This is a genomic window from Streptomyces tardus, assembly GCF_018101125.2.
Classification (GTDB): Bacteria; Actinomycetota; Actinomycetes; order Streptomycetales; family Streptomycetaceae; genus Streptomyces; species Streptomyces tardus.
Genome location: NZ_JAELVF020000001.1, coordinates 980,109 through 1,035,435, shown reverse-complemented (window position 1 = coordinate 1,035,435; position 55,327 = coordinate 980,109). Strand labels below are relative to the sequence as shown.

At 68.6% G+C, this 55,327-nt stretch carries 62 protein-coding genes and 3 pseudogenes (2 of these 65 only partly in view); 59 read left to right on the top strand and 6 right to left on the bottom strand.

Annotated elements, in window-relative coordinates; translation table 11 throughout:
- From rpoB to JGS22_RS04350, 31 genes are all read left to right on the top strand, one after another.
- Positions 1-343: the 3' portion of a DNA-directed RNA polymerase subunit beta gene (gene rpoB / locus JGS22_RS04500; RefSeq protein ID WP_211039075.1), read on the top strand. Its footprint begins 3,140 nt before the window's first position; the window shows 343 of its 3,483 coding nt (coding positions 3,141-3,483); its start codon lies beyond the left edge, outside the window; it ends in the stop codon at positions 341-343.
- Between the two features lie 104 nt (positions 344-447).
- The gene (locus tag JGS22_RS04495; protein WP_211039076.1) at positions 448-4,347 is read left to right on the top strand and encodes a DNA-directed RNA polymerase subunit beta'; all 3,900 of its coding nucleotides are present in this window, start codon (positions 448-450) and stop codon (positions 4,345-4,347) included.
- Between the two features lie 289 nt (positions 4,348-4,636).
- The gene (locus tag JGS22_RS04490) at positions 4,637-5,134 is read left to right on the top strand and encodes a DUF1707 and DUF4190 domain-containing protein (RefSeq protein WP_211039077.1); all 498 of its coding nucleotides are present in this window, start codon (positions 4,637-4,639) and stop codon (positions 5,132-5,134) included.
- Positions 5,135-5,590: 456 nt separating this feature from the next.
- Positions 5,591-5,962: a 30S ribosomal protein S12 gene (rpsL, locus tag JGS22_RS04485; RefSeq protein WP_143649006.1), complete on the top strand. Its 372-nt coding sequence runs from the start codon at positions 5,591-5,593 to the stop codon at positions 5,960-5,962.
- Positions 5,963-5,964: 2 nt separating this feature from the next.
- Complete coding sequence (gene rpsG / locus JGS22_RS04480; protein ID WP_143649007.1) at positions 5,965-6,435, top strand: 30S ribosomal protein S7; 471 nt, start codon at positions 5,965-5,967, stop codon at positions 6,433-6,435.
- Between the two features lie 39 nt (positions 6,436-6,474).
- The gene (fusA, locus tag JGS22_RS04475) at positions 6,475-8,598 is read left to right on the top strand and encodes an elongation factor G (protein WP_211039078.1); all 2,124 of its coding nucleotides are present in this window, start codon (positions 6,475-6,477) and stop codon (positions 8,596-8,598) included.
- Between the two features lie 220 nt (positions 8,599-8,818).
- Positions 8,819-10,012 carry an elongation factor Tu gene (gene tuf, locus JGS22_RS04470; protein ID WP_211039079.1) on the top strand — a complete coding sequence of 398 codons (1,194 nt, stop codon included), beginning with the start codon at positions 8,819-8,821 and terminating at the stop codon, positions 10,010-10,012.
- A gap of 125 nt (positions 10,013-10,137) precedes the next feature.
- Positions 10,138-10,833 carry an adenosylcobinamide amidohydrolase gene (locus JGS22_RS04465; protein WP_211039080.1) on the top strand — a complete coding sequence of 232 codons (696 nt, stop codon included), beginning with the start codon at positions 10,138-10,140 and terminating at the stop codon, positions 10,831-10,833.
- A gap of 399 nt (positions 10,834-11,232) precedes the next feature.
- Positions 11,233-11,541, top strand: a complete 309-nt coding sequence (rpsJ, locus tag JGS22_RS04460; protein ID WP_016909683.1) for a 30S ribosomal protein S10 — start codon at positions 11,233-11,235, stop codon at positions 11,539-11,541.
- A gap of 13 nt (positions 11,542-11,554) precedes the next feature.
- Positions 11,555-12,199, top strand: coding sequence for a 50S ribosomal protein L3 (gene rplC, locus JGS22_RS04455; protein WP_211039081.1), 645 nt, complete (start codon positions 11,555-11,557; stop codon positions 12,197-12,199).
- Between the two features lie 7 nt (positions 12,200-12,206).
- Positions 12,207-12,863, top strand: coding sequence for a 50S ribosomal protein L4 (gene rplD / locus JGS22_RS04450; protein ID WP_211039082.1), 657 nt, complete (start codon positions 12,207-12,209; stop codon positions 12,861-12,863).
- Entirely contained in the window at positions 12,863-13,186 is a 324-nt protein-coding gene (rplW, locus tag JGS22_RS04445) for a 50S ribosomal protein L23 (protein WP_211039083.1), read from the top strand. Before rplD ends, rplW begins: the two co-directional genes overlap by 1 nt.
- Before the next feature lie 38 nt (positions 13,187-13,224).
- Positions 13,225-14,061 (top strand): 50S ribosomal protein L2, encoded by an 837-nt coding sequence (gene rplB, locus JGS22_RS04440; RefSeq protein WP_211039084.1) that lies wholly within the window; start codon positions 13,225-13,227, stop codon positions 14,059-14,061.
- A 12-nt stretch (positions 14,062-14,073) separates the two neighbouring features.
- On the top strand, positions 14,074-14,355 hold the full coding sequence (rpsS, locus tag JGS22_RS04435; RefSeq protein WP_103501089.1) for a 30S ribosomal protein S19: 282 nt from the start codon (positions 14,074-14,076) through the stop codon (positions 14,353-14,355).
- A gap of 44 nt (positions 14,356-14,399) precedes the next feature.
- On the top strand, positions 14,400-14,747 hold the full coding sequence (gene rplV, locus JGS22_RS04430) for a 50S ribosomal protein L22 (protein WP_211039102.1): 348 nt from the start codon (positions 14,400-14,402) through the stop codon (positions 14,745-14,747).
- Positions 14,747-15,586, top strand: a complete 840-nt coding sequence (gene rpsC, locus JGS22_RS04425; protein WP_211039085.1) for a 30S ribosomal protein S3 — start codon at positions 14,747-14,749, stop codon at positions 15,584-15,586. Before rplV ends, rpsC begins: the two co-directional genes overlap by 1 nt.
- A gap of 5 nt (positions 15,587-15,591) precedes the next feature.
- Positions 15,592-16,011, top strand: a complete 420-nt coding sequence (rplP, locus tag JGS22_RS04420) for a 50S ribosomal protein L16 (protein ID WP_211039086.1) — start codon at positions 15,592-15,594, stop codon at positions 16,009-16,011.
- A complete protein-coding gene (gene rpmC, locus JGS22_RS04415) occupies positions 16,011-16,235 on the top strand; it encodes a 50S ribosomal protein L29 (RefSeq protein WP_211039087.1) in 225 nt (74 codons plus the stop codon). The genes rplP and rpmC overlap by 1 nt, the downstream gene beginning before the upstream one ends.
- A complete protein-coding gene (gene rpsQ, locus JGS22_RS04410) occupies positions 16,235-16,519 on the top strand; it encodes a 30S ribosomal protein S17 (protein ID WP_211039088.1) in 285 nt (94 codons plus the stop codon). Before rpmC ends, rpsQ begins: the two co-directional genes overlap by 1 nt.
- A 103-nt stretch (positions 16,520-16,622) precedes the next feature.
- Positions 16,623-16,991, top strand: coding sequence for a 50S ribosomal protein L14 (rplN, locus tag JGS22_RS04405; RefSeq protein ID WP_211039089.1), 369 nt, complete (start codon positions 16,623-16,625; stop codon positions 16,989-16,991).
- A 2-nt stretch (positions 16,992-16,993) separates the two neighbouring features.
- The gene (rplX, locus tag JGS22_RS04400; RefSeq protein ID WP_211039090.1) at positions 16,994-17,317 is read left to right on the top strand and encodes a 50S ribosomal protein L24; all 324 of its coding nucleotides are present in this window, start codon (positions 16,994-16,996) and stop codon (positions 17,315-17,317) included.
- Complete coding sequence (rplE, locus tag JGS22_RS04395; protein ID WP_211039091.1) at positions 17,317-17,874, top strand: 50S ribosomal protein L5; 558 nt, start codon at positions 17,317-17,319, stop codon at positions 17,872-17,874. The genes rplX and rplE overlap by 1 nt, the downstream gene beginning before the upstream one ends.
- A 1-nt stretch (position 17,875) precedes the next feature.
- Positions 17,876-18,061, top strand: a complete 186-nt coding sequence (locus JGS22_RS04390; protein ID WP_003948630.1) for a type Z 30S ribosomal protein S14 — start codon at positions 17,876-17,878, stop codon at positions 18,059-18,061.
- Positions 18,062-18,343: 282 nt separating this feature from the next.
- Complete coding sequence (rpsH, locus tag JGS22_RS04385; protein WP_211039092.1) at positions 18,344-18,742, top strand: 30S ribosomal protein S8; 399 nt, start codon at positions 18,344-18,346, stop codon at positions 18,740-18,742.
- Between the two features lie 23 nt (positions 18,743-18,765).
- The gene (gene rplF / locus JGS22_RS04380; RefSeq protein WP_211039093.1) at positions 18,766-19,305 is read left to right on the top strand and encodes a 50S ribosomal protein L6; all 540 of its coding nucleotides are present in this window, start codon (positions 18,766-18,768) and stop codon (positions 19,303-19,305) included.
- 3 nt (positions 19,306-19,308) lie between these two features.
- Entirely contained in the window at positions 19,309-19,692 is a 384-nt protein-coding gene (gene rplR / locus JGS22_RS04375) for a 50S ribosomal protein L18 (RefSeq protein WP_211039094.1), read from the top strand.
- A 42-nt stretch (positions 19,693-19,734) separates the two neighbouring features.
- On the top strand, positions 19,735-20,337 hold the full coding sequence (gene rpsE, locus JGS22_RS04370) for a 30S ribosomal protein S5 (protein WP_211039095.1): 603 nt from the start codon (positions 19,735-19,737) through the stop codon (positions 20,335-20,337).
- On the top strand, positions 20,337-20,519 hold the full coding sequence (gene rpmD / locus JGS22_RS04365; RefSeq protein WP_211039096.1) for a 50S ribosomal protein L30: 183 nt from the start codon (positions 20,337-20,339) through the stop codon (positions 20,517-20,519). Before rpsE ends, rpmD begins: the two co-directional genes overlap by 1 nt.
- A 1-nt stretch (position 20,520) precedes the next feature.
- Positions 20,521-20,976, top strand: coding sequence for a 50S ribosomal protein L15 (gene rplO, locus JGS22_RS04360; protein ID WP_211039097.1), 456 nt, complete (start codon positions 20,521-20,523; stop codon positions 20,974-20,976).
- 209 nt (positions 20,977-21,185) lie between these two features.
- The gene (secY, locus tag JGS22_RS04355; protein ID WP_211039098.1) at positions 21,186-22,502 is read left to right on the top strand and encodes a preprotein translocase subunit SecY; all 1,317 of its coding nucleotides are present in this window, start codon (positions 21,186-21,188) and stop codon (positions 22,500-22,502) included.
- Positions 22,502-23,161 (top strand): adenylate kinase, encoded by a 660-nt coding sequence (locus JGS22_RS04350; RefSeq protein WP_211039099.1) that lies wholly within the window; start codon positions 22,502-22,504, stop codon positions 23,159-23,161. Before secY ends, JGS22_RS04350 begins: the two co-directional genes overlap by 1 nt.
- 79 nt (positions 23,162-23,240) lie before the next feature.
- On the opposite strand, the pseudogene JGS22_RS04345 reads toward JGS22_RS04350, so the two are convergent.
- Positions 23,241-26,675, bottom strand: a pseudogene (locus tag JGS22_RS04345) (NACHT domain-containing protein); the annotation flags it as partial.
- Between the two features lie 53 nt (positions 26,676-26,728).
- On the opposite strand from JGS22_RS04345, the pseudogene JGS22_RS25940 reads away from it, so the two are divergent.
- Positions 26,729-27,283 (top strand): annotated as a pseudogene (locus JGS22_RS25940) (AMP-binding protein); the annotation flags it as partial.
- Here JGS22_RS25940 and JGS22_RS04335 read toward each other — a convergent pair.
- Entirely contained in the window at positions 27,259-27,513 is a 255-nt protein-coding gene (locus tag JGS22_RS04335; protein ID WP_308405508.1) for an AMP-binding enzyme, read from the bottom strand. The pseudogene JGS22_RS25940 and the gene JGS22_RS04335 overlap by 25 nt on opposite strands.
- A 9-nt stretch (positions 27,514-27,522) precedes the next feature.
- On the opposite strand from JGS22_RS04335, the gene JGS22_RS25935 reads away from it, so the two are divergent.
- The 12 genes from JGS22_RS25935 (at position 27,523) to truA (ending at position 37,656) form a co-directional block, all read left to right on the top strand.
- The gene (locus tag JGS22_RS25935; protein WP_236073020.1) at positions 27,523-27,714 is read left to right on the top strand and encodes a hypothetical protein; all 192 of its coding nucleotides are present in this window, start codon (positions 27,523-27,525) and stop codon (positions 27,712-27,714) included.
- Between the two features lie 189 nt (positions 27,715-27,903).
- Positions 27,904-28,740 (top strand): type I methionyl aminopeptidase, encoded by an 837-nt coding sequence (map, locus tag JGS22_RS04330; protein ID WP_211042973.1) that lies wholly within the window; start codon positions 27,904-27,906, stop codon positions 28,738-28,740.
- 610 nt (positions 28,741-29,350) lie between these two features.
- Positions 29,351-29,794: a hypothetical protein gene (locus JGS22_RS04325; protein ID WP_211042975.1), complete on the top strand. Its 444-nt coding sequence runs from the start codon at positions 29,351-29,353 to the stop codon at positions 29,792-29,794.
- A 62-nt stretch (positions 29,795-29,856) separates the two neighbouring features.
- Positions 29,857-30,489, top strand: a complete 633-nt coding sequence (locus tag JGS22_RS04320; RefSeq protein WP_216814832.1) for an ABC transporter ATP-binding protein — start codon at positions 29,857-29,859, stop codon at positions 30,487-30,489.
- A 308-nt stretch (positions 30,490-30,797) separates the two neighbouring features.
- Positions 30,798-32,732 carry an FtsX-like permease family protein gene (locus JGS22_RS04315; protein WP_211042979.1) on the top strand — a complete coding sequence of 645 codons (1,935 nt, stop codon included), beginning with the start codon at positions 30,798-30,800 and terminating at the stop codon, positions 32,730-32,732.
- Positions 32,733-33,320: 588 nt separating this feature from the next.
- Complete coding sequence (gene infA, locus JGS22_RS04310; RefSeq protein WP_003948620.1) at positions 33,321-33,542, top strand: translation initiation factor IF-1; 222 nt, start codon at positions 33,321-33,323, stop codon at positions 33,540-33,542.
- Between the two features lie 59 nt (positions 33,543-33,601).
- Positions 33,602-33,715: a 50S ribosomal protein L36 gene (gene rpmJ / locus JGS22_RS04305; protein WP_003956441.1), complete on the top strand. Its 114-nt coding sequence runs from the start codon at positions 33,602-33,604 to the stop codon at positions 33,713-33,715.
- 208 nt (positions 33,716-33,923) lie between these two features.
- Entirely contained in the window at positions 33,924-34,304 is a 381-nt protein-coding gene (gene rpsM / locus JGS22_RS04300; RefSeq protein ID WP_211043120.1) for a 30S ribosomal protein S13, read from the top strand.
- Between the two features lie 104 nt (positions 34,305-34,408).
- On the top strand, positions 34,409-34,813 hold the full coding sequence (rpsK, locus tag JGS22_RS04295; protein WP_004571845.1) for a 30S ribosomal protein S11: 405 nt from the start codon (positions 34,409-34,411) through the stop codon (positions 34,811-34,813).
- 182 nt (positions 34,814-34,995) lie between these two features.
- Positions 34,996-36,015 (top strand): DNA-directed RNA polymerase subunit alpha, encoded by a 1,020-nt coding sequence (locus JGS22_RS04290; protein ID WP_211043123.1) that lies wholly within the window; start codon positions 34,996-34,998, stop codon positions 36,013-36,015.
- 112 nt (positions 36,016-36,127) lie between these two features.
- Entirely contained in the window at positions 36,128-36,655 is a 528-nt protein-coding gene (gene rplQ / locus JGS22_RS04285) for a 50S ribosomal protein L17 (protein ID WP_211043125.1), read from the top strand.
- 83 nt (positions 36,656-36,738) lie between these two features.
- On the top strand, positions 36,739-37,656 hold the full coding sequence (gene truA / locus JGS22_RS04280) for a tRNA pseudouridine(38-40) synthase TruA (protein ID WP_211043126.1): 918 nt from the start codon (positions 36,739-36,741) through the stop codon (positions 37,654-37,656).
- Positions 37,657-37,882: 226 nt separating this feature from the next.
- Here the strand turns inward: truA and JGS22_RS04275 are convergent, their stop codons facing one another.
- On the bottom strand, positions 37,883-38,656 hold the full coding sequence (locus tag JGS22_RS04275; protein WP_236073018.1) for a hypothetical protein: 774 nt from the start codon (positions 38,654-38,656) through the stop codon (positions 37,883-37,885).
- A 128-nt stretch (positions 38,657-38,784) separates the two neighbouring features.
- On the opposite strand from JGS22_RS04275, the gene JGS22_RS04270 reads away from it, so the two are divergent.
- The 3 genes from JGS22_RS04270 (at position 38,785) to rpsI (ending at position 41,806) form a co-directional block, all read left to right on the top strand.
- A complete protein-coding gene (locus tag JGS22_RS04270; RefSeq protein ID WP_211043130.1) occupies positions 38,785-40,404 on the top strand; it encodes an ABC-F family ATP-binding cassette domain-containing protein in 1,620 nt (539 codons plus the stop codon).
- Positions 40,405-40,793: 389 nt separating this feature from the next.
- Positions 40,794-41,237, top strand: coding sequence for a 50S ribosomal protein L13 (rplM, locus tag JGS22_RS04265; protein WP_211043140.1), 444 nt, complete (start codon positions 40,794-40,796; stop codon positions 41,235-41,237).
- A gap of 41 nt (positions 41,238-41,278) precedes the next feature.
- A complete protein-coding gene (rpsI, locus tag JGS22_RS04260) occupies positions 41,279-41,806 on the top strand; it encodes a 30S ribosomal protein S9 (RefSeq protein ID WP_211043142.1) in 528 nt (175 codons plus the stop codon).
- 83 nt (positions 41,807-41,889) lie between these two features.
- On the opposite strand, the pseudogene JGS22_RS27290 reads toward rpsI, so the two are convergent.
- Positions 41,890-42,096, bottom strand: a pseudogene (locus JGS22_RS27290) (phosphoglucosamine mutase); the annotation flags it as partial.
- 241 nt (positions 42,097-42,337) lie between these two features.
- Here JGS22_RS27290 and glmM point away from each other — a divergent pair.
- Positions 42,338-43,732, top strand: coding sequence for a phosphoglucosamine mutase (gene glmM / locus JGS22_RS04255; RefSeq protein ID WP_211039193.1), 1,395 nt, complete (start codon positions 42,338-42,340; stop codon positions 43,730-43,732).
- Positions 43,733-43,891: 159 nt separating this feature from the next.
- Here the strand turns inward: glmM and coaA are convergent, their stop codons facing one another.
- Entirely contained in the window at positions 43,892-44,812 is a 921-nt protein-coding gene (gene coaA / locus JGS22_RS04250; protein WP_308405795.1) for a type I pantothenate kinase, read from the bottom strand.
- Positions 44,813-45,093: 281 nt separating this feature from the next.
- On the opposite strand from coaA, the gene JGS22_RS04245 reads away from it, so the two are divergent.
- The 8 genes from JGS22_RS04245 (at position 45,094) to JGS22_RS04210 (ending at position 52,944) form a co-directional block, all read left to right on the top strand.
- Complete coding sequence (locus JGS22_RS04245; protein ID WP_211039194.1) at positions 45,094-45,279, top strand: hypothetical protein; 186 nt, start codon at positions 45,094-45,096, stop codon at positions 45,277-45,279.
- A 9-nt stretch (positions 45,280-45,288) separates the two neighbouring features.
- Positions 45,289-47,136, top strand: coding sequence for a glutamine--fructose-6-phosphate transaminase (isomerizing) (gene glmS, locus JGS22_RS04240; RefSeq protein WP_211039195.1), 1,848 nt, complete (start codon positions 45,289-45,291; stop codon positions 47,134-47,136).
- Positions 47,137-47,202: 66 nt separating this feature from the next.
- Entirely contained in the window at positions 47,203-47,571 is a 369-nt protein-coding gene (locus tag JGS22_RS04235; RefSeq protein ID WP_211039196.1) for a holo-ACP synthase, read from the top strand.
- Positions 47,572-47,807: 236 nt separating this feature from the next.
- Complete coding sequence (locus tag JGS22_RS04230) at positions 47,808-49,274, top strand: NAD(P)H-hydrate dehydratase (protein WP_211039197.1); 1,467 nt, start codon at positions 47,808-47,810, stop codon at positions 49,272-49,274.
- A 305-nt stretch (positions 49,275-49,579) separates the two neighbouring features.
- Positions 49,580-50,731, top strand: coding sequence for an alanine racemase (alr, locus tag JGS22_RS04225; RefSeq protein ID WP_211039198.1), 1,152 nt, complete (start codon positions 49,580-49,582; stop codon positions 50,729-50,731).
- A 17-nt stretch (positions 50,732-50,748) separates the two neighbouring features.
- Positions 50,749-51,912 (top strand): alpha/beta fold hydrolase, encoded by a 1,164-nt coding sequence (locus tag JGS22_RS04220; RefSeq protein ID WP_211039199.1) that lies wholly within the window; start codon positions 50,749-50,751, stop codon positions 51,910-51,912.
- 119 nt (positions 51,913-52,031) lie between these two features.
- Positions 52,032-52,538 carry a tRNA (adenosine(37)-N6)-threonylcarbamoyltransferase complex ATPase subunit type 1 TsaE gene (gene tsaE / locus JGS22_RS04215; RefSeq protein ID WP_211039200.1) on the top strand — a complete coding sequence of 169 codons (507 nt, stop codon included), beginning with the start codon at positions 52,032-52,034 and terminating at the stop codon, positions 52,536-52,538.
- 199 nt (positions 52,539-52,737) lie between these two features.
- Positions 52,738-52,944: a hypothetical protein gene (locus tag JGS22_RS04210; protein WP_211039248.1), complete on the top strand. Its 207-nt coding sequence runs from the start codon at positions 52,738-52,740 to the stop codon at positions 52,942-52,944.
- Positions 52,945-53,049: 105 nt separating this feature from the next.
- Here the strand turns inward: JGS22_RS04210 and JGS22_RS04205 are convergent, their stop codons facing one another.
- Positions 53,050-53,610, bottom strand: coding sequence for a hypothetical protein (locus JGS22_RS04205; protein ID WP_211039201.1), 561 nt, complete (start codon positions 53,608-53,610; stop codon positions 53,050-53,052).
- A 441-nt stretch (positions 53,611-54,051) separates the two neighbouring features.
- On the opposite strand from JGS22_RS04205, the gene tsaB reads away from it, so the two are divergent.
- The 3 genes in view from tsaB to JGS22_RS04190 are tightly spaced (at most 32 nt apart) and all read left to right on the top strand, a layout consistent with a single transcriptional unit that may run on beyond the window.
- Entirely contained in the window at positions 54,052-54,717 is a 666-nt protein-coding gene (tsaB, locus tag JGS22_RS04200; protein ID WP_211039202.1) for a tRNA (adenosine(37)-N6)-threonylcarbamoyltransferase complex dimerization subunit type 1 TsaB, read from the top strand.
- A 32-nt stretch (positions 54,718-54,749) separates the two neighbouring features.
- Complete coding sequence (gene rimI, locus JGS22_RS04195) at positions 54,750-55,241, top strand: ribosomal protein S18-alanine N-acetyltransferase (protein WP_211039245.1); 492 nt, start codon at positions 54,750-54,752, stop codon at positions 55,239-55,241.
- Positions 55,238-55,327 carry the 5' portion of a hypothetical protein gene (locus JGS22_RS04190; protein ID WP_211039203.1) on the top strand. The gene runs 249 nt beyond the window's last position, so 90 of the gene's 339 nt are visible here — the first part of the coding sequence; its start codon is at positions 55,238-55,240; the stop codon falls past the right edge of the window. Before rimI ends, JGS22_RS04190 begins: the two co-directional genes overlap by 4 nt.

Genomic DNA, 55,327 nt, shown 5'->3' with positions numbered 1-55,327 from the left:
CGGTGGCCAGCGCTTCGGTGAGATGGAGGTCTGGGCGCTCGAGGCCTACGGCGCCGCGTACGCGCTCCAGGAGCTCCTGACGATCAAGTCCGACGACGTCACCGGACGTGTGAAGGTCTACGAGGCGATCGTCAAGGGCGAGAACATCCCTGAGCCCGGCATCCCCGAGTCCTTCAAGGTGCTCATCAAGGAGATGCAGTCGCTCTGCCTGAACGTGGAGGTGCTGTCCTCGGACGGCATGTCCATCGAGATGCGTGACACCGACGAGGACGTCTTCCGCGCCGCGGAAGAGCTCGGTATCGACCTGTCCCGGCGCGAGCCGAGCAGCGTCGAAGAGGTCTGACGGGCTGGCCGGGGAGCGTTCCGCGACAGCAGGACGCTCCCCGGCTCTCCCCGGACCCCCGTTCAGACCCCTTTTTGACTCGACCCTGAGAGGGATTGACGAGAGTGCTCGACGTCAACTTCTTCGACGAACTGCGAATTGGCCTCGCCACCGCCGACGACATCCGTCAGTGGTCCCACGGTGAGGTCAAGAAGCCGGAGACCATCAACTACCGCACCCTGAAGCCGGAAAAGGACGGGCTCTTCTGCGAGAAGATCTTCGGTCCGACCCGGGACTGGGAGTGCTACTGCGGCAAGTACAAGCGCGTCCGCTTCAAGGGCATCATCTGCGAGCGCTGCGGCGTCGAGGTGACCCGCGCCAAGGTGCGCCGTGAGCGGATGGGCCACATCGAACTGGCCGCGCCCGTCACGCACATCTGGTACTTCAAGGGTGTCCCGTCCCGTCTGGGCTACCTGCTGGACCTGGCGCCGAAGGACCTCGAGAAGGTCATCTACTTCGCGGCGTACATGATCACGTTCGTGGACGAGGAGCGTCGCACCCGCGACCTGCCGTCACTGGAGGCGCACGTCTCCGTCGAGCGTCAGCAGATCGAGCAGCGGCGCGACGCCGACCTCGAGACGCGCGCCAAGAAGCAGGAGAACGACCTCGCCGAGCTGGAGGCCGAGGGCGCCAAGGCGGATGTTCGCCGCAAGGTGCGCGAGGGTGCCGAGCGCGAGATGAAGCAGCTCCGCGACCGTGCGCAGCGCGAGATCGACCGCCTGGACGAGGTCTGGACCCGCTTCAAGAACCTCAAGGTCCAGGACCTGGAGGGCGACGAGCTCCTCTACCGCGAGCTGCGTGACCGCTTCGGCACGTACTTCGACGGTTCGATGGGCGCCGCCGCGCTGCAGAAGCGTCTGGAGACCTTCGACCTGGACGAGGAGGCCGAGCGCCTCCGCGAGATCATCCGTACCGGCAAGGGCCAGAAGAAGACCCGTGCGCTCAAGCGCCTCAAGGTCGTCTCCGCCTTCCTGCAGACTCGCAACAGCCCCAAGGGCATGGTGCTGGACTGCGTCCCGGTGATCCCGCCGGACCTGCGTCCGATGGTCCAGCTCGACGGTGGCCGCTTCGCCACCTCCGACCTGAACGACCTGTACCGCCGGGTCATCAACCGGAACAACCGTCTCAAGCGTCTGCTCGACCTCGGTGCGCCCGAGATCATCGTGAACAACGAGAAGCGGATGCTCCAGGAGGCCGTCGACGCACTGTTCGACAACGGCCGCCGTGGTCGACCGGTCACCGGTCCGGGCAACCGCCCGCTGAAGTCCCTCAGCGACATGCTGAAGGGCAAGCAGGGCCGCTTCCGTCAGAACCTGCTCGGCAAGCGCGTCGACTACTCGGCCCGTTCCGTGATCGTCGTCGGCCCGCAGCTGAAGCTGCACCAGTGCGGTCTGCCCAAGGCGATGGCGCTGGAGCTCTTCAAGCCGTTCGTGATGAAGCGCCTGGTGGACCTGAACCACGCGCAGAACATCAAGTCGGCGAAGCGCATGGTCGAGCGTCAGCGGACCGTGGTGTACGACGTGCTCGAAGAGGTCATCTCCGAGCACCCGGTGCTGCTCAACCGTGCGCCGACCCTGCACCGCCTCGGCATCCAGGCCTTCGAGCCGCAGCTGGTCGAGGGCAAGGCCATTCAGATTCACCCGCTCGTGTGCACCGCGTTCAACGCGGACTTCGACGGTGACCAGATGGCCGTCCACCTGCCGTTGTCCGCCGAGGCCCAGGCCGAGGCGCGCATCCTGATGCTGTCGTCGAACAACATCCTGAAGCCGGCCGACGGTCGTCCCGTCACCATGCCGACCCAGGACATGGTGCTCGGCCTGTTCTTCCTCACCACCGACGAGGAGGAGCGCGTGGTCAAGGGCGAGGGCAGGGCGTTCGCCTCGACCGCGGAAGCGATCATGGCCTTCGACGCCGGCGAGCTGTCGCTCCAGGCGAAGGTCGACATCAACTTCCCGATCGGTTCCGTGCCTCCGCTCGGCTTCGAGTCGCCGGCGGCCGAGGACGGCGAGCCGGACTGGCAGATCGGCAGCGGTTTCCGGATCCGCACGACCCTGGGTCGCGCGCTCTTCAACGAGCTGCTGCCCGAGGACTACCCCTTCATCGACTACACGGTCGGCAAGAAGCAGCTCTCGGCGATCGTCAACGACCTCGCCGAGCGCTACCCGAAGGTGGCGGTCGCCGCGACGCTGGACAACCTGAAGGCGGCCGGTTTCCACTGGGCCACCCGCTCGGGCGTCACGGTCGCGTTCTCGGACATCGTCGGCCCGCCGGAGAAGCCGGCGATCCTCGAGAACTACGAGGGCCAGGCGCAGAAGATCCAGAAGCAGTACGAGCGCGGTCTGATCACCCGGGACGAGCGCAACCAGGAGATGGTCGTCGTCTGGAACAAGGCGACCAACGAGGTCACCGAGGCGATGCAGGCGCACTTCCCGCGCACCAACTCGATCTTCATGATGATCGACTCCGGTGCCCGAGGAAACATGATGCAGCTGCGTCAGATCGCCGGTATCCGCGGTCTGGTGTCGAACGCGAAGAACGAGACCATCGCGCAGCCGATTCGGGCCTCGTACCGGGACGGTCTGTCCGTGCTGGAGTACTTCATCGCCACGCACGGCGCGCGCAAGGGTCTGGCCGACACCGCCCTGCGCACCGCTGACTCCGGTTACCTCACCCGTCGTCTGGTCGACGTCTCCCAGGACGTGATCATTCGCGAGGAGGACTGCGGCACCGAGCGCGGCCTGAAGCTGGAGATCGCGGCCAAGGGCGCGGACGGTGTGCTGCGCAAGGCCGAGGACGTCGAGACCAGCGTGTACGCGCGCTGCCTCGCCGAGGACATCGTGGTCGACGGGAAGGTGCTCGGCCCGGCCGGTACCGACCTCGGCGACGTGCTCATCGACGAGCTGGTCCGGCACGGCATCTCGACGGTCAAGACCCGTTCGATCCTCACCTGTGAGTCGACGGTCGGCACCTGCGCCATGTGCTACGGGCGTTCGCTGGCCACCGGCAAGCTGGTCGACATCGGTGAGGCGGTCGGCATCATCGCCGCCCAGTCCATCGGTGAACCCGGCACCCAGCTGACGATGCGCACCTTCCACACCGGTGGTGTGGCCGGTGACGACATCACCCAGGGTCTGCCGCGTGTGGTCGAGCTCTTCGAGGCCCGTACGCCCAAGGGTGTCGCGCCGATCTCGGAGGTCGCGGGCCGTGTCCGCATCGACGAGACGGACAAGACCAAGAAGGTCATCGTCACCCCGGACAACGGCGCGGAGGAGGCGGCCTACCCGGTCTCCAAGCGTGCCCGTCTGCTGGTGCACGACGGCGACCACGTCGAGGTCGGCCAGGCGCTGACCGTGGGTGCGATCAACCCGCACGACGTGCTGCGCATCCTCGGTCAGCGGGCCGTCCAGGTCCACCTGGTCCAGGAAGTGCAGAAGGTCTACAACTCGCAGGGCGTGGCGATCCACGACAAGCACATCGAGATCATCATCCGGCAGATGCTGCGCCGCGTGACGATCATCGAGTCCGGTGACGCGGAGCTACTGCCGGGCGAGCTGGTCGAGCGGACCAAGTTCGAGGGCGAGAACCGTCGCGTGGTGCAGACCGGTGGCCACCCGGCCTCCGGCCGTCCCCAGCTGATGGGTATCACCAAGGCCTCGCTGGCCACCGAGTCGTGGCTGTCGGCGGCGTCCTTCCAGGAGACGACCAAGGTGCTCACCGACGCGGCGATCAACGCCAAGTCGGACTCCCTGATCGGCCTCAAGGAGAACGTCATCATCGGTAAGCTCATCCCGGCCGGTACGGGCCTGTCCCGCTACCGCAACATCCGGGTCGAGCCGACCGAGGAGGCCAAGGCCGCGATGTACTCGGCCGTCGGCTACGACGACATCGACTACTCGCCGTTCGGCACCGGCTCCGGCCAGGCCGTACCGCTGGAGGACTACGACTACGGTCCGTACAACCAGTAGGGCGCGAGCGTTCCGCCAGAGGCGGTTCTCCACTCCTTCGGGGGTGGAGAGCCGCCTCTCGGCGTTTGCCCCGTACACGGGCGCACACGATTCGGGATTCCCGCGCGCCGCCGGGTCTCGTATCTGTGACGGCTGTGTCGGCGTTCTCATACGGTCCTGCCCGGAACTCCCCACCGGGCCCAGTCGTCATGGAACATGGGGACAGTACTCGGTCTAAGGCGGGGAGGTGCTGGGGATGTCGCTCCACTGGCACGGCGCGGGGCAGGGGCAGCCCGGTCACAATCCGATGATGCGTGCATCGGATTCCGACCGTGAGCGCGCTGCCGACGTGCTCAAGGCCGGCTACTCGGAGGGTCGACTGAGCAAGGAGGAGTACGACCACCGGCTCGATCGCGTGCACCGGGCGGCCACGTACGCCGACATCCAGCCGATGATCGTCGATCTGCCGCAGGGTCCGGTGCCGATGACCGGCTACCAGCAGCAGCCGATGGCGGTGGTGCCGCAGGCGTTCCGCCCGGCCCCGATGCCGCAGCGGAACTGGGCGGCCCTGCCGCCGCCCACCTCGACGAACGGCACGGCTGTCGGGGCGCTGGTGTGCGGCGTGCTGACGCCGATGACCTGGGGGCTGACGTCGTTGCCCGCGGTGATTCTGGGCCACAAGGCCCGTGCGGAGATGCAGGGCAGGACCGAGAAGGGCGACGGCATGGCCACTGCGGGCCTGGTCCTCGGCTACCTCGGTATGGCCTTCTGGTCGCTGTTCATCCTGATCGCGGTGCTGGCGGCCTGACCCGTCGAAGCTGTCGGAGGAGGAGCATTTCTCTTTCCTGCCGGAGCGCCGAGGTTTGGTTCTGTTCGAGGCCGGGCAGAGTTGCGCCGAGTGCCCGCGGACAGGCGGGGGCTCCTTGTGCGCGTACGTTCCTCGCGCGGCCCCGTTGCACAGGGTCGCGCCCTCCGGCCGGCCCGCCGCTCCGCATCGATTTTGACCGGAGCCTGCGCGGTCGGTACGCTCTGACCTTGTGCCTGGGGTGTCCCCTGCGCTCATGCGATGGCTCGTGTCCGCGACCCCTTCCCTGGTGAAGCGGTTCTGCTGGATACGAGTGGAGACACCGGGATCACACACTCTCCAAGTCGGCGGAGTTTTCCTCGATGAGAGACGTGGTGGCTTCGACACACCCGACCGCGTGGGTCGGTGAGGTGGCCCAGGTTAGATTTACCGATACGGCACACAGAAACCGGAGAGACTGTGCCTACGATCCAGCAGCTGGTCCGCAAGGGCCGGCAGGACAAGGTCGAGAAGAACAAGACGCCCGCGCTAGACGGTTCGCCGCAGCGCCGTGGCGTCTGCACGCGTGTCTTCACCACCACCCCGAAGAAGCCGAACTCGGCGCTCCGCAAGGTCGCCCGTGTGAAGCTCAGCAGCGGCATCGAGGTCACTGCCTACATTCCGGGTGAGGGCCACAACCTGCAGGAGCACTCCATCGTGCTCGTGCGCGGTGGCCGTGTGAAGGACCTGCCGGGTGTTCGCTACAAGATCATCCGTGGTTCCCTCGACACCCAGGGCGTCAAGAACCGCAAGCAGGCTCGCAGCCGCTACGGCGCCAAGAAGGAGAAGTAAGAATGCCTCGTAAGGGCCCTGCCCCGAAGCGCCCGGTCATCATCGACCCGGTCTACGGTTCTCCTCTGGTGACGTCCCTCATCAACAAGGTGCTGCTGCACGGCAAGCGCTCCACCGCCGAGCGCATCGTCTACGGCGCCATGGAGGGTCTGCGGGAGAAGACCGGCAACGACCCGGTCATCACCCTCAAGCGCGCGCTCGAGAACGTGAAGCCGACCCTCGAGGTCCGCTCGCGGCGTGTTGGTGGCGCCACCTACCAGGTGCCGGTCGAGGTTCGCCCCGGCCGCTCCTCCACTCTCGCACTGCGCTGGATCGTGGGTTACTCCCGCGCCCGCCGCGAGAAGACGATGACCGAGCGTCTGATGAACGAGCTGCTCGACGCCAGCAATGGCCTCGGCGCTGCCGTGAAGAAGCGCGAGGACACCCACAAGATGGCCGAGTCCAACAAGGCCTTCGCGCACTACCGCTGGTAGTCGCTACCCACATCGAGACCGAGAGAAGACTGAAGCCTTATGGCTACCACTTCACTTGACCTGGCCAGGGTCCGAAACATCGGGATCATGGCCCACATCGACGCGGGCAAGACGACCACCACCGAGCGAATCCTGTACTACACCGGTGTGAGCTACAAGATCGGTGAGGTCCATGACGGCGCAGCCACCATGGACTGGATGGAGCAGGAGCAGGAACGCGGCATCACGATCACCTCGGCCGCGACCACGTGTCACTGGCCGCTGAACGATGTCGACCACACCATCAACATCATCGACACCCCGGGGCACGTCGACTTCACCGTCGAGGTGGAGCGTTCGCTGCGCGTACTCGACGGTGCCGTGACGGTGTTCGACGGTGTCGCCGGTGTGGAACCGCAGTCCGAGACAGTGTGGCGTCAGGCGGACCGCTACGGCGTCCCGCGCATCTGCTTCGTCAACAAGCTGGACCGCACGGGCGCGGAGTTCCACCGTTGCGTCGACATGATCGTCGACCGCCTCGGTGCGACCCCCATCGTCATGCAGCTGCCGATCGGCGCAGAGGCGGACTTCAAGGGCGTGGTCGACCTCGTCCAGATGAAGGCGCTCGTCTGGTCCGTCGACACCAAGCTCGGTGAGGCCTACGACGTCGTCGAGATCCCCGACACCCACAAGGAGAGCGCCGACGAGTGGCGCGGCAAGCTCCTTGAGGCCGTCTCGGAGAACGACGACGAGATGATGGAGCTGTACCTCGAGGGCGTCGAGCCCACCGAGGAGCAGCTGATGGCCGCCATCCGCCGCGTCACCCTGGCGTCCACGGGCGCCGAGGGCACGACCACGGTCACCCCGGTGTTCTGCGGAACCGCGTTCAAGAACAAGGGCGTTCAGCCCCTGCTCGACGCGGTCGTGCGCTACCTGCCGTCGCCCCTGGACGTCGAGGCCGTCGAAGGCCAGGACGTCAAGGACCCGGAGACGGTCATCAAGCGCAAGCCGTCCGACGAGGAGCCCTTCGCCGGCCTGGCGTTCAAGATCGCGAGCGACCCCCACCTGGGCAAGCTCACGTTCGTGCGCGTCTACTCCGGTCGTCTGGTCTCCGGCACCGCGGTGCTCAACTCGGTCAAGGGCCGCAAGGAGCGCATCGGCAAGATCTACCGCATGCACGCGAACAAGCGTGAGGAGATCGAGTCGGTGGGCGCCGGCGACATCATCGCCGTGATGGGTCTCAAGCAGACCACCACCGGTGAGACGCTCTGCGACCAGGGCAGCCCGGTCATCCTGGAGTCCATGGAGTTCCCGGCCCCGGTGATCGAGGTCGCCATCGAGCCGAAGACCAAGGGCGACCAGGAGAAGCTGGGTGTGGCCATCCAGCGGCTGGCCGAGGAGGACCCGTCCTTCCAGGTCAAGACCGACGAGGAGACCGGCCAGACCATCATCGCGGGTATGGGCGAGCTGCACCTCGACGTGCTGGTCGACCGTATGAAGCGGGAGTTCCGGGTCGAGGCCAACGTCGGCAAGCCGCAGGTCGCGTACCGCGAGACACTGCGCAAGTCCGTCGAGAAGCACGACTACACGCACAAGAAGCAGACCGGTGGTTCCGGCCAGTTTGCGAAGGTGCAGATCGCGATCGAGCCGCTCGAGGGCGACGGTTACGAGTTCGTCAACAAGGTCACCGGTGGCCGTATCCCCAGGGAGTACATCCCTTCGGTGGACGCCGGCTGCCAGGATGCGATGGAGTTCGGCGTGCTCGCCGGCTACCCGCTGACCGGCGTCCGCGTGACCCTGCTCGACGGTGCGTACCACGACGTCGACTCCTCGGAGATGGCGTTCAAGATCGCCGGTTCGATCGCCTTCAAGGAGGCCGCACGCAAGGCCAGCCCGGCCCTGCTCGAGCCGATGATGAAGGTCGAGGTCACCACGCCCGAGGACTACATGGGCGATGTGATCGGCGACATCAACTCCCGTCGCGGACAGGTTCAGGCCATGGAGGACCGCGGCAGCGCCAAGCTCGTCACGGGACTCGTCCCGCTGTCGGAGATGTTCGGTTACGTCGGTGACCTTCGCTCCAAGACCTCCGGTCGCGCGAGCTACTCCATGCAGTTCGACTCCTACGCCGAGGTTCCCAAGAACGTCAGCGAGGAGATCATCGCGAAGGCCAAGGGTGAGTGACCTCGGCTAGAAGCCGAAGTCACAGCCCTTAGGCTGTAGCAAAAGGCATTCGGGTTACCGGTGCGGTCCGCCAGACGGTCCGTGCCGGCCCCGGCAGCCAGCCCTTAAGAGCGAACAGGCCAAGGGCGTCCCCCTAGGGGTCCTGGCCGGTTCGGTACGACCACCTGGAACCCTCCGTAAACTGCGGAGGCGTACAGCACCAGTCCACAGGAGGACCCCAGTGGCGAAGGCGAAGTTCGAGCGGACTAAGCCGCACGTCAACATCGGCACCATCGGTCACATCGACCACGGTAAGACCACCCTCACGGCGGCCATTACCAAGGTGCTGCACGACGCCTACCCCGACATCAACGAGGCCTCGGCCTTCGAGAACATCGACAAGGCGCCCGAGGAGCGCCAGCGCGGTATCACGATCTCCATCGCGCACGTCGAGTACCAGACGGAGAGCCGTCACTACGCCCACGTCGACTGCCCGGGTCACGCGGACTACATCAAGAACATGATCACCGGTGCCGCTCAGATGGACGGCGCCATCCTCGTGGTCGCCGCCACCGACGGCCCGATGCCGCAGACCAAGGAGCACGTGCTCCTGGCCCGCCAGGTCGGCGTTCCGTACATCGTTGTCGCCCTGAACAAGGCCGACATGGTGGACGACGAGGAGATCATGGAGCTCGTCGAGCTCGAGGTCCGTGAACTCCTCACCGAGTACGAGTTCCCGGGCGACGACCTGCCGGTCGTCAAGGTCTCGGCGCTCAAGGCCCTCGAGGGCGACGGCGAGTGGGGCCAGAGCGTTCTCGACCTGATGAAGGCCGTGGACGAGGCCATCCCGCAGCCGGAGCGCGAGGTCGACAAGCCGTTCCTCATGCCGATCGAGGACGTCTTCACGATCACCGGTCGCGGTACGGTCGTCACCGGCCGTATCGAGCGTGGCATCCTCAAGGTCAACGAGACTGTCGACATCATCGGCATCAAGACCGAGAAGACCACCACCACGGTGACCGGCATCGAGATGTTCCGGAAGCTGCTGGACGAGGGCCAGGCCGGTGAGAACGTCGGTCTGCTCCTCCGCGGCATCAAGCGCGAGGACGTCGAGCGCGGCCAGGTCATCATCAAGCCGGGCACCGTCACCCCGCACACGGAGTTCGAGGCGCAGGCGTACATCCTGTCGAAGGACGAGGGTGGTCGTCACACCCCCTTCTTCAACAACTACCGCCCGCAGTTCTACTTCCGTACCACCGACGTGACCGGCGTCGTGACCCTCCCCGAGGGCACCGAGATGGTCATGCCGGGCGACAACACCACCATGTCCGTCCAGCTGATCCAGCCGGTCGCCATGGAGGAGGGCCTCAAGTTCGCCATCCGTGAGGGTGGCCGGACCGTCGGCGCCGGCCAGGTCACCAAGATCACCAAGTGACCCCCGGCCCGTAAGGGCTCGCAGTACCAGTACCACGTGAAGGGCCTGTGCGACCTCGGTCGTACGGGCCCTTTCGCGCGGGCCCGGGCCGAGAGGCCGGTTCCACCGAGAGACCGGAGCCCCGGATGGACGTGTTCCCCGAAGTCGGCCTCTGCGCACCGGAGTTGACGGTGCGGGAGGAGGCCGGGGTGAGTCTTCCGCAATTGGTGTGGCGGCTGGGCCCCGGGCAGCGCGTGTGTTCCTCCGCCGTGCTGGGCGGCGGTCTGGGGGAGCGGGGCTGGGTGCTCAACGCGCAGGTGCCGCCCGGCTACTGCCGTACCGACCCCGCCGCGCACCTCGCCGAACTCGCCCGCACCGCGGGGCTGGAGGGGGCCGGAGCAGGCCTGATGACCGCTGCGCAGGTGGCGCGGTTCACGGAGGCCGAGGAAGCGGGGGTGCGTACCGTGGTGACCACGGGACTCGGGGTCCGCGGCTGGGCCGCAGAACGGCCACCGGGGCTGCCGGGGCCGCCTGCGGCGGGGACCGTCAACACCGTGCTCGTGGTCGCCGTTCCTTTGAGTGATGCGGCTCTGGTGAACGCCGTCGCGACCGCCACCGAGGCCAAGGTGCAGGCGCTGCTGGACGCAGGTGCGGACTGCTCGGGGACTCCGTCGGACGCGGTGTGCGTGGTCGCGCCGGTGCCGGCTGCCGGCGGGACGGCCGAGCCGTTCGCCGGTCCGCGCAGCCGCTGGGGCGCGCGTATCGCCCGCACGGTGTACGCGGCCACCCTCGACGGGGCCCGGGACTGGCGGCTCAACTCCGCACGAGCGCAAGAGATTTGAACTGTGATGCCTGTCACGGTGTGAGGAGGTCGCGGGGTGGGGACTGGGCCGATTGGCCCTCCCGGTGCCCGCTATGGCACACTAACCAGGTTGCTCGGTTGAGTGCCGATGCCGTGCGCCTCCCGCCGGGAGGACCGGAAGCGAGTCCCACGTACTCGTCGCCCCTGATCAGGGGTGGAAGTACGGGAATCTTTCGGGAAGTGCGGGAGGGGCTTCCAGCCAGGCATTCGGTGGGTTTTGCCTACCCCCAGCTCCTCCCCTTTCCAAGGGATTTCTCCGCGTGGAGTCATGCGGAGAAGTACGGGAAGGGTTGCGACACGCCCGACCGCGTGGGTCGGACAGGGGTGGAGTTCCACCGGGTTCCAGAGCTTTCACGAGAGACAGGACTACGAAGTAGCCATGGCGGGACAGAAGATCCGCATCCGGCTCAAGGCCTACGACCACGAGGTCATCGACAACTCGGCGAAGAAGATCGTCGAGACGGTGACTCGTACTGGTGCGTCGGTCGCAGGCCCGGTGCCGCTGCCCACAGAGAAGAACGTGTACTGCGTCATCAAGTCGCCGCACAAGTACAAGGACGCGCGCGAGCACTTCGAGATGCGCACCCACAAGCGCCTCATCGACATCCTCGACCCGACTCCCAAGACCGTTGACTCGCTGATGCGTCTGGACCTTCCGGCCGGCGTCGACATCGAGATCAAGCTCTGAGGGGTGTCGAGAGATGGTTAAGAACATCAAGGGCCTCCTGGGCGAGAAGCTCGGCATGACCCAGGTCTGGGACGAGAACAACCGTGTCGTCCCGGTCACCGTGGTCAAGGCCGGTCCCTGCGTCGTGACCCAGGTGCGCAGTGCAGAAAGGGACGGCTACGAGGCCGTCCAGATCGCCTTCGGCGAGATCGACCCGCGCAAGGTGAACAAGCCCCTCAAGGGCCACTTCGCCAAGGCGGACGTCACCCCCCGGCGCCACCTCGTCGAGATCCGTACCGCCGACTCCACCGAATTCACCCTGGGCCAGGAGCTCACGGCTGAGGTGTTCGAGTCGGGCATCAAGGTCGACGTGACGGGCAAGTCCAAGGGCAAGGGCACCGCCGGTGTGATGAAGCGTCACGGCTTCCGCGGCGGCAAGGCATCCCACGGTGCCCACCGCGTGCACCGCAAGCCGGGCGCCATCGGTGGCTGCGCAACCCCGGGCCGTGTCTTCAAGGGCATGCGCATGGCCGGTCGCGCGGGCAACGAGCGGGTCACCACCCAGAACCTGACCGTTCATGCCGTTGACGCGGAGAAGGGCCTGCTGCTCATCAAGGGCGCGGTTCCTGGTCCGAACGGCGGCCTCGTCCTGGTCCGTACCGCGGCCAAGGGGGCCTGAGGTAAAGATGAGCACCGTTGACATTCTTTCGCCGGCAGGCGACAAGACCGGCACCGTCGAGCTCCCCGCCGAGCTCTTCGACGCCAGGACCAGCATTCCGCTGATCCACCAGGTCGTTGTCGCGCAGCTGGCCGCGGCCCGCCAGGGCACGCACAAGACCAAGACGCGTGGCGAGGTGCGCGGCGGTGGCCGCAAGCCGTACCGCCAGAAGGGCACCGGCCGTGCCCGTCAGGGTTCGACCCGCGCGCCGCAGTTCGCCGGCGGTGGCGTGGTCCACGGCCCCGTGCCGCGCGACTACTCGCAGCGGACCCCGAAGAAGATGAAGGCCGCCGCCCTGCGCGGTGCCCTGTCGGACCGGGCCCGCCACAACCGCATCCACGTCGTCACCGGCGTGGTCGAGGGCGAGATCTCCACCAAGGCAGCGAAGACCCTGCTCGGCAAGGTCAGCGAGCGCAAGAACGTGCTCCTGGTCGCCGACCGGTCGGACGATGCCTCGTGGTTCTCCGCCCGCAACCTGCCCCAGGTGCACGTCCTGGAGCCGGGCCAGCTGAACACGTACGACGTGCTCGTCTCCGACGACGTGGTCTTCACGAAGGCCGCCTTCGACGCCTTCGTGGCCAGCCGTACCGCTGCCGGGGCTGAGCTCGAAGGGAGCGAAGCCTGATGAGCGAGGCAACCGTCACCAGCAAGACCTTCAGCGACCCGCGGGACATTCTGTTCAAGCCCGTGGTCTCGGAGAAGAGCTACGCACTGCTGGACGAGGGCAAGTACACGTTCATCGTGGACACCCGGGCCAACAAGACCCAGATCAAGCAGGCCGTCGAGTCTGTCTTCTCGGTCAAGGTTGTCGGAGTGAACACGATCAACCGCCAGGGCAAGCGCAAGCGCACCAGGACCGGTTACGGAAAGCGCGCAGACACCAAGCGCGCCATCGTGACCCTCGCCGAGGGCGACCGTATCGACATCTTCGGCGGGCCGGTCTCCTAACGGAGTCGATCCGTCCGATATCGGACGAGGACTGAGAAATGGGTATCCGCAAGTACAAGCCGACGACCCCGGGCCGTCGTGGCTCCAGCGTCGCCGACTTCGTCGAGATCACGCGGTCCACGCCGGAGAAGTCGCTGGTCCGCCCGCTGCACAGCAAGGGCGGCCGTAACAACGCCGGTCGTGTGACCGTTCGCCACCAGGGCGGTGGCCACAAGCGCGCCTTCCGAGTGATCGACTTCCGTCGTCACGACAAGGACGGCGTGCCGGCCAAGGTCGCGCACATCGAGTACGACCCCAACCGCACCGCGCGCATCGCGCTGCTGCACTACGCTGACGGCGAGAAGCGCTACATCCTCGCGCCGGCGAAGCTCCAGCAGGGCGACCGCGTCGAGAACGGCCCGAACGCCGACATCAAGCCGGGCAACAACCTGCCGCTGCGCAACATCCCGGTGGGTACCGTGCTGCACGCCATCGAGCTGCGGCCGGGTGGCGGGGCCAAGTTCGCCCGCTCCGCAGGTGCCTCCGTGCAGCTGCTCGCGAGGGAGGGCCGCATGGCCCACCTGCGCATGCCGTCCGGTGAGATCCGGCTGGTCGACGTCCGCTGCCGCGCCACAGTCGGCGAGGTCGGCAACGCCGAGCAGTCGAACATCAACTGGGGCAAGGCCGGCCGTATGCGCTGGAAGGGCGTTCGCCCGACCGTCCGCGGTGTGGTCATGAACCCGATCGACCACCCGCACGGTGGTGGTGAGGGTCGTACCTCCGGTGGTCGCCACCCGGTGTCGCCGTGGGGCAAGAAGGAAGGACGTACTCGTTCGCCGAAGAAGGCGAGCAACAAGTACATCGTCCGCCGCCGCAAGACGAACAAGAAGCGCTAGGAGCGGGTTTAGATGCCGCGCAGTCTCAAGAAGGGGCCCTTCGTCGACGACCACCTGAGCAAGAAGGTGGACGTACAGAACGAAGCCGGCACCAAGAACGTCATCAAGACCTGGTCCCGCCGCTCCATGATCGTCCCGGCCATGCTCGGCCACACGATCGCGGTGCATGACGGCCGCAAGCACGTCCCGGTGTTCGTCACCGAGTCGATGGTCGGCCACAAGCTCGGCGAGTTCGCGCCGACCCGCACCTTCCGCGGCCACGTGAAGGACGACCGCAAGTCGCGTCGTCGCTGATCGGCGGAGTGCGAAGACTTATGACTGACATCGAAGGGACAACCATGGAAGCCAGGGCCCAGGCGCGCTACGTGCGTGTCACGCCCATGAAGGCCCGCCGGGTGGTGGACCTTGTCCGTGGCATGAGTGCCACGGAGGCTCAGGCGGTCCTGCGTTTCGCTCCGCAGGCCGCGAGTGTGCCGGTGGGCAAGGTGCTCGACAGCGCCATCGCCAACGCCGCGCACAACTACGACCACACCGACGCCGACAGCCTCGTCATCTCCGAGGCGTACGTCGACGAGGGCCCGACTCTCAAGCGGTTCCGTCCGCGTGCGCAGGGTCGCGCCTACCGGATCCGTAAGCGGACCAGCCACATCACGGTGGTCGTCAGCAGCAAGGAAGGAACCCGGTAATGGGCCAGAAGGTTAACCCGCACGGGTTCCGGCTCGGCATCACCACGGACTTCAAGTCCCGGTGGTACGCCGACAAGCTGTACAAGGACTACGTCAAGGAAGACGTCGAGATCCGCCGCCTGCTCACGCAGGGCATGGAGCGGGCCGGCATCTCCAAGGTCGAGATCGAGCGCACCCGTGACCGGGTTCGCGTCGACGTTCACACCGCCCGTCCGGGCATCGTGATCGGCCGTCGTGGCGCCGAGGCGGAGCGGATCCGCGGCAAGCTCGAGAAGCTGACGGGCAAGCAGATCCAGTTCAACATCCTCGAGGTGAAGAACCCGGAGACGGACGCTCAGCTGGTGGCCCAGGCCGTCGCAGAGCAGCTGTCCTCCCGTGTCTCCTTCCGTCGTGCCATGCGCAAGAGCATGCAGTCGACGATGAAGGCCGGCGCCAAGGGCATCAAGATCCAGTGTGGTGGCCGTCTCGGCGGCGCCGAGATGTCCCGCTCGGAGTTCTACCGCGAGGGCCGTGTGCCGCTGCACACCCTTCGCGCGAACGTCGACTACGGGTTCTTCGAGGCCAAGACCACCTTCGGCCGCATCGGCGTCAAGGTGTGGATCTACAAGGGCGATGTGAAGAACATCGCCGAGGTCCGTGCCGAGAACGCGGCTGCCCGTGCGGGCAACCGCCCCTCGCGCGGCGGCGGCAACGACCGTCCGCGCCGTGGTGGTGGCGACCGTCGCGGTGGTGGCCGCAAGCCGCAGCAGCAGGCACAGCCCGAGGCGGCGGCCAAGGCCGACGCCCCGGCTGCTCCGGCTGCCGAGGCCGCTCCTTCTACCGGCGGAACGGAGGCCTGACCGTCATGCTGATCCCGCGCAGGGTCAAGCACCGCAAGCAGCACCACCCCAAGCGCAACGGTATGGCCAAGGGCGGTACCGAGGTCGCTTTCGGTGAGTACGGCATTCAGGCCGTCACCGCCGCGTACGTGACGAACCGGCAGATCGAGGCAGCTCGTATCGCCATGACCCGTCACATCAAGCGTGGCGGCAAGGTCTGGATCAACATCTACCCGGACCGTCCGCTGACGAAGAAGCCGGCCGAAACCCGCATGGGTTCCGGTAAGGGTTCTCCGGAGTGGTGGATCGCGAACGTCAAGCCCGGTCGGGTGATGTTCGAGCTGTCCTACCCGAACGAGAAGATTGCTCGTGAGGCGCTCACCCGCGCTGCTCACAAGCTTCCGATGAAGTGCCGGATCGTGCGGCGCGAGGCAGGTGAGTCGTGATGGCGACCGGTACCAAGGCCAACGAGCTGCGTGAGCTGAACGACGAGGAGCTCGTCGTCAAGCTGCGCGAGGCCAAGGAGGAGCTCTTCAAGCTCCGCTTCCAGGCGGCGACCGGACAGCTGGAGAACAACGGCCGGCTCAAGGCCGTCCGTAAGGACATCGCCCGGATCTACACCCTGATGCGTGAGCGCGAGCTCGGCATCGAGACGGTGGAGAGCGCCTGATGAGCGAGACGAATGTGACTGAAACGAACGAGCAGCGCGGATTCCGCAAGACCCGCGAGGGTCTGGTCGTCAGCGACAAGATGGACAAGACTGTCGTCGTCGCCGTCGAGGACCGCGTCAAGCACGCCCTGTACGGCAAGGTCATCCGCCGTACCAACAAGCTCAAGGCGCACGACGAGCAGAATGCCGCTGGGGTGGGTGACCGCGTTCTCCTGATGGAGACCCGGCCGCTTTCCGCCACCAAGCGCTGGCGCATCGTCGAGATCCTCGAGAAGGCCAAGTAACCTCCCTGAGTTCCTCAGGGCCAGTTCCGCCAGGCTCGGCAGGGGCGCACACCGTACGCGGTGAGGCCCCTGCCGGGAACCGGCAGACGATCAGGAGAGAGACGTGATCCAGCAGGAGTCGCGACTGCGTGTCGCCGACAACACGGGCGCGAAGGAAATCCTTTGCATTCGTGTTCTCGGTGGTTCGGGTCGCCGCTACGCGGGCGTCGGTGACGTCATCGTGGCCACCGTGAAGGATGCGATCCCCGGTGGCAACGTGAAGAAGGGTGACGTCATCAAGGCCGTCATCGTGCGCACCGTCAAGGAGCGCCGCCGTGCCGACGGCTCGTACATCCGCTTCGACGAGAACGCCGCCGTCATTCTGAAGAACGACGGCGACCCCCGCGGCACCCGTATTTTCGGCCCCGTGGGCCGTGAGCTGCGCGAGAAGAAGTTCATGAAGATCATCTCGCTCGCGCCGGAGGTGCTGTGAGCATGAAGATCAAGAAGGGCGACCTGGTTCAGGTCATCACCGGCAAGGACCGTGGCAAGCAGGGCAAGGTCGTTCAGGCCTTCCCGCGCGAAGACCGCGTCCTGGTCGAGGGTGTCAACCGGGTCAAGAAGCACACCAAGGCCGGCCAGACCGCTCGCGGTTCGAAGACCGGCGGCATTGTGACGACCGAGGCCCCGATTCACGTGAGCAACGTTCAGCTCATCGTGGAGAAGGACGGCAACAAGGTTGTCACTCGCGTCGGTTACCGCTTCGACGAGGACGGCAACAAGATCCGCGTTGCCAAGCGGACCGGTGAGGACATCTGATGACTGCCACCACTTCACCGCGCCTCAAGCTGCGGTACCGCGAGGACATCCAGGGCAAGATGCGTGAGGAGTTCTCCTACGAGAACGTCATGCAGATCCCCGGTCTGACCAAGATCGTGGTCAACATGGGTGTGGGCGACGCCGCCCGCGACTCCAAGCTGATCGAGGGCGCCATCCGCGACCTCACCACGATCACCGGCCAGAAGCCCGCCGTGACCAAGGCCCGCAAGTCCATCGCGCAGTTCAAGCTGCGCGAGGGCCAGCCGATCGGCGCCCACGTCACCCTTCGCGGTGACCGGATGTGGGAGTTCCTGGACAGGCTGCTCTCCCTCGCACTGCCGCGTATCCGCGACTTCCGCGGTCTCTCGCCGAAGCAGTTCGACGGTCGGGGCAACTACACCTTCGGTCTCACCGAGCAGGTCATGTTCCACGAGATCGACCAGGACAAGATCGACCGGGCCCGGGGTATGGACATCACCGTGGTGACCACGGCGACCAACGACGAAGAGGGCCGCGCCCTGCTGCGTCACCTCGGCTTCCCGTTCAAGGAGAACTGACATGGCGAAGAAGGCCCTGATCGCCAAGGCTGCCCGCAAGCCCAAGTTCGGTGTCCGCGGTTACACCCGCTGCCAGCGCTGCGGCCGTCCGCACTCCGTCTACCGCAAGTTCGGCCTGTGCCGCGTGTGCCTTCGTGAGATGGCCCACCGCGGCGAGCTGCCGGGCGTGACCAAGAGCTCCTGGTAAATGCCGTTTCCGTCGCCCGGCCGGCGTCCTCAACGGGCGCCTGACGGGCGACGGTTCGGAGAACCAGGGCTCTCGGTAAGCAATCTGGGCGACGGGAGCCCTCCCCGCATGGCTTAGCCTTGGGGGGTTGGGCGCCTCGTCGCCCGTGACAGCCGCGGGCGCATGCCCGCCAAAAGTCGCTTACTACGCCGTAGGTCCCCGTGCCGCACCCGTCCCGCCCCTGAGCGGGGAGAGGGATGGCGCATACAGGAAACCCCGGCGAGAGAGGCCGAAGGCCATCACATGACCATGACCGATCCGATCGCAGACATGCTGACGCGTCTGCGAAACGCGAACTCGGCGTACCACGACGACGTCGCGATGCCGCACAGCAAGATCAAGGCGCACATCGCGGAGATCCTCCAGCAGGAGGGTTACATCACCGGTTGGAAGGTCGAGGACGCCGAGGTCGGCAAGAGCCTCGTCCTGGAGCTGAAGTTCGGCCCCAACCGCGAGCGTTCCATCGCCGGCATCAAGCGCATCTCGAAGCCGGGCCTGCGTGTATACGCAAAGTCCACCAACCTGCCCCGCGTTCTGGGCGGCCTCGGCGTGGCGATCATCTCCACGTCGCACGGGCTGCTGACCGGCCAGCAGGCACAGAAGAAGGGCGTGGGCGGGGAAGTCCTCGCCTACGTCTGGTAACGGAAGGGAACGGAGGAAAAGCCATGTCGCGAATCGGCAAGCTCCCCATTCAGGTTCCCGCCGGTGTGGACGTCACCATCGAGGGCCGTACGGTCGCGGTGAAGGGTCCCAAGGGATCCCTCTCGCACACTGTTGCGGCACCCATCGAGGTCGCCAAGGGTGAGGACGGCGCCATTGCCGTCTCCCGCCCGAACGACGAGAGCAGGAACAAGGCTCTGCACGGCCTGTCCCGCACGCTGGTGGCGAACATGATCACTGGCGTGACCCAGGGCTACGGCAAGAAGCTCGAAATCAGCGGTGTCGGTTACCGCGTCCAGGCCAAGGGATCCAACCTGGAGTTCGCTCTGGGCTACAGCCACCCGATCCTGGTGGAGGCGCCCGAGGGCATCTCCTTCAAGGTCGAGTCGCCGACCCGTTTCTCGGTCGAGGGCATCGACAAGCAGAAGGTCGGCGAAGTCGCCGCGAACATCCGCAAGCTGCGGAAGCCCGACCCGTACAAGGCCAAGGGCGTCAAGTACGAGGGCGAAGTCATCCGCCGCAAGGTCGGAAAGGCTGGTAAGTAAGCCATGGCATACGGCGTGAAGATCGCCAAGGGCGACGCGTACAAGCGTGCTGCTGCCAAGCGCCGTCACATCCGGATCCGCAAGAAGATCTCGGGTTCGCCCGAGCGTCCGCGGCTGGTCGTGACGCGTTCCAACCGGCACATGGTGGCGCAGGTCATCGACGACATCGCGGGCCACACTGTGGCCTCCGCCTCGTCGATGGACAGCGCCATCCGCGGCGCGGAGGGTGACAAGAGCTCCCTGGCGCAGAAGGTCGGCGAGCTGGTGGCCGAGCGTGCCAAGGCTGCGGGCGTGGAGACCGTTGTTTTCGACCGCGGTGGAAACAGGTACGCCGGGCGCATCGCCGCTCTGGCGGACGCCGCCCGCGAGGCCGGGCTCAAGTTCTGAGCCGGTTCCGTAGCTAGCGGACAGACGAGAGAGGTATTTCCAATGGCTGGACCCCAGCGCCGCGGTGGCGGCGCCGGTGGCGGCGAGCGGCGGGACCGTAAGGGCCGGGACGGCGGCGCAGCTGCCGAAAAGACCGCGTACGTTGAGCGCGTCGTCGCGATCAACCGTGTCGCCAAGGTAGTGAAGGGTGGTCGTCGCTTCAGCTTCACCGCGCTGGTCGTGGTGGGCGATGGCGATGGCACCGTGGGTGTCGGATACGGCAAGGCGAAGGAAGTTCCCTCCGCCATCGCCAAGGGTGTCGAGGAGGCCAAGAAGAACTTCTTCAAGGTCCCCCGCATTCAGGGCACCATTCCGCACCCCATCCAGGGTGAGGAAGCAGCCGGTGTCGTGCTGCTCAAGCCGGCTTCCCCCGGTACCGGTGTGATCGCCGGTGGCCCGGTGCGTGCCGTGCTGGAGTGCGCGGGCATCCACGACGTGCTGAGCAAGTCGCTCGGTTCGTCCAACCCGATCAACATCGTGCACGGCACGGTGGCCGCTCTGAAGGGCCTTCAGCGCCCCGAGGAGATCGCGGCCCGCCGTGGTCTGCCGCTCGAGGACGTTGCTCCCGCCGCTCTGCTGCGGGCGCGGGCTGGGGTGAGTGCGTGATGGCGCAGCTCAAGATCACCCAGACCCGTTCTGTGATCGGTACGAAGCAGAACCACCGTGAGACGCTGCGGACCCTCGGTCTCAAGCGCGTCAACGACGTGGTCGTGAAGGAGGACCGTCCGGAGTTCCGTGGCATGGTCCACGCCGTGCGGCACCTCATCACGGTCGAGGAGGTTTCCTGAGATGGCTGAAGACAAGCCGCTCAAGATCCACAACCTCCGTCCGGCTCCGGGCGCCAAGACCGCCAAGACCCGCGTGGGTCGTGGTGAGGCGTCGAAGGGCAAGACGGCCGGTCGTGGCACCAAGGGCACCAAGGCCCGTTACCAGGTACCGGAGCGCTTCGAGGGTGGGCAGATGCCGCTGCACATGCGGCTGCCCAAGCTCAAGGGCTTCAAGAACCCGTTCAAGACCGAGTACCAGGTCGTCAACCTGGACCGTCTGGCTTCCCTCTACCCCGAGGGTGGCGAGGTCACGGTGGCCGATCTGGTCGCCAAGGGCGCGGTTCGCAAGAACAGTCTCGTCAAGGTGCTCGGCTCCGGCGAGGTCTCCGTGGCGCTGACGGTGACGGTTGACGCCGTCTCCGGCTCCGCCAAGGAGAAGATCGCCGCAGCCGGCGGCAGCGTCACCGAGCTCGTCTGAGAGTGACGCCGTGATGGCCTTCCGGGGATGCCCTCAACAGGGGCATCCCCGTTGGTCATTCCACGGGCGGCCCTCTCGCGGGTAAGGTGGCGGGCACTGCCCGCGGCCGTGACCATCGCTGTGGGCACGAAGAGTTGCTTTTCCGTCATATCCATCGTTTCTCAAGACCGTCACCTCTCGCGCAGGACGCGGAGGCCGCAGGAGGTACCGTGCTCAGCGCGTTCACCCGGGCGTTCAAGACGCCCGACCTGCGCAAGAAGCTGCTGTTCACGCTGAGCATCATCGTGCTCTTCCGGCTGGGATCGCAGATCCCGACGCCGGGTGTCAGCTATGAGCAAGTCCAGGTTTGCAAGGACGAGGCGGGCAGCGGGCAGTCGGGTCTGTTCGACCTGGTGAACATGTTCAGTGGTGGCGCACTGATGCAGATCACCATCTTCGCGCTCGGGATCATGCCGTACATCACGGCAAGCATCATCCTTCAGCTGCTCGTCGTGGTGATCCCGCGACTTGAGGCGCTGAAGAAGGAGGGTCAGGCCGGCCAGGCCAAGATCACCCAGTACACGCGTTACCTGACCATGGCGCTCGCAGTGCTCCAGGCGACCGGTCTGGTGGCGGCTGCCCGCAGCGGCACTCTCTTCCAGGGATGCAGCGTCGCGAACGAAGTCGTGCCGGACGGCTCGATGTTCGCCACCATCTCCATGGTGGTCGTGATGACCGCGGGCACCGCGCTGATCATGTGGCTCGGTGAGCTCATCACCGACCGCGGTATCGGCAACGGCATGTCGATGCTGATGTTCGTCTCCATCGCCTCGGGCTTCCCGGGCGCGCTGTGGGCGATCAAGCAGCAGGGTGACCTGGCGGGTGGCTGGATCGAGTTCGGGACCGTGATCCTCTGCGGTCTCGGAATGGTCGGTCTGGTTGTCTTCGTCGAGCAGGCGCAGCGCCGAATTCCGGTGCAGTACGCGAAGCGGATGATCGGGCGGCGTTCCTATGGCGGGACGTCGACCTACATCCCGCTGAAGGTGAACCAGGCGGGTGTGATTCCTGTCATCTTCGCCTCGTCCCTGCTCTACATCCCGGCACTCGTCGTCCAGTTCAGCAACTCGGACGCGGGCTGGGCGGACTGGGTCCGGCAGAACCTGGAGCGGCAGGATGCCCCGCTTTACGTCCTGACGTACTTCTTGCTCATCGTCTTCTTCGCATTCTTCTACGTCGCCATCTCCTTCAACCCCGAAGAAGTTGCCGACAACATGAAGAAGTATGGTGGGTTCATTCCCGGTATCCGGGCCGGACGCCCAACGGCGGAGTACCTGGGTTACGTGCTGAACCGCATCACGTGGCCCGGCGCCATCTACCTTGGTCTGATCGCCCTGGTGCCCACCGTCGCGCTGATCGCATTCAATGCGCAGGGTGAGTTCCCGTTCGGCGGGACAAGCATCCTGATCATCGTGGGTGTTGGACTCGAAACTGTTCGGCAGATCGAGAGCCAGCTCCAGCAGCGCAACTACGAAGGGTTCCTCCGCTAATGCGTATCGTCCTCGTCGGACCGCCTGGAGCGGGCAAGGGCACGCAGGCTGCGCTTCTCGCCCAGACTCTGTCTGTTCCGCACATCTCCACCGGCGATCTCTTCCGCGCCAACATCAGCCAGGGCACCGAACTCGGGCTCAAGGCCCAGCAGTTCATGCGCGAGGGCCAGCTGGTGCCGGACGAGGTCACGATCGGGATGGCCAAGGACCGGATGGACCAGGCGGACGCCGAGGACGGTTTTCTGCTCGACGGTTTCCCCCGCAACCTCGCACAGGCCGAAGCGCTCGACGAGATCCTCCGCGACGCGGAGCTGAAGCTCGACGCGGTGCTGGACCTGGAGGTCCCCGAGGAGGAGATCGTCAAGCGGATCGCCGGGCGGCGCATGTGCCGCCAGGACAGCAGCCACATCTTCCACGTCGAGTACACCCCCTCCAAGGAGCAGGGCGTGTGCGACACGTGCGGTGGTGAGCTGTACCAGCGCGAGGACGACCACGAGGAGACCGTGCGCAAGCGCCTCGAGGTCTACCACAGCGAGACCGAGCCGATCATCGACTACTACCGTTCCCAGGGCCTGGTGACCACGCTCTCCGCGCTCGGCGCGGTGTCCGACGTCACCTCCCGGGCGCTCAGCGCGCTCGGCCGGGCGGAAGCCGCGTAGTCGAAGCAGCTGCTCGGCAGCACTGAACACCGGTGGCCGCGAACCCGAGTGGGGTTCGCGGCCACCGGTGTTCAGTGCGTCAGACGCGCGGTCGGGGCCGGCGCACGACCTCCACCGCGGACGGCAGGCCCTCCAGACCGCTGAGGTTCTCGACGCGGCTGAGGAAGAGCGTGCGCAGCTCCGGGGCCGCGGCCAGAGCCGTCACGTCCAGCTCGGTGGCGTCGTGTATCTGCAGCGCCTGCATCGCCGGGAAGAGCTGTACCAGCCGGCGTACCCACTCGGTCGGTCCGCCGCCGCGCACACACGGGTAGGTGACGGTCGCCAGGGGCACCAGCTCGGTCTCCGTCGTGGGCAGCGCCACCGACTCCAGATGGAGCGTGCGGAGCTCGGGGAGGGCGTGCAGCGCGTTCCAGTCCGCGAGTTGGAGCGGGCGCTCGCGCTGGGCGACATGGAGCCTGGTCAGCTGCGGGCAGCGCTCGATGCCGCGCAGCCGCACCGTCCAGGAGGAGAGCCCGAGCTCGGTCAGCGGCAGGCCGAACGGGAGCACGGCCGCCGCGTCGTCGCACTGCGACATGCTGCCGAAGACCAGCTTGTTCAGCCGGTCCATGTCCTGGAGCGGCCCGAAGTCGCGCAGCTTCGGCAGCAGGTTGAGGTGCAGTGAACGCAGCGGCAGGTCGCCGATGTCGGCGAGGTCGCTCAGGCTCAGGCAGCCGGAGACCCTGAGCCGGGTGAGCGAGGTGCAGCCGCGGAGCTCGTCCAGGTCCTCGATCAGGTTGTTGTTGACGAGCTCGAACTCGGTCAGGCGGTTGCCGGCCACCGCCTCCGCGAGCTGGTCGGAGGTGAAATCGCCGGACAACCGCAGGTGGGTCACGGGGAGGCGGAGGATCTGCTCCAGCTCGGGCGCCGACCGGACGGTGACCAGAGTGGCGGGTACGCGGTCGAGCAGCGGACGCAGGATCTCGTGCGCGTAGGTCGCGGTGTCGAACCGGTCCCAGTGACCGGCGAGTTGGTAGGCGACCACGTTCGTCGGGCGCTCCAGGAAGCGCAGCAGCAGGGGCAGCGGGGCGTCGCCGCCGCGCTGGCACGCGGTGTGCACGACTGCCGAGGACTCGTCGTCCTGCAGCCCTTCCGGGCCGGGCAGCAGATCGAGGATCACCGGGCCGGCCGCGGCGAGCTCCTTGGCCTCCGCGTAGCTCCGCGGCGGCACCAGCGCGCCCGTACGCGCCTCCACCTCCACCCGGACCTCCGGATCGAGCTTCGGCGCGTGCTCGAGGCAGGCGGTCGCCAGCAGGTGCAGCCTGGTCCTGTGGATGGGCTCGCTGTCCCCGCGCTCGATCAACTGCCGCAGCAGGGCGGCGCGTTCGTCCGGTCTGGCGTGGGCGACCGCCATCCGCAGCACGTCGGCCCACTGGTCGAGGTGGGCGTGCTGGGCGAGCACGCCGAGATCGCCCTCCTCGACGGCGGCCCTGGCGCCCAGATAGTCCTGGAAGGTGCGATGGACGAAGTCGACGGCACCGGGGGCCGGCTCGCGCAGCAGCCCGGACCTGAGCAGCAGATGGTCGAACACCTCCTGGGCGTCCGCCTGTTGGGCGACGTACGGCATAGCGGGCAGGGCGCGTGCGATCAGACGGACCGCACCGGACTTGTCCAGCTCGGAGCGGCCGTTGCGGATCAGCCAGTACGCCAGCTTCTGCAGCAGCGAGGTCTGGGCCTCGTCGTCGAGCTCGAGGGAGGAGCCGGGCATGACCTCGCGCTCGACGTCCCTGCGGTAGAGGAGCGTGGAGAGCGCCGCGTCGTACAGCGCTTTGCGCCCGCGCGGGAGGTAGCCCCGGCGCTCGCGGTGGAGCGCGCAGATCAGGCCGCACATCAGGGGGTTGGAGGCCAGACCGGCCAGGTCCGGTTTGGTGCGCAGCGTCTCCAGCAGGGCGGGGGCGAGGTCCTCGTCCGCGTCGGCTGCGGTGTGCCAGCGGCCGACGAACGCCGTGACCTCGGCGCGGCTCATGGGTGAGAGAGACAGCTCGCTGAACCGGTCCTCGGCGAGCCAGCCGTCCCGTACGGCGGTGGCCCGGGTGGTGACCACCCACTGGTTCTGAGGGAAGGCGGTGAGCTGGTCGCGCAACCAGCGCCGGGTGCGCTCGCGCTCCTCGGCCGGCTGCTCGTCCACGCCGTCGATCAGCAGCACGCCGCGCCCGGCGGAGAGCACCCGCTCCACCCAGCCCTCCGGCTGGCTGCCCGCGAGCGGGCAACCGGTCGCCGCGAGGAACTGGGAGGGCAGCGGGAGCCCCGCGCCGCCCCGGGTGAGGGTGCGCAGCGGCAGAACGAAGGGCACCCGGCCGAGCAGGTGCGGCACGCCGGCGTCGGCGTCCTGGCGCGCGGTGGTCACCGCGAGCCACTGCACCAGAGTCGTCTTCCCGGAACCGGCGAGCCCGCGCAGCATCACACGTTCGTGCCCGGCGAGCGCGCGGTCCGCGGCCTGGCGCGCGCCCCCTACGGCGTGCGGGAGCGTCAACCCGTCGCCACGGCCGTCCTGCTGGTGCTGCCGCGCGTCGGGCAGCTCGTGGCGCAGCTCCGCCGACGCCTCCACCCGCAGGCTCAGGTACGCCGAGTCCAGCGGCCATTCGCGGCTCTGCCGGAGATCGAGGCCGTAGATGGTGAGCGAGTTGTACTTGCGGTCGACGAACTCCGCGTACCGGCGCTCGAACCGGGCGTCCGCGACGCTCGGCGACGGCATGCGGGCGGCGAGCTGGTCGAGCCGGTCGACGACGTCCCGCAACCGGCGGCTCTGCTCCACCTGCTGCCGCGGCACGAAGGAGGAGCGTTGGGTGAAGAAGTGCAGTATGTGCAGACAGGCAGTCTCCAGCAGCGCCTCGTAGAGATACGTCGCGTCCTGGCTCAGATCCCTGGCTGCGTCCGGAGCCGCCTCCCGTAAGCGCAGTGCGAAGGCACGGTGGCCGAGGTCGACCGCCTGGGCGTCCTCCATGCCCAGCTCGCCGAGGCCGAGCAGCGTACGGCAGAGCGCGTCGGTCACGGCCAGGTCCTGGTCGGCTCCGATCGGACGCTCGCCCGTGCTCACCGCCCGCCGCACCAGCTCACTCGCGATCCGGTGCACCTCGCGCTCGCCGACCACCCGTTTCTCGCCGCCGAACGACACCAGCCCGCTGATCCGCACCGGCGTCCTGACGAGGTCCGCCCCCCTTCCCTCCTGCACGAACAACCGTTTCACCAGCGGGCTCACCACACTCGAGGCCAGCCGGGTCCCCACCACACCGAAGTCCATGAGCACCGAGAGTAGGTGCGCACTCACGTACGTGTCGACGGTGCCGGGGGCGCCGAAGGGGTTGGCCACGAAGCGGTCGGCGGTCAGATCCGAGCGGCCGACGTAGCCCCGCGCCAACCCGACGCCTGCCACGTACAGTTCACCGGCCACGCCGATCGGGCACAGCCGCAGCCGGCTGTCGAGCACGTAGACCTGCTTGCCGTCCAGCGGGCCGCCGATCGGCACCGGCTCGGTCACCGCGCCGCCCGGACGCAGCCAGGGATCTGAGCCAGGACGCGACGTATCTCTACGAGGCGCTGCCGACCGCCTCGGTGCGCCAGACCCTGGCGGCCTGCCCCGACCTGACCGTGGTCAACGCCTACGGCCCCACCGAGGTCACCGTCATGGCCGCCGCGTACGCGCTGCGTCCGGGCGGCGCGGTGACCGAGCCGGTGCCGATCGGCGGCCCGCTGGACGGCAAGCAGGTCTACGTGCTCGACAGCCGGCTGCGGCTGTGCCCGATCGGCGTGGCCGGTGAACTGTACGTGGCAGGCGTCGGGTTGGCGCGGGGCTACGTCGGCCGCTCGGATCTGACCGCCGACCGCTTCGTGGCCAACCCCTTCGGCGCCCCCGGCACCCGGCTCTACCGCACCGGCGACGTGGTGCGCTGGCGCTCGGACGGCGAGCTGGAGTTCGTCGGCCGCCGGGACAACCAGGTCAAGCTGCGCGGCTTCCGCATCGAGCTGGGCGAGATCGAGTCCGCTCTCGCCGCCCACGAGGCCGTCGGCCACATCGCGGTCGTGGTCCGCGAGGACCGTCCGGGCGTCAAGCAGCTGGTCGGCTACGCCGTACCGGCGGCGGGCGCCGAGCTGGACACCGAGGAGCTGCGCCGCTGGGCCGGCAGCGCCTTCTGGTCGACCTTCCCGTTGGTGGTCAGCGGCAGGGTGTCGAGCGCGATGATCGGGCGCGGCACCATGTAGTCGGGCAGCCGGTCGCCGGCCCAGCGGCGCAGCTCCTCGGTGTCCAGCTCGGCGCCCGCCGCCGGTACGGCGTAGCCGACCAGCTGCTTGACGCCCGGACGGTCCTCGCGGACCACGACCGCGATGTGGCCGACGGCCTCGTGGGCGGCGAGAGCGGACTCGATCTCGCCCAGCTCGATGCGGAAGCCGCGCAGCTTGACCTGGTTGTCCCGGCGGCCGACGAACTCCAGCTCGCCGCCCGCATCTTCGCGATCTGCTCGGGGGTTTTGATCTCCACCATCTCGGCTGACGCCTCCAGCTCAGACAACAACAACTGACCGCCCGTGCCGGACGTAACCCCCAACGATACGGCTCCCCGACCGGCGGTGGGGAGAGCGGTGTGCGACCGGGCCCTGCGGGGTCTCGCGGGCCCGTACGCGCCCGCCGGTCGGGGAGCCGTATCGTTGGGGGTTACGTCCGGCACGGGCGGTCAGTTGTTGTTGTCTGAGCTGGAGGCGTCAGCCGAGATGGTGGAGATCAAAACCCCCGAGCAGATCGCGAAGATGCGGGCGGCGGGGCTGGTGGTCGCAGCCATGCACAAGGAGTGCGCCGCGGCGGCCGTACCCGGTGCGACCACCAAGGACCTCGACGAGGTCGCGGCCAAGGTGCTCGCCGACCACGGCGCCAAGCCCAATTTCCTCGGCTACGGCGGGTTCCCCGGCAACATCTGTACCTCGGTCAACGATGTCGTCGTCCACGGCATCCCGGACCGGGAGACCGTGCTGAACTCCGGCGACGTGCTCTCCATCGACGCGGGCGCCATCATCGACGGCTGGCACGGTGACGCCGCGATCACCGTCTTCGTGGGCGAGGGCCACGCACCGGAGCTGCTCGAACTCAGCCGGGTCACCGAGGAGTCCATGTGGGCCGGGCTCGCCGCGATGCGCAAGGGCAACCGGCTCGTCGACATCTCCAAGGCGGTCGAGGGCTACATCCGCCGCCAACCCCGTCCGGCCAGCGGCAAGTACGGGATCATCGAGGACTACGGCGGGCACGGCATCGGCAGCGAGATGCACATGGACCCGCACGTGCTGAACTACGTCGAGCGCCGACGCGGACGCGGCCCCAAGCTCGTACCGGGAATGTGCCTGGCGATCGAGCCGATGGTCAGCCTCGGCACCGCCAAGACACACGTGCTGGAGGACGACTGGACCGTCGTGACCGACGACCACTCGTGCTCCAGCCACTGGGAGCACTCCATCGCGCTCACCGAGCAGGGCCCGCTCGTCCTCACCGCCCCCGACGGCGGCCGGGCGAAGCTCGCCGAGTACGGCGTCGAAGCAGCCCCCGACCCGCTGGGCTGAGCGCCGCCGCTCGCGCGCCCGGGGAGGCGCGCGGCGCCGGCGGGCTTTGCCCGGGGGAGTGCGGCGTGGGCCGGGCCCTGCCCGCGGGTGCGCGAAGTGAGCGTGGAGCCCGTGGAGGCGCCCCGTTGAGCCCGGGGCTTGCTTGGTGCTGAGCGCGCTCTGAGCACTGTGTCGCCGAAGCCCAGGCTGCTGCGGCGAGAGTGCGGTGGTGCGGTGTATGACCGGGACCCGCCGTGCGTCAGCGCACGGCGGGTCCGTTGCCGTCGGGCCGGTTGCCGTGCGCTGCTCGCCCGGAGCCGTGGACACGAGCGGCTGGAACGCCCGGCGACGGCGGGCGCAGGCGAAGCCCTCCGCACAACCTCACCCGCCCTGACCACTGGCACGGCCGTCGAAGCGTGACGTTTCTGCAGGTCGAGGCAGTCAACGCGAGGTCTAAACCGATACACCAAAGCGTGGTGGTCAGACCGTTCTGTCCCGATTCGCCGCTATTGGCACGGCGAAGGCTGCCAGAGTGATCAACGCGAAGTCCCGCAGTGCTGCGCGGCGTTGAAGTGCGCCCGCGGCGGACCTCGACGTACCCACTCTCCGCCTACCTCCGAAACGAGGCCCGATGAAGCGCTTGCTCATCGCCGTACTGGCCACCACCACCGTGCTCACCGCCCCCACCATCGCCTACGCCACCGCCGACCGATCCACCCCACCGGACGCCCGCGCGGCAAAGTGGCACAAAATGAATGATCAGAGCACCTCTGGCGCACAGTGGAGCGATGCTCGATATCGCTTTCTTCCCGCAGGGCCGGAGACTCGTGGTGCCTTCAATTTCACCGGGACTCTTCGTTCGACTGACAAGAACAACGGCGTATACCTCGAGGTTGCGGTTCACGGATACGCGCCGAATGTATTTCGTGCCTCGCGCGGAACCGCCAAGAGGTACAACAAGAATGTGTTCGACGGTGCGATGCAGCGGACGCGGGACGTACGAGTGCGCGTCTGTCGGGATCGCGGAACTCTAATCCCCGACAACTGTTCCGGAAAGGAAGAGTACGTCCGTTGAGTAGCTGCGGGCCCGTCGTGAAGGTTCGAGGGCTGAATTATCAGTACAGTCCGGGTCAGCCTGTGCTACGAGATGTCGACCTGGATGTCGAAGCAGGTGAATCTGTGGCAATTACGGGCCCGAGTGGATGCGGTAAATCCACGCTGCTGCTTGCGCTGGCTGGAATTATTCGTCCGGACCAGGGGGAAATTCGCATTGCAGGAACGAATGTTCGCACGGCTGACGATGACGCGATCTGTGTCATGCGCCGTGATGCGATGGGTTTCGTGTTCCAGCTTGGGGAACTCATTGCGGAACTGACGCTGCTCGAGAATGTTGCAATCCCGCTGGAGCTGAAGGGTGTTCGGCGCCACGAGGCTCGGCGCCGCGCCCGATCTCATATGAAAGAGTTGGGTATCGAAGAGCTGGGCAATCGTTTCCCAGGTGAGGTGTCGGGAGGGCAGTCCCAGCGAGCTGCGGTTGCTCGAGCTTTGATGAATGATCCTGTGGTTGTCCTGGCTGACGAGCCGACGGGTGCATTGGATGGTGATAATGCGCGCCGAGTCCTCGATCAACTCCTGACTATGACTGCGATCCGTGGCACGTCTCTGGTAATGGTTACCCACGACCAGAACGTTGCGGTGGCAGCGGACAGGCAGATTCATATGGCGGATGGATGTGTCCGCTCGGACGGATTGGCCGCAAAATGTCTGTGACGCTGCGCCTGGGAATCCGCTTGCTTCGGGTGCGGGACCGCAGAAGGGCTATCGCTCTTGCTCTCACAGTCATCGGTCTCGCCTTGGCTGGAGTATGTGCGCTACTTGCATTCGCATCGTTCTCCGTGGTTGAACACAGAAAATCGGTTGGACTCGCGCGGAGTCCGATGCTCCTCGAAAATGAGACAGAACGCGGGCATGTCTGGATCCATAGCGAGACGCTCGCGTACGACAGGAATGTCGTCTTCCGTACCGGCGTTGCAACTGACCGAAGCGATGCTGCTAGATCTGTTACGAAGCCTCCGGGGGTGGCTGAATGGCCTGGCCCAGGAGAGCTTGTCGTTTCGCCGCGCTTTCTGGAGGAACTAGAGCGCTCGGACTTGTTGCAGGCTTGGGCAGCAGGAAGAGTGGTAGGGACCATCGGTGAGCCTGGCCTGCGCTCTCCGGATGAACTCGTGGTCTATCAGGGCCTTCAGCTTGAAGAACTGGGCGAGCAGGCGCGGGCAATTGCTGGCTATGGTGGCAGGTTCCCCATGAATATTGAGCTTCAAGAAAGCCAAGTGCAGGGACTTGCCGGCTTCTTTCTGGCGTGCCTAGGATTGCCAATTTGTGCACTACTGATGGTTGCCACTCGGCTATCCGCGACAATCCGAACGCGTAGGTTTGCTGCCCTGCGTCTTCTTGGAGTATCGGCTCGTCAAACAGCTCGCGTAAATGCGGTAGAGCAGATGGTTGTCGGTCTTTCGGCAGGCGTCGTTGCGCTTCTGCTTTATCCCCCCGTGAATTATTTCGTTGCCGGTAGCGGAGTACTATCGGTGACCTGGTTCCCTCAAGCTACTTCCACTGGGCCGCTCGGAGCTTCTACTCTCCTGCTGGGTTCTGTTGCTCTCTCTTGGTTCCTTGGTGCGAGAGTTGCGGCGGATGCCATTCGCGCACCTTGGACGCAGAGGCGCTGGATTCCTGAGGAGCGTGTCCGTTGGTGGCAGCTGCTGCCATTGGCGGTAGGTGTTGCAGGTCTGTGGTGGCAATTCTGGCGAGGCTATTTCCATGGCGATGATGGTAATGAATCCTCGATGACAAATGCGCCGGTAATGATCTTCTTCGTGTTCCTTACTGGTATCGGTATGCTTTTGGGTGCTGGTGTTCTGACGGCGGTGGTGGGACGGTGGTGGAGGAAATCGCATCGTGTGACACGCCGGATCGGAGGTGCGCGTGCAGCATTCAATGCAATTTCGTCCGGGAAGCTCGCGGCCGGAGTTATGGTACTGGTCTTCGCTGTCGGTGTTGGAATTGGGCATTCTCGTGATGCCCGCGCTACGAGCGAGCTGAACCCGGATGACCCTGCCGTCTTCTCTGTTTCACTTGAAAAACTCACCAATCGCCAGCTGTCGCAAGCCCTGGAAGTGCCAGACGCCTCCGCCGTTGCGCTTGCTGCAGGTGGTTTCGGCGAATCCTCCTCTCTGCTATTCACCGACTGTCGGGGGCTTCGGTTTGTGAGTGGGATGAAGCTTGACAAATGTGACTTGAGGTCAGGTTCTGGCTATCGAGTGTCAGAAATTAAGGCCGGGGAGCCGATGATTATCGACAATCTCTCATCCGGCAGGACTGAGTTCGCCGCGCCTAAGTCCACTCTTACGCCTCGAGGAAGCCTTGTTCCGAGGATCGATTCACCGCTCGGTGGTTATGATGCGGTGCTGCCGATCTCTGCGCCTGGTGCGCGCCAGGCAGCCGATCAATTAGTCCTAGTCCCGGACGAACAGAATATTGACGAGATGATGGCGAAGCTGTTGGCGATTGCGCCTTACAGTCAGCCTTCTGTGTATGGAGAGAATCCGGCTCAGGCGGAGATCAACTCGATGTTGGGGGCGTACATCAGATTCGCTTTTGTGCTCGGCGGTTTGGTGGCGCTGATGGCGTTGGTGGTGGCTCTGCTCGATCGCGCGGTCCAGCGCCGAAGAGTGAACGCGCGGATGCTCGCGCAGGGCATGCGTCCCGGGCAGCTGCGTGCGGTGCAGGCGTGGGAGGCAGCGGCCTCGATGGTGCCGCAGGTGGCACTGGCCTGGTTGCTCGGCATTGTGGGTGCAATGACGTGGCAGTACACCGGAGGACTGATTCGGACGCCGGACTGGGTTGCTTTCGGTTGGCTCACACTCGGCACCCTGGTCGCTGTGGCGACGGCCGTGACGATTGCCGCGTTCTCGACGCCCCGGCGAGTGGAGCCCCAGCTTTTGAGAGCGGAGTGAAGTAGAGGCCGGGCTGAGTGAGTGCCGGGCGTTGCGCAGGCCTGCACTGGATGGATCGGTGAGCGTGGCCGTGGTGCTGGCCATCGGTGGTGATCTTGAGAGTGCACGTAGGGATGCCCCCCCGTACGCCTCTCTCGCGTTGTCTTGCCTGTCCCTCTGTATCCGCTCCCCGCCCGGGCGGGGAGCGGATACAGAAGAAGGGCTGGGGTGTGACGGTTGTCGCTGGGGCTGGTTGTCGCTCCGTGACGCCCCGGCGTGCTGAAGTTGGTGTTCTGTACCCCGTAGCCCCGTAGCCCCGTAGCCCCGTAGCCCCGTAGGCGCCGTGGTCCTGGGGTGCGGCTTTGGGTGGGGGTTGCGCCTGTGCGCGGGCGGCGGAGAGGCGCGGTGTGAGTTGCGCCGCATGCCTGCTCGAGGTGCTGCTCGTGGCCGGGTATCCGGCCCAACTGGGCTTAATGATCTTCCAGTTGGGGGAGGATACCCGGATTCGTCTTTCGGGAGGCGCTGCCGTAGACTGGCTCGTCGGTCCTTGCGTATTTCTGTGCTCGGACTGATCCAGGTAGCCGATCCCGGAAGGTGAAGCGCTCAAGCATGGCCAAAAAACAAGGGGCCATCGAGATCGAGGGCACTGTCGTCGAATCTCTGCCGAACGCGATGTTCAAGGTGGAGCTTCAGAACGGCCACCAGGTCCTCGCGCACATCAGCGGCAAGATGCGGATGCACTACATCCGTATCCTTCCCGACGACCGTGTCGTGGTGGAGCTCTCTCCCTATGACCTGACGCGTGGACGGATCGTCTACCGCTACAAGTAGATCGAGCCACCATCCCGCTCCCGTGGGGTGATGGCCTGACCCGGAGAACCTCACATCCCATGAAGGTCAAGCCGAGCGTCAAGAAGATCTGCGACAAGTGCAAGGTGATCCGCCGTCACGGGCGGGTCATGGTCATCTGCGACAACCTGCGCCACAAGCAGCGCCAGGGCTGACGCGGTACCGGCACTAGCCGCTTCTTCGCACGACGCGAGTGCGCCCGCAGGGTGCGCTCACCACAAGTAGATACGCAGTCACCCGTTCTTGGCGGCCCCAGCGGCCGGCCGGGGACGACACCCCCGGACGGAGGCCGGGGACCTCGCCCGCGAGAGGCTGGGGAGAGGTGCTGCGGAAGACCTCCGACGATCATCAGGAGCCACATTCATGGCACGCCTTGAAGGCGTTGATCTCCCGCGTGAAAAGCGCATCGAGGTCGCCCTCACCTATGTCTTCGGCATCGGTCGCACCCGATCGCAGGAAGCGCTGAAGAGCACCGGTGTGAGCCCGGACGTCCGGGTGCGCGACCTCAGCGAGGAAGACCTCGTCAAGCTGCGCGAGTACGTGGACGCCAACTTCCAGACCGAGGGTGACCTCCGCCGGGAGATCCAGGCCGACATTCGCCGCAAGGTCGAGATCGGCAACTACCAGGGTCTGCGTCACCGTCGTGGCCTGCCGGTCCGCGGTCAGCGCACCAAGACCAACGCCCGCACCCGCAAGGGCCCGCGTCGCGCCATCGCCGGTAAGAAGAAGCCGGGCAAGAAGTAGTCCACACCGGACGCTGCTGCGGAGCCGCGGGACTCGTCCCACAGGTTCGCAGGACATCGCGGTCCGTGTTGTAGGACCGACCACCTCCACGGGAGTAAAACCATATGCCTCCGAAGGGCCGTACGGCCGGCGCCAAGAAGGTGCGCCGCAAGGAGAAGAAGAACGTCGCCCACGGGCACGCTCACATCAAGAGCACGTTCAACAACACCATCGTCTCCATCACCGACCCCACCGGCAACGTGATCTCCTGGGCCTCGGCCGGGCACGTCGGTTTCAAGGGTTCGCGCAAGTCGACTCCGTTCGCCGCGCAGATGGCCGCCGAGTCGGCCGCCCGCCGCGCGCAGGAGCACGGCATGCGCAAGGTTGACGTGTTCGTCAAGGGTCCCGGCTCCGGCCGTGAGACCGCGATCCGCTCGCTCCAGGCCACCGGCCTGGAGGTCGGCTCCATCCAGGACGTCACCCCGACCCCGCACAACGGTTGCCGTCCGCCCAAGCGTCGTCGCGTCTGACGCCGGGCTGACCGGGTAGTCGGGCCGGTCCGGGACATCGGGTCCCGGGTCGAGCCCCGCGGGGTACGGGCGGTACGGCACTTTCGGTGCCGTACCGCCCGTACCCTTGTAGCAATGGCCCCGGGCGCAGGTCCGGGGCTCGGCATCAAATAGCGGTTGCCGAATACTGGAGGCACATTCTCATGCTGATCGCTCAGCGCCCCTCTCTGACCGAAGAGGTCGTCGACGAGTTCCGCTCACGGTTCGTGATCGAGCCGCTGGAGCCGGGCTTCGGCTACACCCTCGGTAACTCCCTGCGTCGTACGCTCCTGTCCTCGATCCCCGGTGCGGCTGTCACCAGCATCCGGGTCGACGGTGTCCTGCACGAGTTCACCACCGTGCCGGGTGTGAAGGACGACGTCACGGACCTGATCCTCAACATCAAGCAGCTGGTCGTCTCCTCGGAGCACGACGAGCCCGTCGTGATGTACCTGCGCAAGCAGGGCCCCGGCCTGGTCACCGCCGCGGACATCGCGCCGCCGGCCGGTGTCGAGGTGCACAACCCCGACCTGGTCCTCGCCACTCTCAACGGCAAGGGCAAGCTGGAGATGGAGCTGACCGTCGAGCGCGGTCGCGGCTACGTCTCCGCGGTGCAGAACAAGCAGGTCGGCCAGGAGATCGGCCGCATTCCGGTCGACTCCATCTACAGCCCGGTGCTGAAGGTCACCTACAAGGTCGAGGCGACCCGTGTCGAGCAGCGCACCGACTTCGACAAGCTGATCGTCGACGTCGAGACCAAGGAGGCCATGCGTCCGCGCGACGCCGTGGCGTCCGCGGGCAAGACGCTGGTCGAGCTGTTCGGTCTGGCCCGTGAGCTCAACGTCGACGCCGAGGGCATCGACATGGGCCCGTCCCCGACCGACGCCGCGCTGGCCGCCGATCTGGCGCTGCCGATCGAGGAGCTGGAGCTCACCGTCCGCTCCTACAACTGCCTCAAGCGCGAGGGCATCCACTCGGTCGGCGAGCTCGTGGCCCGCTCCGAGGCGGACCTGCTCGACATCCGCAACTTCGGTGCCAAGTCGATCGACGAGGTCAAGGCAAAGCTGGCCGGCATGAGCCTGGCGCTCAAGGACAGCCCGCCCGGATTCGACCCGACCGCCGCCGCCGACGCCTTCGGCTCGGACGACGACGACCAGGGCTTCGTCGAGACCGAGCAGTACTGAGCCGGTACTGCTCACGAGCCCCGCGAGGGGCTGTGAACTCGGCTGGGCGACCGCTCAGCCGGCCTGACACCGGTACCTGATACGGCCGGTGCAGAGAACAAGGAGAGAGAACATGCCGAAGCCCACCAAGGGTGCCCGTCTGGGCGGCAGCGCGTCGCACCAGAAGGCCATGCTGGGGAACCTGGCAACCAGCCTTTTCGAGCACGGCCGCATCACCACGACCGAGGCCAAGGCTCGTCGCCTGCGCCCGGTCGCGGAGCGTCTGATCACCAAGGCGAAGAAGGGCGACCTTCACAACCGCCGCCAGGTCATGCGCACGATCCTGGACAAGAGCGTCGTCCACGCGCTCTTCACCGAGATCGGCCCGCGGTACGAGAACCGCCCGGGTGGTTACACCCGGATCACCAAGGTCGGTCCGCGCCGTGGCGACAACGCTCCCATGGCCGTGATCGAGCTGGTCGAGGCCCTGACGGTGCAGCAGGCGGCGGTCGGTGAGGCCGAGGCCGCCACCAAGCGCTCCGCCAAGGACGCCGCCGGCGACGACGCCCTGAAGGACCTCAAGAAGGACGAGGCCCCGAAGGACGCCGAGCCCGAGGACGCGGCCCCGGCCGACGAGGCCGAGGACAAGAAGGACGCCTGAGGCGCCCTTCCGTCCGGCAGAGTCCGGATACGGGCCCGCTCCCTGCTGGGGGCGGGCCCGTTCCTGTTTGCGAGGATTGCCACATGAGCGATGCGGTGGAGCCCGGCTTTGTGCGGGTGCGGCTTGATCTGGCCTACGACGGCAGGGACTTCTCCGGCTGGGCGACCCAGCACGGCCGGCGTACCGTGCAGGGCGAACTGCAGGACGCCCTGCGGGTGGTGATGCGCCGCGGCGAGGCCGACGGCCCGGTCGAGCTGACTGTCGCGGGGCGTACGGACGCGGGGGTGCACGCCCGCGGCCAGGTGGCCCATGTCGACCTGCCGGAGGCGGAGTGGGCCGTGCACGGCGAGCAGTTGCTGCGGCGGTTGGCCGGCCGGCTGCCGATGGACGTACGGGTGCGACGGGTCGTACGGGCGCCGGCCCACTTCAACGCGCGCTTCTCGGCGGTCTGGCGCCGCTACTGCTACCGCGTCAGCGACCACCCGGGCGGCGTCGACCCGCTGCGCCGCGGCCATGTCCTCTGGCACAACTGGCCGTTGGACGAGGACGCGATGAACGCCGCCGCCGAACAGCTGCTGGGCGAGCACGACTTCGCGGCGTACTGCAAGAAGCGCGAGGGCGCCACCACCATCCGTACGCTCCGTACGCTGCGCTGGGAGCGGTTGCCGGACGGTGTGCTGGAGGCGACGGTGCTGGCCGACGCGTTCTGCCACAACATGGTGCGTTCGCTGGTCGGCGCGATGCTCTTCGTCGGGGACGGGCACCGGCCGCCACACTGGCCGGCCGAGGTGCTGGCCGCCGGCGTGCGCGACTCGGCGGTGCACGTCGTACGACCGCACGGGCTGACGCTGGAGGAGGTCGGCTACCCGGCCGACGAGCAGCTGGCCGCGCGGAACCTCGAAGCGCGAAACAGGCGTACGCTGCCCGCCGGTTCGGGGGCCACCGGCTCCGGAGCCGGGGCGGCGGAGGCTGCGGCGGGCCCGGGGTCGGACTGCTGCTGAGCGGACGCCGCCAAGAGGCACGGCCAAGAGGCACCGCCACACGACGGGCCAGAGGCGCGGCCGGGCGCGGCGGCTCTGCGTGGGTGGCGGTACGGGCGCGGCCGTGCGTCGCCGCCGGAGCCGCGTCCTGCGTGCCGCCCCGTCGCCGACGTGCGTGCTTGCAGAGGACGCGCAACACGACCCGTACCGGCCCGGGTCCGCCCGGTTCGCGCCGCGCAGCGGTGGCTCAGCCGTCCTGCTCCAGCTGTTCCGCGTACGCCTTGTCGGCCTGGTCCTCGCCGCGCTGGTGGATCTGCTCGAAGGTGTACTTCGCCAGATCGCGGCCGGTGGCCTGCGCGGTGTCGCCCGCCTTCGCGTCCTTGCCGTTCTCGTAGCCGGCGACGGTGAAGTAGGCGTAGCGGCCTACGGAGTTGGCGCTGACGTGGCAGGCGGAGGTCTGGCAGAACTCGCTGACCCCGGAACCGTCGAGCGGTGAGATCTGCTGTGCCTCGCCGGCGGTGGCGCGGGCCTGCGCGCGGGTGTCGAAGAGGGCCACGCCGACCGTCACCACCCGTCCGCCGCCTATGAAGGTGGCGCGGTGCAGCTGTTTGCACGCGTTGCTCTTCAGCGCGGCGCTGAGTCCACCGCCGGCGGCGTTCTCGCAGGTGGTGGTGTTGGCGGTGCCGCGTCGCAGGTAGGTGCGCCCGTTGACGCTCACCTCGGCGGTGGAGAAGAGTCGCTTGGCGCTCAGCGGCGCGGTGTCCTTCTTCGGGTCGGTGATGAAGTCCGTGGGGTTGGGCGGCGGGGGCGGCGCCTTGGACTCGAAGGTCGGCTTGGGCCCCTGGCTGGACGGCAGCTCCTCGGGTGTCGGCAGCGCGCCCTGCGAGCCGTCGTCGTCACGGCCCTGCGCGACCACGGCGACCGCTATCACCGCCGCGAGCGCGACCGCGGCCATTCCGCCCCCGCCGAGGAACAGCAACCGCCGCTTGCGTGCGTGCGAGGCCTCCGCGTCGCTCGCCAAGGCGTTCCAGTCCGGCGTGTGTGATCCGCCAGGGCCCCAGTCAGGCCCCCCTTGCCCAAAGCTCATGCGGCGAATCCTACGGAAAACCAGTTGGTCTCCGACGCCGCGGGCGGTCACAATCCGGCCTCATGGGCCACGTGGAAGTCGCACATCTGGAATATCTGCTGCCGGACGGTCGAGTGCTGCTCGACGATGTCTCGTTCCGGGTGGGCGAGGGCACCGCCGTCGCGCTCGTCGGCGCCAACGGGGCGGGCAAGACGACGCTGTTGCGGCTGATCGCCGGCGACCTCCAGGCGGACGAGGGGAGCGTGGTCACCAGCGGCGGCCTGGGTGTGATGCCCCAGTTCATCGGCTCCGTACGGGACGAGCGGACAGTGCGCGACCTGCTGGTGTCGGTCGCCCCGCCGCGTATCCGGACCGCCGCCGAGGCGGTGGACGCCGCGGAGCTGGCGCTGATGGAACGGGACGACGAGAAGGCGCAGTTGGGGTACGCGCAGGCGCTCAGCGACTGGGCCGAGGCGCAGGGGTACGAGGCGGAGACGCTCTGGGACGTCTGCACCACGGCCGCGCTGGGCGTCCCGTACGAGCGGGCCCAGTGGCGGAAGGTGACGACGCTCTCGGGCGGCGAGCAGAAGCGGTTGGTGCTGGAGTACCTGCTGCGCGGCCCGGAGGAGGTGCTGCTGCTCGACGAACCGGACAACTATCTGGACGTGCCGGGGAAGCGCTGGCTTGAGGAGCAACTGCGGCAGACCCGCAAGACGGTGCTCTTCATCTCCCACGACCGCGAGCTGCTGGCCCGCACGGCTCGGCGGATCATCAGTGTGGAGCCCGGTCCGGCCGGTTCGGACGTGTGGGTGCACGGTGCGGGTTTCGACACGTACCACGAGGCGCGGCGCGAACGCTTCGCGCGCTTCGAGGAGTTGAGGCGGCGCTGGGACGAGAAGCACGCCCAGCTCAAGCGGCTGGTGAACACCCTGAAGAACAAGGCGGCGTTCAACGACGGCCTCGCCTCGCGCTACCAGGCGGCGCGCACCCGGCTGCGGAAGTTCGAGGAGGCCGGGCCGCCGCAGGAGCCGCCGCGCGAGCAGGACATCACCATGCGGCTGCGCGGCGGCCGTACCGGAGTGCGGGCGATCACCTGCGCGGGGCTCGAACTGACCGGTCTGATGCGCCCGTTCGACCTGGAGGTCTTCTACGGCGAGCGGGTCGCGGTGCTCGGGTCCAACGGCTCGGGGAAATCGCACTTCCTGCGGTTGCTCGCCGGTGACGAGGTCGCGCACTCAGGGGTGTGGAGACTCGGCGCCAGGGTCGTCCCCGGCCACTTCGCCCAGACCCACGCGCATCCGGAGCTGGCCGGGCGCAGCCTGCTGGACATCCTGTGGAAGGAGCACGCCAGGGACCGCGGCGGCGCGATGCCGGTGCTGCGCCGCTACGAGCTCGACCGTCAGGCCGAGCAGCCCTTCGACCGTCTCTCCGGCGGGCAGCAGGCGCGTTTCCAGATCCTGCTGCTGGAGCTGGTGGGCACCACCGCGCTGCTGCTGGACGAGCCCACAGACAACCTGGACCTGGAGAGCGCCGAGGCGCTGCAGACCGGTCTGGAGGCGTACGACGGGACAGTGCTCGCGGTGACCCACGACCGCTGGTTCGCCCGTTCCTTCGACCGCTGTCTGGTCTTCGGCTCCGACGGCCTGGTGCGGGAGACTTCGGAGCCGGTCTGGGACGAGACCCGAGTGGCCCGCCGCCGCTGAGCAAGCAGCCCGCAGCCCGGAGCTCGCGGTCCGGAGGAGCTCGCGGCCCGCAGCCCGGAGGAGTCCGTGCGGTCCGGGGAGAGCCTCCTCCGACACCGGTTCCCGGAGTTCGGCCCACGGCGTGCGCGGGGGCGGACGGGGGGCTCGGCGGTCACCCGCACGGGGGAGCGGGGACCCGCTTTGACCCTGCTGGCGGACGGACGGTAGTCTGCCTGTTTGTTATGCGTATTGGCTTGCTCCATCTCACGGTGAGAGGCCGCTACGCAGGTCCACCAGGACGATGACCAGCGACCAGCGGGCGGATGCGTCACCGCCGCGCGGTCTCGGCTGTCGTGATCTCCGGGTGGCCTTGTCAGGACCCACTCACTGAAGAAGCGAAGGCTACGACCGTGCGTACGTTCAGCCCCAAGCCCGGCGACATCCAGCGCCAGTGGCACGTCATCGACGCCCAGGACGTGGTCCTGGGGCGTCTGGCCTCTCAGGCGGCCACCCTTCTGCGGGGCAAGCACAAGCCCGTGTACGCGCCCCACGTCGACACCGGTGACTTCGTCATCATCATCAACGCCGACAAGGTGCACCTGTCCGGTAACAAGCGGACCCAGAAGCTCGCCTACCGCCACTCCGGTTACCCGGGCGGCCTGCGCTCCGTGCGCTACGACGAGCTGCTGGAGAAGAACCCGGAGAAGGCCGTCGAGAAGGCCGTCAAGGGCATGCTCCCCAAGAACACCCTGGGCCGTCAGATGTTCTCGAAGCTGAAGGTGTACGCGGGTGACCAGCACCCGCACGCTGCTCAGCAGCCGGTCCCGTTCGAGATCACCCAGGTCGCGCAGTAAGTCCGGCCACACCCCTAGACGAAGAGAAGCTGAGGAATTCCGTGGCTGAGACCGCTGAGACCGTCGAGAACACCGAGAACGCCGAGCACACCGGCGAGGAGTTCGAGGAGTACACCACCGAGACCCCCGAGGTCGCCGGTGAGTACACCTCCGAGTCCCTCGCCGCACCGTTCGGTGAGCCCCAGCCGGCAGCCGGCACCGGCCGCCGCAAGAACGCCATCGCCCGCGTCCGCATCGTGCCGGGCTCCGGCCAGTGGCGCATCAACGGCCGCGCGCTGGACGGTTACTTCCCGAACAAGGTGCACCAGCAGGAAGTCAACGAGCCCTTCAAGGTGCTCGAGCTGGACAACCGCTACGACGTCGTCGCCCGCATTTCCGGCGGCGGCATCTCGGGTCAGGCCGGCGCGCTGCGCCTGGGCGTGGCCCGTGCGCTGAACGAGGCGGACGTGGACAACAACCGCGGCCCGCTCAAGAAGGCCGGCTTCCTCACCCGTGACGCCCGTGCGGTGGAGCGGAAGAAGGCCGGTCTCAAGAAGGCGCGCAAGGGTACGCAGTACAGCAAGCGCTGACCCGGCCCCTGGCTGTGGTGGACGCCCCGGCGGCACGCTCCGTGCTCGCCGGGGGCGCCCCGATACGGGAACGCCCCGGCGAGCACGGAGCGTGCCGCCGGGGCGTCCACCACGGCCACCGGGCGCCGCTCGCCCGAGGTGGTGCGTTCCGGCGCCGGCTCTCCGCCACCGGTGGGTCCTGCTTCGGTCAGCACGTGCGCGGCGGCGACCGAGAGACCGAGCGCCATCTCGGCCGTCAGCCCGGCGTTGGCGACGCCACGCACTCCATCCGTACCGAAGAGTCGTCCCACCGTTGTCCTCCGAGCTGTCGAGCTGTGTGGTCGGCCGCCTGCGAGTGCGACGGTCGCGGGGCGCGGCCGGTTCCCCGCCCTTCCGCCGGGCCGGGGAAGTCATGTGATGTCCGTCGTGCATCGCACGGCGGACATCACATGACTTCCCCGGCCCGGCGGAAGGGCGGGGAACCGGCCGCGCCCCGCGACCGTCGCACTCGCAGGCGGCCGACCACACAGCTCGACAGCTCGGAGGACAACGGTGGGACGACTCTTCGGTACGGATGGAGTGCGTGGCGTCGCCAACGCCGGGCTGACGGCCGAGATGGCGCTCGGTCTCTCGGTCGCCGCCGCGCACGTGCTGACCGAAGCAGGACCCACCGGTGGCGGAGAGCCGGCGCCGGAACGCACCACCTCGGGCGAGCGGCGCCCGGTGGCCGTGGTGGGCCGCGACCCGCGTGCCTCGGGCGAGTTCCTGGAGGCGGCCGTGGTCGCCGGACTCGCCAGCGCCGGTGTGGACGTGCTGCGGGTGGGCGTGCTGCCGACGCCGGCGGTCGCGTATCTGACGGGTTCGCTCGGTGCTGACCTGGGCGTGATGCTGTCGGCCAGCCACAACCCGATGCCGGACAACGGGATCAAGTTCTTCGCGCGCGGCGGGCACAAGCTCGCCGACGAGCTGGAGGACCGTATCGAGGCCGTCTACCGCGAGCACTCCACGGGTGAGCCGTGGAAGCGTCCGATCGGTGCGGGCGTCGGCCGGGTGCGGACGTACGACGAGGGCTTCGACAGCTATGTCGCGCACCTGCTGGGTGTGCTGCCGAACCGTCTGGACGGGCTGAAGGTCGTCATCGACGGTGCCCACGGCGCCGCCGCCCGGGTCTCCCCGGAGGCGTTCGCGCGCGCCGGCGCCGAGGTGGTGACGATCGCCGCGGCCCCCGACGGACTGAACATCAACGACGGCTGCGGCTCCACCCATCTGGAGGGCCTGCGCGCGGCCGTCGTGGAGCACGGCGCGGATCTCGGCGTCGCCCACGACGGCGACGCGGACCGCTGCCTCGCGGTGGACGCCGACGGCGCGGAGATCGACGGCGACCAGATCCTCGCGGTGCTCGCGGTCGGCATGCAGGAAGCAGGCACCCTGCGCAACGACACGGTGGTGGCCACCGTGATGTCCAACCTCGGCTTCAAGCTCGCGATGGAGGCCGTCGGGCTGCAGCTGCTCCAGACCGCGGTCGGCGACCGGTACGTGCTCGAGGAACTCAAGCGCGGCGGCCATTCGCTCGGTGGCGAGCAGTCGGGGCACGTGATCGTGCTCGACCACGCCACCACCGGCGACGGCACCCTCACCGGGCTGATGCTCGCGGCCAGGGTGGCCGCGACCCGCAAACCGCTCGCCGAGCTGGTCACCGTGATGGAGCGGCTGCCGCAGGTGCTGATCAACGTGCCCGAGGTCGACCGGACCCGGGTCACCAGTTCGGCCGAGCTGGCCACCGCCGTGGTCGAGGCGGAGCGTGAACTGGGCGCCACCGGACGGGTGTTGCTGCGGCCCTCGGGCACGGAGCCGCTGGTACGGGTGATGGTCGAGGCCGCCGATCTGGAGCAGGCCCGCGCGGTCGCCCAGCGACTGGCCGACGTGGTCAAGAGTTCCCTGGGCTAGACCGTCTCTCGCGGCTCGGGCCCGTTGCGGCGGCCCGGGCCCGACGGCAGCTCCTGCCCGGTACGGCAGCTCCTGCCCGGTACGGGAGCGCGTGCCCGGTGCGGCGGCTCCGCCGCACGCCGTCCCGGGTTGGCCGGCGCCCGTGTGGACGCGGCCGGGTCAGAGCTTGCGCAGCGAGAGCCGGCGCACCTTGTGGTCGCCGCCCTTGCGCAGCACCAGGCCGGCCCGCCCGCGGGTGGGCTCGATGTTCTCCCGCAGATTCGGCCGGTTGATGGTGCGCCAGATGGTGCGCCCGTACTCCAGCGCCTCGTCCTCGGAGACCTCGGTGTACTTGCGGAAGTAGGACGAGGGGTCCTGGAACGCCGTACGGCGCAGGGTGCGGAAGCGTTCGAGGTACCACTGCTCGATGTCGTCGGCCCGGGCGTCGACGTAGAGCGAGAAGTCGAAGAAGTCCGCCACCGCGACGCGGGTGCGGCCGTCCCGGCCGGGCAGCGCGGGCTGCAGCACGTTCAGCCCCTCGACGATGAGTATGTCCGGGCGGGAGACGACCAGCCGCTCGCCGGGGACGATGTCGTAGATCAGATGGCTGTAGACCGGTGCGCTGACCTCCTCCTTCCCTGCCTTGACCGCGGCGACGAAGCGGGTGAGGGCCCGTCGGTCGAAGGACTCGGGGAACCCCTTGCGGGACATCAGGCCGCGGCGGTGCAGCTCCGCGTTGGGCAGCAGGAAGCCGTCGGTGGTGACCAGTTCGACCTTGGGGTGCTCGGGCCAGCGGGCGAGGAGTTCGCGCAGCAGTCTGGCGACCGTGGACTTGCCGACGGCGACGCTACCGGCGACGCCGATGACGAACGGGGTGCCGGGCTGGGCGCCGTCGCCGAGGAAGGTGTTGAGCGCGCCGCGCAGTCCGTGGGTGGCGCCGACGTAGAGGTTGAGCAGCCGGGAGAGCGGGAGGTAGACCTCGCGCACCTCGTCGAGGTCGATGACGTCGCCGAGGCCGCGCAGGTGCTCCAGCTCGGCGGCGGTCAGCGGCAGCGGGGTGCGTTCGCGCAGGGAGCTCCACTCCTCGCGGCTGAGGTCCACGTACGGCGTCGGGTCCCCCGTACGGCGGCGGCTGCTGTCGCCGCGCCGGCCGGCGGCTTCGGTGAGGGCGGCGGTCACCGCGGATTGGCTGGCCACGGCTCCATTGTGGTCAGCGGGCCGGCGGGCTTCCTCTCGGGGTGCGTGGGCATCCGCTTGGGGCGGCTTTGACCTGCTTCTTTGTCGGGGAACGGGAAACTTTCGTAGATTTGTGCGCACCTCTGTACGCACCCCGGGCGGAAGCGTAGATTCCCCTCACCGTCCGCAGCCCTGAGGGGGCCGATATGCCATCGCACTTCGACGCACTCATAGAAGAGCTCCCCGACGAAGACCTCGCCGGGGACCTTCAGCACGCGCTGGACCTGTACGTCGTCGGCAGCAAGCCGCGCTGCGAGGAGGCTGAATATCTGACCCTTCTGCACGAAGCGAAGGACGGCATGGCCGACGAGGAGGAACTTCCCTCGTCGTAGGCTGCGTGCATGTGCGGAATCGTGGGATATGTAGGAGGGCAGTCCGCCCTCGACGTGGTCATCGCCGGTCTGCGGCGGCTGGAGTACCGGGGCTATGACTCCGCCGGTGTGGCGGTTCTCGCCGACGGTGGGCTGGCCGCGGCGAAGAAGGCCGGGAAGCTGGTCAATCTGACGAAGGTGCTCGACGAGCGTCCGCTGCCCGACGGCAACACCGGTATCGGGCATACCCGTTGGGCCACCCATGGCGGCCCCACCGACGCCAACGCCCACCCGCATCTGGACAACGCGGGCCGGGTCTCCGTCGTCCACAACGGCATCATCGAGAACTTCGCCGCGCTGCGCGACGAGCTCGCCGAGCGCGGCCACGCACTGCACTCGGAGACCGACACCGAGGTCGTCTCGCACCTCCTCGCCGAGAACTTCTCCTCCTGCGGCGACCTCGGCGAGGCCATGCGGCAGGTCTGCCGCCGCCTGGAGGGCGCCTTCACTCTGGTCGCCGTGCACGCCGACCAGCCGGACACGGTCGTCGGCGCCCGCCGCAACTCGCCGCTTGTGGTGGGGGTCGGGGACGGCGAGACCTTCCTGGCCTCCGATGTGGCCGCCTTCATCGAGCACACCCGGGACGCCATCGAGCTGGGCCAGGACCAGGTGGTCGAGCTGAGCAGGGACGGCGTGCAGGTCACCGACTTCCACGGCGCCGCCGCCGAGGTGCGCGAGTACCACGTCGACTGGGACGCCTCCGCCGCCGAGAAGGGCGGCTACGACTACTTCATGCTCAAGGAGATCGCCGAGCAGCCCAAGGCCGTCTCCGACACCCTGCTCGGCCGGATCGACGGGGCGGGCCAGCTGCACCTGGACGAGATCCGCATCCCGCCGCGGGTGCTGCGCGAGGCCGACAAGGTCGTGATCGTCGCCTGCGGCACCGCGTACCACGCCGGCATGATCGCCAAGTACGCCATCGAGCACTGGACGCGGGTGCCCTGCGAGACCGAGCTGGCCAGTGAGTTCCGCTACCGCGACCCGATTCTGGACTCCCGGACGCTGGTCATCGCGATCTCCCAGTCCGGGGAGACGATGGACACCCTGATGGCGCTGCGGCACGCCCGCGAGCAGGGCGCCAGGGTCCTCGCGATCTGCAACACCAACGGTTCGACCATCCCGCGCGAGTCCGACGCGGTCCTGTACACCCATGCGGGCCCCGAGGTCGCGGTCGCCTCGACCAAGGCGTTCCTGACGCAGCTGGTCGCCTGCTATCTGGTGGCGCTCTACCTCGGCCAGGTGCGTGGCACCAAGTGGGGCGACGAGATCCAGTCGGTCATCGGGCAGCTGGCCCGGATCGGCGACGAGGTCGAGGCCGTCCTGGACACCATGGAGCCGGTGCGGGAGCTCGCCCGCAGCCTCGCCGACCGGGACACGGTGCTCTTCCTCGGCCGCCACGTCGGCTTCCCGGTGGCACTGGAGGGTGCGCTCAAGCTCAAGGAGCTCGCCTACATGCACGCCGAGGGCTTCGCGGCCGGCGAGCTCAAGCACGGCCCGATCGCGCTGATCGAGAAGGGGGTGCCGGTCGTGGTGGTGGTGCCCTCGCCGCGCGGTCGCTCGGTGCTGCACGACAAGATCGTTTCCAACATCCAGGAGGTACGGGCGCGCGGGGCGCTGACCATCGTGATCGCCGAGGAGGGCGACACCGTGGTGGAGCCGTACGCCGACCACCTCGTACGGGTTCCGGTGACGCCGACGCTGCTCCAGCCGCTGGTCGCCACGGTGCCGTTGCAGGTCTTCGCCTGCGAGCTGGCCACCGCCCGGGGCAACGAGGTCGACCAGCCGCGCAATCTGGCGAAGTCGGTCACCGTCGAATGAGCACGGGCCCGGGTCGCGTGCGGTGCCGCAGCAGAGTCGTGATCGTCGAGACGAAATGAGCGCACGGTGATCGTCGGGGTCGGCATCGATGTGGCCGAGATCGAGCGGTTCGCGCAATCCCTCGCGCGGACACCGGAGTTGGCGGATCGGCTCTTCACCAGCGGCGAGCTGTGCCTGCCCAGCGGCGAACGGCGTGGCGTCGCGTCGCTCGCCGCCCGGTTCGCAGCCAAGGAAGCGTTGGCCAAGGCGCTCGGCGCACCCGGCGGACTGCGCTGGACCGACGCCGAGGTGCACACCGAGGCCAGCGGCCGCCCGGTGCTCACCGTGCGGGGCACGGTGGCCGAGCGCGCGGCCGAGCTGGGTGTGCGCAACTGGCATCTGTCGCTCAGCCATGACGCCGGGGTGGCCTCGGCGGTGGTCGTAGCCGAGGCATGACGCCGCCGTGTCGGGGCGCACCCGTCCGGGGCGAGTCCGGAGCGTGTCCGTCCGGGGCGTGCTGTCCGGGTTCTGTTTCCGGCCCTGCCCGTCCGGCCCGTGCCTGATCGGCGGGGGCGCGCGTGCCGTCCGTACGCGCCGTCGCCCCCTGTGCGGGCCGACCGCTGGGCTGCTCCGGTGAGTTGGCGGGGCGTCAGTCGGCGACGTGCTCTCGGCCGTCGGGTAGGACTGGCGGTATGAGGACTGCCTACAGCGTCGAGACCGTACGGGCCGCGGAGCGGGAGCTGATGGACCGGCTGCCGGACGGTGCGCTGATGCGCCGCGCCGCCGCGGGGCTGGCCGCCACCGCGGTACGGATGCTCGGCTGGGTGTACGGCGCCCGGGTGCTGCTGCTCGTCGGCGGCGGCGACAACGGGGGAGACGCGCTTCTCGCCGGCGCGCTGCTCGCCCGTCGAGGCGCGGCCGTCACCGCCGTACTGCTCAGCCCGGACCGTGCCCATCCCGGCGGGCTCGCCGCGCTGCGGGCCGCCGGCGGCAGCGCCGGACCGGCGGCGGCCGTCTCCGGCAGGGCTCTGGTCGCCGACCTCGTGCTCGACGGCATCACCGGGATCGGCGGCAGCGGTGGACTGCGCCCGGAGGCAGCCGAGTTGCTCGCACGGCTCGAAGCTCGACGGCCCGGTGCCGCCGAGCCGGCCGTGCTCGCCGTCGACCTGCCGAGCGGGGTGGACGCGGACACCGGCGAGGTGCCCGGTGCGGCGGTACGGGCGACCGCCACCGCCACCTTCGGCGCGTACAAGCCGGGGCTGCTGGTCGACCCGGGTCGGCAGCGGGCGGGCACGGTCCGGCTGGTGGACATCGGCCTCGGCCCGCACCTGCCGCCGCAGCCCGATCTGCTCGCCCTCCAACACTCGGACGTGGCACGGCTGTTGCCGCTGCCCTCGCCGGAGAGCGACAAGTACCGGCGCGGTGTCGTCGGCGTCGCAGCCGGTTCCGCCCGCTACCCGGGGGCCGCCGTGCTGGCTGTCGGCGGCGCTCTGCGGGGAGGCGCGGGCGCCGTACGCTACGCGGGGCACGCGGCCGAGGGTGTGGTCGCCGCCCATCCCGAGACGCTGGTCTCCGGCGGGGCGCCGCGGGAGGCGGGCCGGGTGCAGTCCTGGGTCGTCGGCCCGGGCCTCGGCACGGGCGCGGAGGCGGAACGAGCCGTGGCGCAGGTGCTGGAGGCCGACGTCCCGGTGCTCGTCGACGCCGACGGGCTCCGCTTCCTCGACCCCGGGCAGGTGCGTGCGCGGCGTGCGCCGACGCTGCTCACCCCGCACGCCGGCGAGGCCGCCGCCCTGCTCGATGTGGCACGCGAGGCGGTCGAGTCCGAACGGCTCGTGTCGGTACGGGAGTTGGCCCGCCGCTACGGGGCGACCGTACTGCTCAAGGGTTCCACCACGTTGGTCGCATCCGGCGGCCGGCCGGTGCGGGTCAACCCCACCGGCACCGGTTGGCTGGCCACCGCGGGCAGCGGGGACGTGCTGTCCGGGCTGGCCGGCAGCCTGCTCGCCGCCGGCCTGGACGCGCTCGATGCGGCGTCGGTGGGCGCGTATCTGCACGGACTCGCCGCCCGGCTCGCCCCGGAGCCGTGCACCGCTGTCGAGGTCGCGGCGGCACTGCCGAGCGCATGGCAGCAGGTCCGAGCCACCGCCGGCACCGACTGATCCCCTCCCGCCGGGACCGACTGATCCCCTCCCACCGGCGCTTGCCGCCCCTCTCGGCGCGCACGTCGACTCCCCTCCCGCCGACGCCGGGGTCGGCTTTTGGAACCCGCGACTGTGCGCCCCGCGCGCCCGCCCGCGGATGCGCCCGCGCCGACCTGGGCGCAGGCCCGCTCGCGCGCCCGCTCGTGACCGCGCCGTACGCCCCGCGCGCCCGCGCGGACCGCGCGCCGGGGTGCGACACGAAGCGCCCGGAGCTGACGTACCGGGCGCATCGTGGCGTATCCCGGCCCTGAGACACTGGGTAGGTGAACAACGCACCGTCCTTCTGGCCGCACCGCGCCCGCGCGGTCGTCGATCTCGCCGCGCTCCGCGCCAACGTGGCCGCGCTGCGCGCCCGCGCCTCGGACGGTGTCGGCCTGATGGCCGTGGTCAAGGCCGATGCGTACGGCCACGGTCTGCTGCCCTGCGCCCGTACGATCCGCGACGCCGGGGCGGAGTGGTTGGGCACTGCGACGCCCGAGGAGGCGTTCGCACTGCGGGCCGACGGCGACCGCGGGCGCGTGCTGTGCTGGCAGTGGACGCCCGGTGGGCCGTGGCAGGAGGCGCTGCGCCAGGACATCGACGTGTCCGCGGGTGCCGAGTGGGCGGTGCGCGAGATCGCCGCGGCGGCGCGTGCCACCGGCCGTACCGCGCGGGTGCATCTGAAGGCGGACACCGGGTTGGGGCGCGGTGGTTGCCAGCCCGCCGACTGGCCGGACCTGGTGAGCTCCGCACGCGCCGCCGAGCGGGACGGACTGCTGCGGGTGACCGGACTGTGGTCCCACTTCGCCTGCGCCGACGAGCCGGGGCACCCCTCGATCGCCGCTCAACTCGACGTCTTCCAGGACGCGTTGAAGATCGCCGACGAGGCAGGTCTGGAGCCCGAGGTGCGGCACATGGCCAACTCGCCCGCCACGCTGACGATTCCGGCCTCCCACTTCGATCTGGTGCGCCCCGGCCTCTCGCTCTACGGGCTCTCGCCCTCCCCGGAGCTGGGCGTCCCCAGCGACTTCGGGCTGCGGCCGGTGATGACGCTCAGCGCGGACCTCGCGCTGGTCAAGCGGGTGCCCGGCGGTCACGGCGTCTCCTACGGCCACAGCCATGTCACCTCCGGCGACACCACGCTCGCGTTGATCCCCCTCGGCTACGCGGACGGCATTCCCCGGCACGCCTCGGGGAGCGGCCCCGTGCTGGTCGCCGGGAAGTGGCGGACGGCCGCCGGCCGGGTGGCGATGGACCAGTTCGTCGTCGAGCTCGGTGACGACAGTGCGGTGGCGGGCGAGGAGGCCGTGCTCTTCGGGCCCGGCGACCGGGGCGAACCGACAGCCGAGGACTGGGCACGTGCCGTCGGCACCATCGGGTACGAGATCGTCGCACGGATAGGGTCGCGAGTGCCCCGGGTGTACACGGGGGAGTAGCCGAGAGGGGAGCGGGCGTGACGGAGGCCCAGCGGAGGCGCGGAGTGGGTGTCGCCGGAGCCGCGATAGGCGCGGTCGCCGCCGGTGTCGCACTGGAGCGGCTGACGGTGCACCGCGCGGTGCGGCGGCGGGCGCGGCTGGCGCTGGACGCGACCGGGCCGTACGGCACGCTGCGCGGAGTCGCCGGTACGGCGGTCGCCGACGACGGCACCGAGCTGCACTACGAGGTCGAGGAGCCCGGCCATCCGGACGCTCCCGCCGCGGACGGCGGCAGCGGCACGCGGACGCGCCGCAAGTCCGGCTCACGGCGCACTTCCCGGTCTCAAACCCTCACCGTGGTTTTCAGCCACGGTTACTGCCTGACCCAGGACTCCTGGCACTTCCAGCGCGAGGCGCTGCGCGAGCTGGGCACCGTACGCGCCGTCTACTGGGACCAGCGCAGCCACGGCCGCAGCGAGCGGGGTCGTTCGCAGCAGGTCGGCGCGGTGGGCGACGTACCGGTGAGCATCGATCGCCTCGGCCGGGACCTGATGGCGGTGCTGGACGCCGCCGTCCCCGAGGGGCCGGTCCTGCTGGTCGGGCACTCCATGGGCGGGATGACGATGATGGCGCTAGCCGCCCAGTATCCGGACTGGGTGGCGGAACGCGCCGTCGGCGCCGGGTTCGTCGGCACCTCGGCGGGCGGCCTCGGCGAGGTGACGTACGGGCTGCCGGCGGTCGGGATCAGCGTGATGCGCAAGGTCGTGCCCGGGGTCCTCAAAGCCCTCGCCTCGCACTCGGCCCTGGTCGAACGTGGCCGCGCGGCCACCGCCGACCTGCTCGCCGGCTGGGTCAAGCACTACAGCTTCGGGGAGCCGCGCACGGTCGACCCGGCCGTCGCCCGGTTCGCCGAGCGGCTGATCGAGTCGACGCCGATCGATGTGGTGGCCGAGTTCTACCCCGCGTTCCACGCGCACGAGAAGGGGGAGGCGCTCGCCGCCTTCAACGACGGCCACGCCCTGGTCATCGCCGGCGAGAAGGACCTGCTCACGCCGAAGGCGCACAGCGAGGCGATCGCCGCGGCGCTGCCCGGGGCGAGCCTGGAGATAGTCCCGGACACCGGCCACCTGCTGATGCTGGAGCGCCCGGAGCTGCTCAACGAACGCCTGCGCGAGCTGATCGCCGAGGTGCGCCGGCCCTGAACGCCGGAGTTCGGCGCCCGCCGCCGGCCCCGTCCGCAGCGTGCCCAGGGGCCCGTCGTCGCGGGCCGGCGGCGGGAGCTGTGGGGTTCGGCCCGCGGAGCAGGCCGTAGCATCGCTGCATGCAGATGCGCACCACTGTCCGGACACCGGAGGAGATGCTGCGGTTCGGCCGCGGTCTGGCCGGGCTGCTGCGCGCCGGCGACCTCGTACTGCTGAGCGGTGAGCTCGGAGCGGGCAAGACGACGCTGACCAGGGGACTTGGTGACAGCCTCGGCGTGCGCGGCCCGGTGGCCTCGCCCACCTTCGTGATCGCGCGGGTGCACCCCTCGTTGGTCGGCGGCCCCGCCCTCGTCCACGTCGACGCCTACCGCCTGGGCGGAGGGCTGGACGAGATGGAGGACCTGGAGCTCGACGTCTCGTTGGAGAGTTCGGTCGTGGTGGTCGAATGGGGCGAGGGCAAGGTCGAGGAGCTGTCCGAAAATCGTCTGCACGTGACCATTGAGCGGGCAGTCGGCGAACAGCTCGACACCGCAGCCACCGTCGAAGCCGCCGAGGACGTCCGCACGGTCACCGTCGAAGCGGTCGGCGACCGGTGGCACTCGGAGGACCTCGCCGTCCTGGCCTGAGGCCTCCGCGGTTGCCGGGGCACCATGCCGCCGGGCCGCAAGATCGAATACCAGCACCGGTACATCGCAGGTCAGTGCGGTGCGCCCGGGAATCCGACAGCCTGTCGGTAAAATCTTGCGCGGGCTGACCGTGCCGTGTTCCCATGGGAGGACGCCGCGAAGTTAGGTGAGCCTAATTCGCTGTCTGAGGGGAGTATCCATGTCGGACCACCAGCGTGCGCCGCGATCCGTCAACCCCGAGGACGCGTCGAAGTCGGCCAACCCGCGATTCGAGGAGCTGCTGGCGTCCTGCGCCGCGGCCAGCGCCGTCTCCACTCCGCCGGACGCTCCCGGTGCGACCGCGCGCGACGAGGCACCCGATGCCCCGGACCTCACCGAGGGCGTCGACCGGCCCCGTGCAGCCTGACTCTCCGCGCCGCCCGACTTTCCGGCCCGCCGACCCGCTGGACGATTCGTTCCGGGCGAGGCCGCGCCGGTCGCGGAGTTGGGCGTCAGCGAGCGAAGGCGGCGGTCAGTCGACCACGACGACGCGGGTGTCCAGCGTCGCGAAGAGCCACATCGCCTCGCCGTCGGGCCTGTCCTCCCGGACTCCGCCGGTCTTCCTGCTCGGGTCGGGATTGGGCGTGGACCCGTCTATGGCCGCGCTGAAGCCGATCGAGACGCCGCCCACGTCGGCGAAGCGGACTACGTTCTCGATCGGTACGCCGTCGGTGCCGGTGACGTGTCCCGAGCGCGAGGTGACGCGGTAGTTGCCGGCCGGCGGGTCGACCGTGCCGGGGGTGACCTCGAACGTCCGGCCCGGGGTGCCGTCCTTGCCGACCAGCCATACCCGGTCCGCCTTGAGCGAGTAGACGACGCGCTTGCCCTCGCCCGTGCCGACCGGAAGCTTGGACTCGTCCTTCTCGCCCGTCGCACTGTCGTCCGGAGACGCGGGGGCGGAGGGGCTCGGCTTCGCACGCCGCTCGTCGTCCCGCTCCTTGGCGGCGGACGCCTGGACCGCCAGCACGCCGACCACAGCAAGAGCCGCGGCGGTCAGGCCGGCCACGACGATCCCCGTACTGTTGCGCGCCACCCTCGGTCACCTCTCGGACACATACGCCACACCCGACAGCCTTTGTGACCGTCGTACGAGTGACGTTAGCAGTCGCGGGAGGGCCTTCTCGGCAGCCCGGTCCGGCCTTCGCCGCCGGTCCACCGCGGTGGACCGGCACGGTCGTACGGGCGCCCGGCCGACAGTTCCGGCCCTCCCCGAGCGCGCGCCCCGGCCCCGGCGCCCGGGCGCGCGCCTGCGCAGGGGGAAGCCTGCGCCCGGGTCCGCGCCCTGCGCCCGGGTCCGCGCCCCGCGTCGCGCCCGGGGCCGCAGGACTACTCCCGCGCCAGCCGGCGTGCGGCCCGGCGTGCAGCCCGGCGCCCGGCTCGGGTCGCCGGCGGCCCGGACGCTCCGTACGGCCGGAGAGCGCCGCTGCGGGCCACCCGGCGCGGGCGGGGCCCCTGAGCGCCGTAGGCTTGGCACGTGCTGCTGCTAGCCCTGGACACCGCCACCCCCGCCGTGACCGCCGCTCTCCACGACGGAGAGCGCGTCCTGGCGTCGTTCGACCAGATCGACGCCCGCCGCCACGGCGAACTTCTGCTGCCTGCCGTGGATCGCGTCTTCACCGAGGCGGGCCGCGACCGCGGGGAGCTGACCGGGGTGGTTGTCGGAGTCGGCCCCGGCCCCTACACGGGGCTGCGGGTCGGACTCGCGACGGCGAGCAGCCTCGGCGCCGCGCTGGGAGTGCCGGTGCACGGCCTGTGCACGCTCGACGGGATCGCGTGGGCGTCCGGGCTGGACGAGCCGTTCGTGGTGGCGACCGACGCCCGCCGCAAGGAGGTGTACTGGGCGACGTACGCCGACGCCCGTACGCGCACGGACGGGCCCGCGGTCGACCGGTCGAGCGAACTCCCCTCCGAGGTCGCGGCGTTGACCGCCGTCGGCGCCGGAGCGGTGCAGTACGGGGCGGACTTCCCGCGACTGCGCGCCGATCTGCCCCAGCACCAGTCCGCCGCCGCCCTGGCCGCTCTCGCCGCGGAGCGCCTGGCTGCGGGCACCGGTGACGGGTTCCTGCCGCCGCTGCCGCTCTATCTGCGCCGGCCCGACGCGAAGGTCCCGGCCGGCTACAAGGTGGTCACCCCCGGGTGAGCGCCGCGCAGACGTCCGTGCGGTTGCGCGAGATGCGCTGGTGGGACATCGATCCGGTGTTCGCGCTCGAAAGGGAGATCTTCCCCGAGGACGCCTGGTCCGAAGGGATGTTCTGGTCCGAACTCGCCCGTGCGCGCGGCCCGTTGGCCGGCCGTCGATACCTCGTCGCGGACGACGGCGGCCGTATCGCCGGCTACTGCGGATTCGGCGCGGTGGACGGTACCGGCGACATCCTGACCATCGCCGTGGCCCCCGGCTGGGAGGGGCGCGGCCTCGGCTCGCGACTGCTCACCGGACTCCTCGACGCGGCAACGGACTTCGGCTGCCACGAGGTGCTGCTGGAGGTCCGCGTCGACAACCACCGGGCCCAACGCCTCTACGAACGCTTCGACTTCGAACCGCTCGGTGTGCGTCGCGGCTACTACCAGCCCGCAAACGTCGACGCGCTGGTGATGCGCCGCCCGCACCCGCCGAGCGCCCCCGATCCGTCCGCCTCCGATCCGAAGGACCGGTCCGCCGCATGACACTCGCCCTGATGTGGGAGGCCCGCGCCGCGGAGGGTCGCGCCGCCGAGCTGCTGGCCTGGGTCAGGGCCCAGCCGCTCGATGCC

Coding starts and splice junctions, on each gene's coding strand:
- rplX (WP_211039090.1), top strand. CDS start 16,994: ATGAAGATCAAGAAGGGCGACCTGGTTCAGGTCATCACCGGCAAGGAC.
- fusA (WP_211039078.1), top strand. CDS start 6,475: ATGGCTACCACTTCACTTGACCTGGCCAGGGTCCGAAACATCGGGATC.
- JGS22_RS04350 (WP_211039099.1), top strand. CDS start 22,502: ATGCGTATCGTCCTCGTCGGACCGCCTGGAGCGGGCAAGGGCACGCAG.
- rpmD (WP_211039096.1), top strand. CDS start 20,337: ATGGCGCAGCTCAAGATCACCCAGACCCGTTCTGTGATCGGTACGAAG.
- JGS22_RS04230 (WP_211039197.1), top strand. CDS start 47,808: ATGAGGACTGCCTACAGCGTCGAGACCGTACGGGCCGCGGAGCGGGAG.
- JGS22_RS04210 (WP_211039248.1), top strand. CDS start 52,738: ATGTCGGACCACCAGCGTGCGCCGCGATCCGTCAACCCCGAGGACGCG.
- rpsK (WP_004571845.1), top strand. CDS start 34,409: ATGCCTCCGAAGGGCCGTACGGCCGGCGCCAAGAAGGTGCGCCGCAAG.
- JGS22_RS04290 (WP_211043123.1), top strand. CDS start 34,996: ATGCTGATCGCTCAGCGCCCCTCTCTGACCGAAGAGGTCGTCGACGAG.
- rpmJ (WP_003956441.1), top strand. CDS start 33,602: ATGAAGGTCAAGCCGAGCGTCAAGAAGATCTGCGACAAGTGCAAGGTG.
- tsaE (WP_211039200.1), top strand. CDS start 52,032: ATGCAGATGCGCACCACTGTCCGGACACCGGAGGAGATGCTGCGGTTC.
- JGS22_RS04390 (WP_003948630.1), top strand. CDS start 17,876: ATGGCGAAGAAGGCCCTGATCGCCAAGGCTGCCCGCAAGCCCAAGTTC.
- rplW (WP_211039083.1), top strand. CDS start 12,863: ATGAGCGAGGCAACCGTCACCAGCAAGACCTTCAGCGACCCGCGGGAC.
- rpsH (WP_211039092.1), top strand. CDS start 18,344: ATGACCATGACCGATCCGATCGCAGACATGCTGACGCGTCTGCGAAAC.
- rimI (WP_211039245.1), top strand. CDS start 54,750: ATGCGCTGGTGGGACATCGATCCGGTGTTCGCGCTCGAAAGGGAGATC.
- rpsM (WP_211043120.1), top strand. CDS start 33,924: ATGGCACGCCTTGAAGGCGTTGATCTCCCGCGTGAAAAGCGCATCGAG.
- rplO (WP_211039097.1), top strand. CDS start 20,521: ATGGCTGAAGACAAGCCGCTCAAGATCCACAACCTCCGTCCGGCTCCG.
- rplV (WP_211039102.1), top strand. CDS start 14,400: ATGGAAGCCAGGGCCCAGGCGCGCTACGTGCGTGTCACGCCCATGAAG.
- rpsE (WP_211039095.1), top strand. CDS start 19,735: ATGGCTGGACCCCAGCGCCGCGGTGGCGGCGCCGGTGGCGGCGAGCGG.
- rpsG (WP_143649007.1), top strand. CDS start 5,965: ATGCCTCGTAAGGGCCCTGCCCCGAAGCGCCCGGTCATCATCGACCCG.
- rplB (WP_211039084.1), top strand. CDS start 13,225: ATGGGTATCCGCAAGTACAAGCCGACGACCCCGGGCCGTCGTGGCTCC.
- rplD (WP_211039082.1), top strand. CDS start 12,207: ATGAGCACCGTTGACATTCTTTCGCCGGCAGGCGACAAGACCGGCACC.
- rplQ (WP_211043125.1), top strand. CDS start 36,128: ATGCCGAAGCCCACCAAGGGTGCCCGTCTGGGCGGCAGCGCGTCGCAC.
- rplF (WP_211039093.1), top strand. CDS start 18,766: ATGTCGCGAATCGGCAAGCTCCCCATTCAGGTTCCCGCCGGTGTGGAC.
- JGS22_RS04325 (WP_211042975.1), top strand. CDS start 29,351: ATGAAGCGCTTGCTCATCGCCGTACTGGCCACCACCACCGTGCTCACC.
- rpsJ (WP_016909683.1), top strand. CDS start 11,233: ATGGCGGGACAGAAGATCCGCATCCGGCTCAAGGCCTACGACCACGAG.
- JGS22_RS04245 (WP_211039194.1), top strand. CDS start 45,094: ATGCCATCGCACTTCGACGCACTCATAGAAGAGCTCCCCGACGAAGAC.
- JGS22_RS04490 (WP_211039077.1), top strand. CDS start 4,637: ATGCGTGCATCGGATTCCGACCGTGAGCGCGCTGCCGACGTGCTCAAG.
- glmS (WP_211039195.1), top strand. CDS start 45,289: ATGTGCGGAATCGTGGGATATGTAGGAGGGCAGTCCGCCCTCGACGTG.
- rpsS (WP_103501089.1), top strand. CDS start 14,074: ATGCCGCGCAGTCTCAAGAAGGGGCCCTTCGTCGACGACCACCTGAGC.
- rplP (WP_211039086.1), top strand. CDS start 15,592: ATGCTGATCCCGCGCAGGGTCAAGCACCGCAAGCAGCACCACCCCAAG.
- infA (WP_003948620.1), top strand. CDS start 33,321: ATGGCCAAAAAACAAGGGGCCATCGAGATCGAGGGCACTGTCGTCGAA.
- truA (WP_211043126.1), top strand. CDS start 36,739: ATGAGCGATGCGGTGGAGCCCGGCTTTGTGCGGGTGCGGCTTGATCTG.
- rplR (WP_211039094.1), top strand. CDS start 19,309: ATGGCATACGGCGTGAAGATCGCCAAGGGCGACGCGTACAAGCGTGCT.
- rplC (WP_211039081.1), top strand. CDS start 11,555: ATGGTTAAGAACATCAAGGGCCTCCTGGGCGAGAAGCTCGGCATGACC.
- rplE (WP_211039091.1), top strand. CDS start 17,317: ATGACTGCCACCACTTCACCGCGCCTCAAGCTGCGGTACCGCGAGGAC.
- rpsQ (WP_211039088.1), top strand. CDS start 16,235: ATGAGCGAGACGAATGTGACTGAAACGAACGAGCAGCGCGGATTCCGC.
- rpmC (WP_211039087.1), top strand. CDS start 16,011: ATGGCGACCGGTACCAAGGCCAACGAGCTGCGTGAGCTGAACGACGAG.
- rpsC (WP_211039085.1), top strand. CDS start 14,747: ATGGGCCAGAAGGTTAACCCGCACGGGTTCCGGCTCGGCATCACCACG.
- JGS22_RS04465 (WP_211039080.1), top strand. CDS start 10,138: ATGGACGTGTTCCCCGAAGTCGGCCTCTGCGCACCGGAGTTGACGGTG.
- map (WP_211042973.1), top strand. CDS start 27,904: ATGGTGGAGATCAAAACCCCCGAGCAGATCGCGAAGATGCGGGCGGCG.
- JGS22_RS04270 (WP_211043130.1), top strand. CDS start 38,785: ATGGGCCACGTGGAAGTCGCACATCTGGAATATCTGCTGCCGGACGGT.